Here is a 51,942-nt window from a genome sequence, read left to right on the forward strand (position 1 = left end):
AAGGGTTTGCCGGGGGAATGATCTCGCTTACCCCTGAAAATGCGCCAGCGGCGATTGCACAGCATGTGCAGGGGCCAATGGGCATCGCTGATGTAGAGACCGCTGCGGCGGGTATCATTGAGCTTTCTGATGAGACAATGGCGAACGCGGCGCGGGTGCATGGGATTGAACTGGGCCATGATATCGCGGCGTTTGATCTGCTTGTGTCTGGCGGGGGCGGTGCACTCCATGCGGCGCGGATCGCTGAAAAGCTGGGCATCCGTCGGATCATTGTGCCGCAGAACGCAGGTGTTGGATCGGCGGTAGGGTTCTTGCGCTCGCCCGTCGCATTTGAAAGTGCAATCTCGGTTATGGCGCTGCTGTATGACGTCGATGCTCAGGAAATTTCCCAGCGGGTTGTCGATCAACTGGCCTATGTCCAAACCATTGTGCAAGAGGCTGTGCCAGCGGATCGTATCGCCGCAACGGTCAAGGCCGAACTGCGGTATCAGGGGCAGGGGCTTGAGCTCGCACTAGACTACCCTGCCGAAGATTTTGTTATGGATGCCGCCGCTTTGGAGGCGGAATTTATAACGCGTTATGAGGTGTTGGTGGGTTTCGCTTTGAAAAACATCCCAGTCGAATTGGTCTCGGTTAGTGTGACCGCGCGCGAGATACGCACGTTGGAGAAGCAGCCTTTTGAGCGTGCAGACGCTGAGGATGTGGCAATGACCCGAGAGGTTTTTGATTTGGCGGCCCACAAACAGATCCCCTATCAGATTTTGAAGCGTGCATCCCTTGGTCACGTGGTCACGCAGGGGCCTGCCGTTGTGACCGAAGACCAGACGACCACCTTGGTTCGGCCTGGGTGGTCAGTGCACACATCGGATGACGGCCATCTTATATTGGATCGGAGCCCATCATGAGCGGCAACTTAGATATTGTAGCGCAAAATGTGCTGTGGAACCGGCTGGTTTCGGTCTGCGAAGAGCAGGCAAATGCGCTGATGCGCGCCGCCTTTGGCGCAATTGTGCGCGAAGCAGGCGATTTGTCTGCCGGTGTATTTGACGCAAATGGCGATATGTTGGCGCAGGCGGTGACTGGCACGCCGGGGCATGTGAACACAATGGCGGCGTCTGTCCGTGCGATGCTGGCGCATATTCCCGCCGAAACCCTGAACCCGGGCGATGTTTTGGTGACAAATGATCCGTGGCTTGGGGCGGGCCATGTGTTTGATTTTGTTGTTGTGACACCTGCGTTTTTGGACGGTAAGATCGTGGGCTACCTCGCCTCGACCAGTCACATCGTTGACATCGGGGGGCGCGGTTGGTCCGCCGAGGCGGCTTCGGTCTATGAGGAGGGCGTGACCTTTCCTGTGATGCATCTGCGCCGTGGAAAAGTTCTCAACGAAGACCTGCTTGCGATTGTGACAACAAACTCCCGTGTCCCTCATGAGGCGCGTGGCGATATTCTGTCGCTGTTGTCTTGCAATGATACGGGGGTTGCACGGCTGTTGGATCTGATGGGCGAATATGCCTTGTCGGATTTGATTTCGGTTGCAGCTTTTATTTTTGAGCGCTCGGCCATCGGGACGAAAAAGGCTTTGGCCCGCGCCCCTCAGGGTGTTTACGAGAACACAATGATGCTGGATGGCTATGACGCCCCGATTGAGCTTCGGGCAAAGATGACCATATCTGACGGCGCCATTTCAGTTGACCTTTCGGGGTCTTCGCCTGCTGTGGGGCGTGGGATCAACTGCCCGCTGAATTATAGTGCGGCATATGCGTCCTTTGGCATCCGTGCTTTGCTGACACCTGAAATCCCCAATAACCAAGCGTCGCTTGACGCGATTACAATCACTGCGCCTGCTGGCCTTGTGGTCAGTGCAGAACGCCCAAGCCCCGTTTCCGCCCGCCATGTTATCGGTCAGGCTTTGCCTGATCTGATGCTGGGGTGTCTTGAACAGGCGCTGCCGGGGGAGGTTCTGGCCGAAAGTGCCGGAGCATTATGGACGTTGTCGCTTTCGGGGGCAGGCAAAACGCCGTTCACCTCCCTTAACGTTGCGCTTGGCGGTATGGGGGCGCGGCCTGAAACCGATGGCCTGTCCACAACGGCATTCCCTTCTGGTGTGGGTTCCGTGCCTGTTGAGGCCGCAGAAGTGGCATCGCCCGTTATCTATCACTCCAAAGAATTCATCTGCGACAGTGGCGGAGCAGGGCAATACCGGGGTGGTTTGGGGCAACGCATCGAAATCAGTTCACGTATCAACGAAGACATGTTCATGTCTGCCGCCGCGTTTGAACGCCTGACATCTGGCCCTGAAGGCCGCCAAAACGGGGGGCGAGGTGCCAATGGCAAGGTCTCTATTAGCGATGGCACACAGGTGACGGACAAGGGCATGTACAAGATCCCAGCTGGGGAACGCGTGATCCTGCAAACTCCCGGGGGCGGCGGGTATGGCGATCCAGCCACACGTGACGTCAATGCCTTAGAACAGGATGTCGTCGACGGGTTGGTATCCAAAGATGCCGCTCAAAAAATCTATAAGCCAAAGTAACAAGAACAGTTCCACTCAACAGGAGGAAACAACAATGACACTGATGACCAAGATTTTTGCAGCAACAACTGCGCTGACCCTGACAGGTACCGCTGCTGTGGCACAAACCAACTGGGACCTGACAACGGCATGGGGCGCCAATAACTTTCACGCACAAAGCGCGATCGCATTCGCTGATGCGGTACGCGATGCAACCGATGGGGCGGTTGATATTACCGTACATTTGTCTGGTGAGACGGGCGTTAAAATTACCGAAAAACTGGCCGCAGTAGAGAATGGCATCGTTCAGATGGCCGATATGTTGCTTTTCCTCCAAGCGGGCGAAGAACCCTTTTTGGGCGTCGACACCTTGCCTTACCTGATCCAAGGGCAGGATGAGATGAAGACGTGGCTTGAGGTGGCTGGCCCGACCTATGACGCGATATTCGCGCGCCATAACCAGAAGGTTCTCTATTATGTGCCGTGGCCATCGCCTGGCGTTTACACCAAAGAACCGGTTGTCAGTGCCGATGACATGAACGGCCTGCGCATCCGCTCGTTTAACGCGACTTCATTTACGTTCCTTGAGAAGATGGGCGCGGCGCCTGTTGAACTGCCGTTTGAAGAATTGGCGACGGCTGTGGCTGCTGGAACCGTTGATGGTGCCGCAACCTCGACCTCAACTGGAGCGAACTCAAAGCTGTATCAGTTTACTGGCAACTTTAATCCGTTGAACTGGTCGATGTCGCCGGATGCTGTGACCGTAAACCTTGATGCATGGAACGGTTTGACCGATCAAGAACGCGAAACGATCCAAAGCCTCGCCGATGAGATGGAGGCGGATTTTTGGGCGGCTTCTGCGCAAGAAGATGCGTCTAAGACAGCCGAGTTGGTTGAGAATGGCATGGTGATTTCCACCGCCGATGAAAGCCTGAAGGCGAAAATGGCGCAAGCAGGTAAGGCGATGTGGGCAGCATTCTTCCTAGATGTGCCCGAAGCGCAAGCCGTTGTTGAGGCTTATGCCGCGAAAACTGGCAAGTAGGTAGATGCACGGGGGCGGGCAGGCTCGCCCTCGTGTGCTTTGATTGATATGAACCGTTTACTCACCCTCATTGACCGATTGTCACGATTGGCCGAGCTTGCTGCCGTAACCTTGATATTCGGGTACTGCATTTTGATGCTGACCGAAGTCGTCGCCCGTGCCCAAGCGCGCAGCTTTTCCTTCACTTGGGAGTATAGCCAATACGCGATGGCTGCGGTCTTTGCGCTGGCCTCTGGGCCTGCAATCCGAACGGCGGTGCATGTGCGCATCTCCTTGCTCACTGAAAAACTGCCCGCTGGTGTTGCTAGGGGGATGGATGTGGTGGCCAATCTGGTTGCGCTGATCATCGTGGCGGCGATTGTGAACGCCATGTGGACCAAGGTTTCCGTTTCCTTTGACCGTAATATCCTTGCGACCTCGGTTTCAAAGACACCGCTTTGGATTCCACAGGCGATTATTTTGTGGGGGTTTGCACAACTTTGGCTTGATCTGCTTGCTCGGTCGATACGTCGCATCGCCAACCAACAGTTTGAATGGCGCGGCGCAGATAAGGAACAAGCTGATGTTTGAGATCGCAATTGTCGCCTGCCTTCTTTTTGTGGTCCTGCTGGCGGGGTCCGTCTGGATCGGCCTGTCCTTATTTGCGACGGGCTATTTGATGCTATCGATATTTAAACCCAATATACCGATGGATATCTTCAGCAGCGGTGTGATCTGGGGCGCTATGATCCCCACGCCTTTGTTGTCGTTGCCGCTGTTCATTTTGATGAGTGAAGTATTGGTCAGCGCAGGTTTGGGGCGGTCGCTGTTTTCGGGACTTGCCCCGTGGGTGGGGCGTTTGCCGGGCGGGTTGCTGCATGTGAATGTTGTTGGATCGACTCTGTTTGCCGCTGTGTCGGGATCGTCGGCTGCGACAACGGCCATAGTGGGCAACGTGAGCCTGCCAGAGTTAGAAGCCCGCGGTTATGACCGTCAGTTGGCGATGGGGTCGCTGGCTGGGGCAGGGACGTTGGGGTTTTTGATCCCGCCGTCAATCATCATGATCATTTACGGCGTCGTTGCCGAGCAATCTATCTTGGAATTGTTCATCGCAGGGGTGATCCCCGGGCTGACGCTGGCGGCGTTTTACATGATCTACATTGCTGTGCATCAGACCCTCACCGGAACCCAGCCGCATGTTGAACGCCCGACGCGCCGTGAACTGCTGGGCGGGTTGCGTGATATCGGGCCGATTGCAGCCTTGATCGGCACCATAATGGGCGCGCTCTACCTTGGGTTTGCTAGCGTCAGTGAACTGGCGGCCTTAGGGGTTCTGGGGGCCGTACTGATCTCTGTCGCGATGGGGCGGTTTAGTGTGGGCGCGTTGATCGCCGCTGGACGGCGGGCTGTGCGTACATCTGCGATGATCGGGCTTATTGTGGTTGGTGCAGCTCTTTTGAATTCAGCATTTGGGTTCTTGGGAATACCCAAGGCCATTGCGGGACAGATCGCCAGTTTTGGCCTGTCTCCCATGGCGCTTATCGTTGTCTTGTTGGTGTTCTATGCTGTGTTGGGTATGTTTCTTGATGGGACATCGATCATTGTGATGACCCTTCCGATCACATTGCCATTGATTACGGCGGCAGGGTTTGACCCGATTTGGTTTGGTATCTTTGTCGTCGTGGCCGTTGAGATCAGCCAGATCACGCCGCCTATCGGGTTTAACCTATTTGTCATCCAGTCCCAAACTGGGGAAAGCATAGGCACCATCGCGCGGGCGGCTTTGCCTTTCTTTGGTATCTTGCTGGGCTTTGCGATATTACTTGCAGTGTTTCCCGATCTGGCCCTCTGGCTCCCTAGGACATTGCAATGACAACATTACACCAACAGCTGTCAGATTCCCTTTTGCAAGAGATACAGTCAGGCAAGCTGAGCATTGGTGACAAGCTTCCACCCGAAGCGGATTACGCCGTCGAACTTGGCGTCAGCCGCTCCACGCTGAGGCTGGCCTATTCCGAGCTTGAGCGTCTGGGGGTTTTGCAGCGCAAAAAACGTGCGGGCACGACGATCATCGCGGACCGTCCCCAATCGCGTTTCAACATGAGTACAACAGGTTTACATGAATTGCTGAGCTTGGGGCGCGATACGGAGTTGGTCTTTACCGGAACCCAAACGGTGCACACGGCTGCCATTCCCCAACTGTGCGGGTATGAGAGCGAAACCGATCACTGGCTGGAAGTCAGCGGCACGCGCACCTTGGCCGGGGAAACCAAGCCCTTTAACAGCACCCAAATTTATGTGCCTGCCCGTTACGCTGCTATTGAACATATATTAGAGCAAAGCGGACCGTCCGTATTTCGAACGATTGAAGAGCGGTTTGACATTGTTGTGGGGCGGGTCAGTCAGACGGCGCAGGCCATTCGCTGTCCTGCTGCCATAGCGCAGATCATCGGTCTTGATGTTGACGCGCCTGCGCTGCGGATTGTGGCACAACTATACGACAGTAATTCCATTCTCATGGAAATCTCTGTGGCGACGTTTGATCCTGAAAAATTTCAGCTGCAAACAGACGTTAAAATCGACTAAAGCATCTATTGGCTAGCTGAGGTGCACGCCGCCCCAGTGATGGGGCGACGCAGTCGGATCAGGCGGGGGCGCTGCCCAAGTGGCGTATGAACGACCAATCGGTTGTGTGGCCGATGTATCCCAAATCCAACGTCCTGACCTCGAAAGTCAGGTGTTTTATGTATTTCCTTGTTCAACATCTGCCGTCAGTCTTGGACATAGGCGACCAGCCCAATTGACGTAGGACTAGTTGGGGCCGGTTTTGGCAACGCGTCGCAAAAAGCTTTGCGTGCGCGGATCATCAGGGGACTCAAGAAGTTTCTCAGGCTTCCCTTGCTCAATAATCTGACCATCAGACATAAAAATAATCCGGTCCGCTATTTCGCGCGCGAATTGCATCTCATGTGTGACGATCAGCATGGTCTGGCGCTTTTCGGCGACACGGCGCATCAGGTCTAGAACCTCGCCAACCCATTCGGGATCAAGAGCGGAGGTTGGTTCATCGAACAGCATCAGATCAGCATCCAACGCCATCGCACGGCCAATGCCGACGCGCTGCTGTTGCCCCCCTGAAAGGGCTGCGGGATAGGAATCGGCCTTGTCGGCCAGACCTGTCTCGCGCAGGGTTTCATCGGCACGGGCCAATGCGTCGGCTTTGGATTGTCCTTTGACGGTGATCAGCGCCTGCGTGATGTTTTCGCGGGCTGTCTTATTCGCAAAAAGAGCGTAGTTCTGGAAGACAAAGGACGTACGGCGCCGAAGGGCCAAGATGTCAGACCGTGAAGCCGTGGCGGGATCAACCGTTAGATCGCCCATCCGAATGGTCCCGCTGTCAGGACGATCAAGATAGTTCAAACAGCGGAGCAGAGTGGACTTTCCCGTACCCGACGGACCAATGACGACAACCCGCTCACCGGGTGCGATGTCCAGCGATATGTCCTTGAGGACAGAGGTGGTGCCGAAGGATTTATTCAGCCCCGTGATGGAAATGGCAGCATTTGAGGTCATCTTGCATAGGCCTTGTTCAGATAGGTTTCCAAGTGGCGTTGCGCAAAAGACAGCGCCTCGACCATGATCCAGTAGATCGCAGCGACAACCAAAAATGCCTCAAAATACAGAAAACTGCCCGCAGCTTCCTTTTGCGTCGCACCCATAAGTTCAGTGACCCCCAAGGTGAACGCAAGTGAGGTGCCTTTGATCATGTCGATAAAGTAATTGACCAACGTTGGTGCCGCCACACGTGCAGCCTGTGGCAGGATGATGTGCCCCATCATTTGCGTTTGGGTCATACCAACGGCTTGGGCCGCTTCCCATTGGCTGCGATCGACCCCCAAGATTGCGGCACGGATGCTCTCGGCCATATAGGCCGAGAAGTGGAGCGTTAGCCCCATGATGGTGGCCGTTACGCCGTTGATTGTAGTCAGAAACGCCAAAACCTGCGGCAGGCCGTAATAGAACAGGAACAGTTGCACCAGCAGCGGCGTGCCGCGAAAGAAGCTGATGAACAGACGCACAAACACGTCGAGCACTGGCACGCGGAATACACGTTCAACAGCCATAACCGACGCCAATATAAGGGCAAAAAACATCCCTATCAACGCCATGAAAAGTGTCAGAGGAACATAACCCAAAAGAACGGGAACCAATTCCCACATGTATTCAACGTCCAGCGCGCGCATGAAAGTTACTCCGCGACTGTAATGTCAGCGCCAAACCACTTTTGGGAAATTTCGGCCATGGTGCCGTTTTCCTTCAGTGTGGTGATGGCAGTATCGATCCGGTCACGCATTGCGATCCCGTCTTCGTCGTTACGGAAGGGGAGCGCATTGCGAATTTGGCTGAATGGTTTGCCAGCCAGTGCCAGCGGCAATGGGCTTTCTGCGATCAACTGGGCCGAAGACACGCGATCCATCACAAAAGCATCTACGCGACCCAGTGCGGTGTCTTGTGCGATATTGCTCTCATAGGTGCGGATGTCGATTTCCTCGGCGTTCGGCAACTCGTTCAACAACTGCTCAAAGTTCGAACCCAGATTTACCGCGACAGTCTTGCCGCTGAGGTCTTCAACGCTGGTGATTGTTTCTTCGTTACCCTTTTTGACCACAACCTGTGCTCCATCAAAAACATAGGGTTGCGAAAAGGCAAATTTTGTCTCGCGCTCGGGTGTGATCGTAAGCTGGTTGGCAATGGTATCAATCCGCCCTGTTTCCAGCGCGCCAACCAGACCGGAAAATGACATTGTGACAAAGTTCACTTCGTCGCCTGTTTCCGCTGCGATGGCATTGATGAAATCAACTTCAAACCCTTGCAACACATCAAGCTTGACGAAAGTGAAAGGGAAGTAGCCGCCCGACATGCCCACGTTTAGCGTGTCGGCTTGCGCCGCGCCAAAGGAAGCCGAGAGGGCGAATGCTGTTATTGCTAGTGACTTTTTCATTTTTATCTCCGTTCGTTTGAGGTGGAAGTAACACGTCAAAGCCGCGCTTCAATGGCTAGAACAAAGACAAGACCAGCATTGTGTATACGCTGATTTGGCTGGGAAATCGTTCTTCTGGGCTGACATTTTAGAGAATGGCGGCCTCGCAGTGTGGCAATACTTTGTGTAGCCAAGTCTGAAAGGTGAACTGAAAGTAGTAAACACGACAGGGCAGGGCGCCGTGCAACCCATCATAATCTATGTTCGTTGCAACCCTATTGCAGCACAGATTCGGGCCGTAATTCTCTAAAATATAAAGCTCCTAAGGCCTTTGGAAAAATCGTTTTAAAACTGCACCGAAGCTGGCCTTTCTTTGGTGTTATGAATACTTCTGTTTTGACCGAAATCGTTTGCCCAGAGGATGCTCTTAAAATTCAAAGCGCATCACAAAGATGAACAGAAAGACTTAACGATGAACACCGTAGATGAAAAACTCCAGCCGATCCTCAGTACTGTTTTGCACCGCAATGCAGGTGAGCCCGAATTCCATCAGGCTGCACGCGAGGTATTGGAAAGCCTTGGCCGCGTCATCGCGCGCCACCCTGAATATTCAGACGAAGCCCTGATTGAACGTATTTGCGAGCCCGAGCGCCAGATCATTTTCCGCGTTCCATGGATCGACGACAATAACCAAGTTCAGATCAACCGCGGTTTCCGGGTTCAGTTTAATTCTGCCCTTGGCCCTTACAAAGGCGGTATCCGCTTTCACCCTTCGGTCAACGTCGGGATCATTAAGTTTTTGGGCTTTGAGCAAACCTTTAAAAATGCACTGACAGGTCTGCCGATCGGCGGCGGGAAAGGAGGGTCTGATTTCGATCCAAAAGGAAAGTCTGATCGCGAAATCATGCGCTTCTGTCAATCCTTTATGATCGAGCTACATCGCCATATCGGTGAATACGTTGATGTACCCGCCGGAGATATCGGTGTTGGTGCACGTGAGATCGGTTACATGTTCGGGATGTTCAAGCGGCTGAACAATCGTTTCGAGGCAGGGGTTTTGACTGGTAAGGGCCTTGTCTATGGCGGTTCTCGCGCCCGCAAAGAGGCAACCGGCTTTGGCACAGTCTTTTTTGTGCGCTCTATGCTGGCTGTCAAAGGTACCGATTTTGAGGGTAAACGTTGCGTGGTTTCAGGGTCTGGCAACGTAGCGATTTACGCAATGGAAAAGGCCATATCCTTTGGGGGCAAGATCGTCGCTTGCTCGGACTCTGGTGGTTATATTGTCGATGAAAATGGCATTGATCTGGAGTTAGTCAAACAGATTAAAGAGGTGAACCGCGGTCGCATCTCTGAATATGTGGCTCTGCGGGGTGGCAACTGTCATTATGTTGAGGGTGGCTCGATCTGGGATGTCCCATGTGAAATCGCGCTCCCTTGTGCCACCCAGAACGAGTTGAACGGCAAGAACGCAAAAGTACTGGTAGAGAACGGTGTGATTGCGGTTGCAGAAGGTGCCAACATGCCCTGCACCCCAGAGGCGGTACATTTGTTTCAGAGTGCAAAGGTAATGTTTGCACCGGGAAAGGCGGCCAACGCAGGCGGCGTTGCAACATCGGCCTTGGAAATGCAGCAAAACGCCAGCCGCGACAGTTGGAGCTTTGCCAAGACAGAAAACCGGTTGGAAGAGATCATGACCAATATCCATGCGGCCTGCCATGAGACAGCGGAAGAATATGGCGCATCCGGGGATTATGTCCTTGGTGCCAATATTGCAGGCTTTGTACGCGTGGCAGAAGCAATGCGCGCGATGGGTGTGATTTAAATTCACTTGTGAAATGAAGGCACCGCCCTGTAAGGGGCGGGCCTTGCGTTGGTCGATGCCATTGGCCAGCGCTTTATCCGTCTGAAACTTGCTCCTGTTTAACGCCGAACGGTAAAAAGCCTGCGCAGCGAACCTCAAAGGCGCAATAAAAAAAACTGGTTTGTGGTGCAGGCGCAAACTACTTCCGTTAACGCCCCCCCAAAACTGTTTAAAATATAGTTGGTTGTTGAAGGTTTTCTCTCTTTGGCTGAGGACATCGACACGACAACCCCAGCGGGGTGGCCCGTTTCCCATGTCTTCGCTTCCATCTCCCAATTTGAGCGCGATGGCATTTCCGACCGAACCAAAGAGGGGTTTTCCGGCGCCCGTAAACGCGGACGTGTTGGAGGTAGGCCTCTTGCATTGCTCGCAGAGCGCTAATCCGAGGTGGTGCGTATGCGCGATCAGAAAGGCCGTGGCATTCTTGAGCTGGCGCGGCGGCTTGAGGTTGGTGCAAACACCATCAAGCGGCTTAAGGGATGAACGGAATGGCTTTATGCTAGTCCCATGCCTTATGGGTCGAGTTTGCCAAAGTTATGTGAACGTGAGGCACTGTTGCAAACAGCACTAAAAGTGAACTTTTGGACGCCCATAAGACAATAGACAAACATTTAACTCTGGGTGAGGCATCAAATGAAACAGGGGTTTAAAAGTCTACTTTTTTAGAGGCTTTAAGGTCAGGGAAGTTGTCGTATTTTGCACTACCAAAGCCTGAAAGAGAGGCCACGGGGCAGGGGGTTGCAATTCGATAGATTCTAGGGCCATTCAAGAAGGTGAAAGCTTAAATGATACCTTTAGTTTTAACTGCTTCACATCATTCAGCATGCCACGTACCGTGACCTTAGGCCAAATCCATCAAGGGGAAGGGGCCACTCGACCTCAGGTCGTTTTGTTCAACCATGCCTTGCTGAAGGTACAAAAAACGTGATTAAGTAAAATGGTTGTTTGTGGTAAATTAATATAAATGAACGGGATTTTCGTATTATGATCACCTTTGAGGAGCTTCTAGAAGCCACGAAAGATCCACGTATCGTTGCGCTAGACACAAGTGTCTTCTCACCCGATGACATGGTTAACATTATTCTACAAAGATCCGAAGTTCTAGGTGATCAACATCGCTCGGGAAGGGCGATCAAGGCATGGGCGGAGGGAGACCACGGGCCTGTGAAAGAGTATGTTGAACAAATGGGCGACACATTGGTACGCCGCGCAGCAGCTATTATATGGCTGGAGTATCTCGAACTCAAACCAACCCTGGATACTTTGTCTCCTAAAAGCGTTGCGGATATCGGTTGTGGATATGCGATATTTGATCTCTTTTTGTGGCAGGATTATCCCGGCCGTATCCTATTGATTGATCTTGAGACAACAAAAGAACGTCATTTTGGGTTTGAAAAAGAAGGAGCAGCCTATTCCAATTTGAACGTCGCTAGACAGTTCTTGGAAGCCAACGGCGTCACCAGCTCTGATATAATATGCATTAATCCAAGGACTGCTGATCTTACTAAAGAAGCGCCTGTTGATCTGGCGGTAAGTTTCATTTCCTGTGGATTCCACTATCCCGTTGAAACTTATATAGACCTATTTAAAACAGGTGTAGAACCTGACGGTGCAGTAATCTTAGATGTACGCAAAAGGAAATTGGAAGCTGCTACACTGTCTCTGCAAGACCTCGGGAAGGTTACAGTCTTGACAGCAGCAGCCAACGGTTCTGCAAGCCGGATCATGTTGAAGAAATGACACGCGTTCGGCGTAACGCAATTCTTGAGCGACGCAGATAGGTCGCTGACTTGTAGTTCGCCACTTCAGAGGCTCTGAACCATTTGGGGCGCAGCGCGGACGACCTTGCCCCTTTCTGGGTACTTAGATTCGTCTGGGGTCTTTGGCTCCAAGGAACATGAAGAGGCGGTAAAGACCTGAAATAATATGCCTTTTCGAATGCGGTCTTGTCACGCTTACGTCATGGCTGCCCGAGCAACACAATATGAAATCATGAGCCTGATGGCTCACACGGAAGTAAAAAACTGATATTTACACAAAAGATGTCGAGCGAGCAGGCTTAGCCGCAGTCGTAATTGAGAGAATGTCAAAGATAGATTCTGAAAATGTGGACTATGCTGTCTAATGTGTGGTCCACAATCATGTCGAAGCCCCAATAAAATATGGCGGAAATTGGGGTGTTGGTAGGCCCGGCAGGACTTGAACCCGCAACCAAAGCGTTATGAGCGCTCTGCTCTAACCAGTTGAGCTACAGGCCCGCCGAGGGTGTGGGTATTGTGCAATGACGCATTCGTCAAGGGTTTGCGTTGCGACTTTTTGCTGAATGATTTAGGTCGGATGGCAACGGATTTTCAGCCAGAGGCATTTTGAGAATGAACGAGCGACAAAACGGGATCACTTACGCAGACGCGGGAGTGGATATTGATGCGGGAAATGCATTGGTTGAACGGATCAAACCAGCAGCAAAGCGCACAACGCGTTCTGGTGTTATGTCAGGGCTGGGCGGCTTTGGTGCGTTATTTGATCTCAAAGCGGCAGGATATAATGATCCGGTTCTCGTTGCGGCCACCGACGGCGTAGGCACCAAACTGCGTATCGCGATTGATACAGGCAACGTGGACGGCGTGGGCATTGACCTAGTGGCCATGTGTGTCAACGATCTGGTGTGTCAGGGCGCTGAACCGCTGTTCTTCCTTGATTACTTTGCCACGGGCAAACTGGAGCTGGATACAGCGACACGTATCATCGAGGGAATCGCCACAGGCTGTGAGCGCTCAGGCTGTGCATTGATCGGTGGTGAGACGGCTGAAATGCCCGGCATGTACCCAGAGGGTGATTTTGACCTTGCAGGGTTTAGCGTCGGCGCGATGGAGCGGGGCGGTACGTTGCCCAAAAATGTGGCGGCGGGCGATGTGTTGCTGGGCCTTGCCAGCGACGGTGTGCACTCGAACGGCTATAGCCTTGTACGTGTGATTGTTGAACATTCCGGCATGCAATGGGATGATCCTTGCCCGTGGGATGGCGGCACTTTGGGAGAAGTATTGCTGACGCCTACACGCCTTTACGTGAAATCGGCACTTGCTGCGGCACGTGCCGGCGCGGTGAATGCGCTGGCCCATATCACAGGCGGCGGTTTGACAGAGAATCTGCCACGCGTTTTGCCTGAGGGTTTGGGCGCGCAGATCAATTTGAATGCTTGGGAATTGCCCCCCGTGTTTCGCTGGTTGACGGCGCATGGCGGCATGGATGAGGCCGAGTTGTTGAAAACCTTTAACTCGGGGATTGGCATGATTGTTGTCGTGCCCGCAGATAAAGTCGACGAAGCGCGCAAGCTTTTGGCCGATCATGGCGAGACAGTGTTTGACCTTGGTACTGTGGTTGAAGGCGAAGGCGTCACCTATGAGGGTAACCTCGTTTGACACTTCGGGTTGCTGTTTTTATCTCTGGCGGCGGCTCCAATATGGTGTCGCTGCTGGACGATATGGCGCGGGCAGGGCACGCAGGCGCGCCTTGTGTTGTGCTGGCCAATAGCGCCGATGCGGGTGGGTTGGCACGCGCGCATGAGCGCGGTGTGCCAACGGTTGTAGTGGATCATCGTCCTTTTGCAGGTGATAGGCCCGCGTTTGAGGCGGCGATTAGCGCGGCGTTAGAGCCCCATGCACCTGATATCATTTGCCTTGCTGGCTTTATGCGGATGCTGACGGGGGGCTTCACCGACCAATGGGCGGGGCGGATGCTCAATATTCACCCGTCGCTATTGCCCAAATACAAAGGCTTGCACACACATGCGCGTGCTCTTGAGGCCGGCGACGCCGAGCATGGGTGTACCGTTCATGAAGTCACAGCCGCGCTGGATGACGGCCCGCTGCTGGGGCAGGCGCGTGTGCCTGTGCTGGAAGGCGATACGCCTGACACTCTGGCGGCACGTGTGTTGGTCCAAGAACATTTACTTTATCCTGCCGTGTTGCGCCGTTTTGCAGCCGGCAATCACGAAATGCTGATTTTACAAAGCTGACTGGTCATTCCTCTGCGTATTCTGTACCGCTAGGCCAGCCCAAGGAAATATTTGCTATGCGCACGATTACGACAACTGAAGAACTGGCCGCTTATTGCAAAGAGGCTGCGAACCATCCCTTTGTGACTGTTGATACGGAATTTCTGCGCGAGCGGACGTATTATTCCAAACTGTGTTTGGTTCAGTTGGCCATGCCCGGCACCGACGATAGTGGCGCAGTATTGGTCGATCCGCTGGTTGATGGCCTGTCGATGGAACCGTTATACGACTTGTTCCGTGATACTTCGGTGGTCAAAGTTTTCCATGCCGCACGGCAGGATCTGGAAATTTTCTTTGTGGATGCACAGGTTTTCCCTGAGCCGCTGTTTGACACTCAGGTCGCCGCGATGGTTTGCGGATTTGGCGAACAGGTGGGCTATGAAACACTGGTGCGCAAGATTGCCAAGGAGGGCGTGGATAAGACATCGCGCTTTACCGATTGGTCACGTCGTCCGTTGACGGATGCGCAGAAAACTTATGCGCTGGCGGATGTGACGCACTTGCGCCAAGTCTATGAGTTTCTGGCGGCCAAGCTGGAAAAAACGGGCCGTCACAAGTGGGTAGAGGAAGAACTTGAAGTTCTGACAAACCCCGATACCTATATCACTGCGCCACGTGATGCGTGGAAGCGGGTAAAAACGCGTACAAACTCTGGCCGTTTTCTGGGGATTGTACGGGAACTGGCTGCCTTCCGTGAGGCTTATGCACAAGATCGCAATGTGCCGCGCAGCCGTGTTTATAAAGACGATGCCATGGTTGAGTTGGCCTCAAATAAACCCAAAAATCACGAAGAGTTGGGCCGTGCACGTCTTTTGCTGCGTGATGCGCGCAAAGGCGAGATCGCGGATGGTATCCTCAAGGCGGTGGCTGCGGGTCTGGCCTGCCCAAATGATGATTTGCCCCAGCCAGATCGTGGCCGCGAGAAGCTACAGGTAAACCCTGCTTTGGCGGACTTGCTGCGTGTGTTGCTTAAGGCCAAAACTGAAAGCTCGGGGGTTGCTGCCAAGCTGATCGCGACCGCAGCCGATCTGGATGCAATCGCGGCAGGAGAGCGGGATGTGCAGGCTCTAGGCGGCTGGCGTCTGGAAGTATTCGGCACAGATGCACTGGCGCTTTGTGCTGGTAAAATCGCGCTGACAGCGGCAGGCAACGAAGTAAAAGTTGTGCCGGTTTAATACCAGCACAACTTAATCAGCGTTCAATCTATTTAGAAGTATCGGCGCGCCGTTGTGATTAGCGGCGCGTTACTTGTGCGTTGCGCACGCCTTCGACACGGATGCTGCGAACACCGTTCAATGTCTGACGGGTAACTTTGCGCGCCGCAGTCACTTCGCGGGTCGCGGGTCCACCTACAGCGGTATTTGCCGCAGGCGCCACACCCTCAAGACGGTAAGTTAACACGCCATCAATCGGGGTTTCATCTTCGTTAGCTGGGGTCAGTTGCACAGAGTAGATGCCTTGACGCGCCGCCAAACCTGTTGCGCGGATGATCGCACCACCTGAAACCTGTTCAACGGTCAGGTTTGTGATCTCGTCAAAGGGTTTGCCAATGTAGATCGCGTTTTGTGCGCGGCGTTTGGAGAATAAGCCGGTTTTGGTTGGGATCAGCGGGTTGATCGTGGCCGGGTCTTCGGTCGCGGCAATGGCTTCGGAGGTGCTGCGGCCAAACCAGTTCACAGGATTAAGGGCGCTTTCGCGCACCACGCCACATGCGCCTAAAGTGAGGGATGCAACCAGAAGAACAGAGAGGGAAATACGCATTGGACCTGCCGTGTGATACTGTCATTTAAAACAGACCTATCCCATCGCTGCGTCTATGGAAAGAGGCAGGTCGGGGAAAGAGGCAGGGGCTGGACGTTTGTGCAACTAACGCCTACCTCACAGGTAAATGCAGATCACAGGAGCACATCATGGCGACCCCGCAGTTTGAAGAATTGGTCGAGGATTTCGAATTTCTGGACGATTGGGAAGACCGTTACCGCCATGTGATTGATCAGGGCAAGGCGATGGAGGCCTTGGCGCCTGAGCTTTGTGTGCCTGCGACCAAGGTAGACGGCTGTGCCAGTCAGGTCTGGTTGCATGCGGAAATGAAAGACGGTCTCCTGCATTTTGATGGGGCATCAGATGCGTTGATTGTATCCGGGCTGATTGCTGTGCTGCGCACGCTTTATAACGGGCTGACGCCTGCGGACGTTTTGGCCGTGGATGCACGGGCTGAAATGGGGCGTTTGGGCTTGAACGAACATTTGTCGGCACAACGATCAAACGGATTAACCGCAATGATCGAGCGTGTGCGCGAAACCGCCGCAAAAGCCTAGTGTTAAAGCTGTTTGAGCGCCGTTTTTAGATCACCATAGCCTGTGTATCGGCGCTCAAATGCCAGGCCTAGGCGTTCGGCGCAGGTTTGCGCCTTTTGCGTCAGGGCCGGATCATCCGTTTGGGCCTGATAGACCAGCTTTTCATAATTTCCGAAATACATATCACGCAGCTCTGGGTGGCGATCGAGGCCCATGGGTTTGATGACAAAAGCGTCAAACTGGCGGACCAAAAAATCCGTGAGATAGAACGTGGTGATCTCATCCGCGCTGGTTTCGGCGAAGCGGTCATTGCCTTCAAAAAAGCTGTAGCAATGTGGGCCTGCGATCATCTGCACTCCCAGTTCTGCGCAGGCCGCTTGTAGTAAGCCGCCCGTGCCACAATCGGCATATGCGATGAAAATGTCGTCGTAATCATGGCGGTGCTTTGCCACGCTTTGCCGTACAGCATCGGTGATTTTGTCCGGGAAAAGGTGGTAATTGGCGGGCAGGCAGGTCAGATCCATGTGGGTCCAGCCGTTAGCCTGTTTTAGATCAATGATTTCACGTGCCAATGCGCCACAGGCGATGATCAGGATTTTCCCCTGCTTGCTGGTCAGCGGCAGTCCTTCACTTGCCAATTGGGTGTCACTCAGGCTCATTTACGTAGCCAGATGAAAAGGAGCGCGGCCGTCAGTCCGACAACGGTGGTCAATGCCGTTAAGACAATACCAAGTTGGATCAGCAATAATACGGTGATGCCAGCGGCGATAATCACCGCAAGCAGCATCACAAGGTAGGGCAGTGGGGGCATGTATGTCTCCGATCTATGGGAGTAAGATAGGGCGTCTATAGAAAGAAAAAAGGCCCCGCATATGCAGGGCCTTCAGTCTCAAACAGCAAATATCTTCACGCGTTGGCGCTGTTGTGTTTGCGCGCGACCCATTCTTTTGCGGTCTCCACCGCGACGGCAGCGTCACGGCAATAGGCATCCGCACCGATGGCTTTGCCAAATTCTTCGTTCAAGGGCGCACCGCCAACCAGCACGATATAGTTCTCACGGATGCCTTGTTCGATCATCGTGTCGATGACAACTTTCATATAAGGCATTGTGGTGGTGAGCAGGGCAGACATTCCCAAAATATCGGCGTCTTCTTTTTCAAGGGCTTCCAGATAGGCGTCAACGGAGTTGTTGATGCCCAGATCAACCACTTCAAAGCCCGCACCTTCCATCATCATACCGACAAGGTTCTTGCCAATATCGTGGATGTCGCCTTTGACTGTGCCGATCACCATCTTGCCCACACGTGGCGCACCAGTTTCGGCAAGCAGCGGCTTGAGAATAAACATGCCGCCTTTCATCGCGTTGGCCGCCAGAAGCACTTCGGGGACAAACAAAATACCGTCACGGAAATCAGCGCCAACAATGGTCATGCCGCCGACAAGCGCTTTGGTCAGGACGTCGTAGGGTGCCCAATTGCGTTCGAGCAGAATGTTGACGCCTTCTTCGATCTCTTCTTTGAGGCCGTCATAAAGGTCGTCGAACATCTGTTGGACAAGCTCTTCGTCGTCGAGTTCCGAGAGGATGATATCGCCTTCTTCAGACATTGTATTCCCTTTCATGGCGGGCCGTTGGGCCATCGTTTAATTTGTTTTGTCAGACCGTGGCGAAAATACTGAGGCATTTGCGACCAGACAGGCCCAAGCTGCGACGTGAGGTCGCAGAAAACATCAGCAATCATGCCTGCGCGGTGAAAACCCTAGCTGCGGCGGCGGCCACGGCGTGGCGCGCGTGTTGGGCCTTCGCCATCGGTGCCGTCGCTTTGGGATGAAAACGCACCAAGCGCCGCAACAATTTCTTCCAGATCTGGTGTTGATCCTTTGGGCGTGGTGTCCAGTGCTTCGCGCATTTTCTCCAGATGCGAGGGCATGGTACCGCAGCAGCCGCCAATGATCTGTGCACCGCAATTGCGGGCCATGATCGCATAGGTCGCCATCAGTTCTGGCGTGCCGTCATAATGGATGTGGCCCTCAACGTATTTCGGGATGCCCGCGTTGCCTTTGGCTACAATCGGAACGGCGCTGCCTTTGGCCGCAAAACCCAAGACGGTGCGCAGAAGGTCAGACGCACCTGTGCCGCAGTTCGCGCCAAAAGCCAGCGGTTTGTTGTCCATTTCGTCAACCATATCGACCATACCAGCCGAGGTCATGCCCATCATCGTGCGGCCTGCTGTGTCAAAGCTCATCGTGCCGACCCATGGTAAGCCTGCCAGTGCAAAGCCTTCGGCGGCAGCGCGGTATTCTTCGGGCGCGGAAATGGTTTCTAGCCAACCGATGTCAGCACCGCCTGCTTTCAGGCCATCCGCAGTTTCGTGGAACATCTCGACAGCACTTGCATGGGTGAGCGGGCCTACGGGCTCCATGATCTCGCCCGTCGGGCCAACTGATCCGGCCACCAGAACTTTGCGGCCTGCGGTATCCGCCACTTCACGGGCCAGTTCGGCTGCAACACGGCTGAGCTCATGGGCGCGCTTCTGGGCGTTGTGCAGTTTCAGGCGGGAGGCGTTTGCGCCAAAGCTGTTGGTGAGGAACAGATCAGAGCCTGCGTTTACGGCACCGCGATAAAGCGTCAGAATATTCTCTGGCTTGTCGGTGTTCCAGAACTCTGGCGGCTCGCCCGACATGAGACCCATATTGAACAGGTTGGTTCCGGTGGCACCATCGGCCAAAAGAACGCCCTTTTCGGCGAGAAGATCAATCAGGGGATTTGTCATGGTATATGCTCCGTATACAGGCTTGCGCGCTCATTTCATGGCCCTCTATTCAAGGCAAGTTCATAATCTTCATCATCTTTATGAGGTATGGCACGTTGGCTACTGCCAAACGCCTCATTTTTGACAGGTATCAAGGCTTGGGCGAGGTCGTATAACATTGGTTCAGCTGGAGTCTTGCAGCACTGTGCCGTGTGCACTAAGAGAGGCACAACAGGGCAGCGGGACTCCCCCGCGCCCAAAACTGACAGGGGACGCCCATGGCCCGCCGCAAGAAAATCTACGAAGGCAAAGCAAAGATTCTCTATGAAGGCCCAGAGCCTGGAACGATTGTTCAGTACTTCAAAGACGATGCCACTGCTTTCAACGCTCAGAAAAAAGACGTGATTGACGGTAAAGGTGTTCTCAATAACCGTTTGTCCGAATATTTCATGACCGGATTGAACCAGATCGGCGTGCCGACGCATTTCATCAAACGCCTCAATATGCGCGAGCAATTGGTGCGTCAGGTTGAGATCGTGCCGCTGGAAGTGATCGTGCGCAACTATGCGGCGGGCACCATGTCCAAACGTTTGGGCATCGAAGAAGGTACACAGCTGCCGCGTCCGATTGTTGAATACAGCTATAAAGACGATTCTCTGGGTGACCCATTGGTCAGCGAGGAACATATCGCCGCTTTCGGATGGGCCAGTCAGCAAGACATGGATGACATCCTGAGCCTAGCGCTGCGCGTGAATGATTTCATGTCTGGTGTGATGTACGGTGTGGGGATCAAGCTGGTTGACTTCAAAATCGAAGTTGGTCGTGTCTATGACGGTGATTTCCAACGCTTGATCGTGGCGGACGAGATTTCTCCCGATAGCTGTCGTTTGTGGGACATTGAAACAGGTCGCAAGCTGGACAAAGACGTGTTCCGCCGTGATTTGGGTTCGTTGACGGATGCATATACAGAAGTCGCCACGCGGTTGGGTGTGATGCCCAAAACCTCGACGCCGGTTTCGAAACCAACGCTGATCAACTGACACCTGCTGTCGGATTGAGTTTAAAGGCTAAATAAAGAAGAGGGACGGGCCATGAAAGCACGGGTGCACGTGATGTTGAAGAATGGGGTTCTTGATCCGCAGGGTGAGGCCGTGCGCCATGCTTTGGGCGCGATGGGCTTTGATGGCGTGCAAGCTGTGCGTCAAGGCAAGGTGATCGAGCTTGATCTGGCGGACGGTGCCACGCAGGCAGACGTTGAGCAGATGTGCGAGAAGCTGTTGGCGAATACTGTGATCGAGAGCTACACGGTGGAGATCGCCTGATGCGCGCAGCTGTCGTTGTTTTCCCGGGTTCAAACTGTGACCGCGATCTTGCGGTGGCATTTGAGCAGGCGGGCGCCGATGTCACCATGGTGTGGCACAAAGATAGCGAACTGCCGCAGGGCGTCGATATCGTTGGTATTCCAGGTGGTTTCTCTTACGGGGATTACCTGCGTTGCGGGGCAATTGCAGCGAATTCACCTATTTGCAAATCTGTTGCGGCCCATGCGGCGCGCGGTGGGTATGTGATGGGGGTCTGTAACGGCTTTCAGGTTTTGACCGAAACAGGTTTGCTGCCCGGTGCGTTGCTGCGTAATGCGGGGCTGAAGTATATCTGCAGAACCGTTGGCCTGAAGGTTCAGACGGCCTCTTCGGACTTCACAAACGGGTACGCCGTTGGTGATGTGATCGACATTCCGATTGCCCACCACGACGGGAACTACTTTGCAGATGCGGAAACGATTGCCGCGTTGAAAGGGGAAGACCGGATTGCGTTTACCTATACCGATAACCCGAATGGGGCGATGGCGGATATTGCGGGCATTCTGTCCGAGAACCGTCGTGTGTTGGGTATGATGCCGCACCCCGAACGGGCGGCAGACGCCGGGCATGGCGGCACCGATGGGGTGGCGCTCTTCCGCGCATTGGCAGGGGCCTTGGCCACCGCCTGACTTGAGCGCACGCTGCCCTGTGGTAGTGTGCGTTTATGAGCAAGGATAGCAGCAGCGTGAAAATTCCACCATGGCAGCCCGCTGCGATCAGCTGGCGGGTGCGCATCGCTTTGGCGGTGCTGTTAATCTTTGCTGTTGTTGTAATCTCGGTCACCAACCGATTACTGACGGACCGTTTCACTGACACAACGCGCAGCCGCGCTGAGTTGCGGATCGCACTTTATGGCGGGAACCTTCTGGCAGAGCTGCGCCAGAACGCCATTGTGCCGCAGTTGTTGGGGCGTGACCCGACGTTGATCGACGCGCTGGAAAGCGCTGATTATTCTCTTTCCACACAGCGGCTTATTTCCTTTGTAGAAGAAATCGGCGCGGCGTCTTTGATGTTGTTGGATATGGACGGGCGCACAGTGGCTGCGACAGACCGTAACCGTATTGGCGCAGGGCATCGGACAGAGGCCTATTTTGTGGATGCGATCCGCTCTAACGCGACAATTTTCAGCGTCATCTTGCAAGAAACAGGTGGATATCGTTTTTTCTATTCGCGCCGCATCCAGAATGGCGGTGCCACAGTTGGGGTGATCGCCGTTGAAGTGGATTTGCGCAAATTTGAACGCGCTTGGGCCGGAATTTCAGATGCGGTGATTGTTGCGGATAGCAATGGCGAAATCCTGTTGGCAACGGAACCATTGTGGCGCGGAAAAACCGAGGCAGAAGCGCTTGAAAACCAGACACCGCAGAGCGCGATTGAGCGGGCGATCCAAGCCACAGCTGATTGGACCGCGCTGCCCCCTGATGCCTATTTGCGTGGCGAAGCGGTGATGCGGCTGGAGTCGCGGGTGAATTTCCGTGGCTGGCGCATGGTGAGTTACACGACTTATGCATCGGTGCGCGAGCGTGTGAACGGGGTTTTGGCGCTTGAGGTCATGGGCTTTGCGATTCTCTTGGCACTGGCTTTCTATTTTACGAGCCGCCGCACAGCAGGACGCGCCGCGATTTTCCAACGTGAGTCGGCGGAGCTTCGCGCATTGAACGTGGCGCTACAGCGCGAAATCGCCGAGCGCAAACGGGTGCAGCAGACGCTTGCCGTGGCAGAACAAACGCTTGAGCAATCCAGTAAATTGGCCGCGTTAGGCGAAATGTCTGCAGCGGTAAGTCATGAATTGAACCAACCGCTTGCGGCAATGAAAACCTATCTGGCAGGCGCACGGCTGCTGTTGATGCGAAATCGCCCCGATGAATCGCTCAGCGCTTTTGGCCGGATTGATGACCTGATTGAACGGATGAGCGCGATCACGCGGCAGCTAAAATCCTATGCCCGCAAGGGGCAAGAGACGTTTACACCCGTGAATATGGCCGATGCGCTGGCTTCGTCACTGTCGATGATGGAACCGCAATTGCGGCAACGTCAGGTGCAGATTGTGCGCATCCTGCCCGACGATGCTGTTTATTCGTTGGGGGACCGGATGCGGATTGAACAAGTTCTGGTCAACCTCTTGCGCAATGCTTTGGATGCCACCAAATCAGAACGGAACCCGATGGTTGAAATCATTTTGACCGCCGGAGAGACTGTTACATTGACCGTGCGTGACAACGGACCCGGCATTGAGGACTTGGATGCATTGTTCGAGCCGTTTTATACAACCAAACAACCCGGCGACGGTGTTGGTCTTGGCCTTGCGATTTCTTCGGGGATTGTAAGTGATCTTGGCGGTAGGCTGACGGCACGGAACGGGCAGGCGGGTGGCGCGTTGTTCGAGATGCAATTGCCGATCTATGACGGCACAAAAGAAACGAAGGCGGCGGAGTAAAATATGGCACAGGCTATGAAAATTGCGATTGTCGATGACGAAAAAGATATGCGGCAGTCGATCAGCCAATGGCTGGCCCTGTCGGGCTATGACACGGAAACATTCGCCAGCGCCGAAGATGCGCTGAAAGTGCTGGGGCCAGATTATCCGGGGATTGTGATCTCGGATATCAAAATGCCGGGCATGGACGGGATGCAGTTTTTGAAGAAACTGATGGGCAGTGACAGTGCGCTGCCGGTCATCATGATCACAGGCCATGGCGATGTCCCTATGGCAGTTGAAGCAATGCGCGTCGGCGCGTTTGATTTTCTTGAGAAACCGTTCAACCCCGACCGGATGAGCGAGCTGGCCAAAAAGGCAACTGCTACGCGCCGTCTGGTGATGGATAACCGCCTGCTGCGTCGCGAATTGTCTGATGGCGGCCAGTTGATGAAAAAGCTGATTGGCCAAAGCCCCGTGATGGAGCGTTTGCGTGAAGATATCCTCGATCTGGGGCAGGCGGATGGCCATGTTCTGATAGATGGTGAAACGGGGACGGGCAAAACTTTGGTTGCCCATGCTTTGCATGCTGTTGGCTCGCGGGCGGGCAAGAAATTTGTGCTGGTCAGCGCCTCTGCCTATGAAGAAGAAGCGCTGAGTAAACGTCTGTTTGGGCCGATGTTGCCAGAAGATGCGCAGCTTCCTGCGGTTGAAGAAGCCCGCGGTGGTACATTGGTGTTGGAAGACATCGAAGCGCTGTCAGAAACGCTGCAAGCGCGTTTGTTGGCCGTGATCAATGAACAAGGCACCCCTGCCGAAACGCGGATTGTTGCAATTTCAAATCTGCAAGAAGCGGGGCGCACCTCGGAAGATGTGCTGCGCTCTGATCTGTTTTACCGTTTAGCAGCCTTGCGCATCACTGTGCCGCCCCTGCGGCAGCGTGGCGAAGATATTTTGACCTTGTTCACGCGGTTAAGCGAGCAATTCTCCGAGGAGTACGGCTGCGATGCGCCGCAGGTGACTGCGCAAGAAGCGGCGCAGTTGTTACAGGCACCTTGGCCGGGCAATGTCCGTCAATTGATCAACGTTGCGGAACGCGCTGTCCTTCAATCGCGCCGGGGATCTGGCACTATTGCGTCGTTGTTGATGTCTGACCATGACGAAATGCAGCCGGTGATGACGACTGAAGGCAAACCGTTGAAGGAATATGTCGAGGCGTTCGAGCGGATGTTGATCGATAACACGATGCGGCGGCACAAAGGCTCTATTGCCAGCGTGATGGAAGAACTTTGCCTGCCGCGCAGGACGCTGAATGAAAAGATGGCGAAATACCAACTGTCCCGTTCAGACTATCTGTAATCTGAACGGTTCGATATGCGACCAGCACGCATAAAAAAGGGGCGCAGTTCATGCGCCCCTTTTGCTGTTTGATGGTTTGTGCGGCGGGTTTGCCGGATTAACCTTGGCCCATTTTATAAAGCTGTGTGGCATTACCTTCGTCATCGGTGCGGCACATCCAGCGCTGCTGCCCTGTGGGCACGTCAATGACGTATTGGTTGATTTCGACGACGGGCAAGCTGGTGTTCGCTTGGGCGGGTGATCCTGCTTTGTCGCTCACGGCCTTAATGCAGGTGCGGTTTGCGCGTGCATCGCGCCGAACGTCGGGATCTTTGTCAAATTCTGTGGGGTCGCAGGCCGAAAGGGCCATGACTACTGTGCAGAGTAACAAAGCAGGGCGCATGAAATAAACCATAATGTCTCCTGGGTAACGGTGATGAGTGCGAAAACACCCTGTATATGATTAGAGCGTAAGCCTAAACTCTTGTGACAGCAACACACTGCTGTCGGGATTTCAGGGGGGAATTTTGTGCGTTTTACAAAATTGCAACGCGCAAGTGTAATTGCCCATTGTGTTTGCTGCCCACGTGCACTTATCTAGAGGGATGGGTCACTTGCGAATATTCGCAGTATTTTGACCCTTGAAGAATTTCGCTGCCAACATCGTCGTATCGTCGTTGTTTGGCACCCGATCGTGCCGGAAACGGTAAAGTGACGCTGATGGACGTTGAGGGCAAAGCGCCTGAGATAACACAGTTTTTAATGGATGCGCGGCACGCCTTGGACAACAAGGCTGTGATCCCGTATCGGAGAAGAACCGCGATGACGCGCGCAAACGCTGATAACAGTTTTGGGAGTGGCCCTTGGGGCCGCACTGCTGCGCCGTCTCACATCGCCCTGACAAGACACCCGGCCCAACGGACAGCCCCCTCAGGGAGGCCCGTGCGTTCGCGCCCGTGCAAAAGAGTACAATGCCTAAGAAAATGCTTATCGATGCCACCCACGCGGAAGAAACCCGCGTTGTTGTGGTTGATGGAAACAAAGTCGAAGAATTCGATTTCGAATCTGAAAACAGACGCCAGCTTGCTGGCAACATTTACCTCGCCAAAGTAACGCGCGTTGAGCCGTCCTTGCAGGCGGCGTTTGTGGATTATGGCGGCAATCGCCACGGCTTCCTTGCTTTCTCGGAAATCCACGCTGATTATTATCAAATCCCTGTAGCGGACCGTGAGGCTCTGCTAGAAGAAGAGCGCGCTTATGCGGCTGCCCAGTTAGCCAAGGACGAAGAAGACGAGCAACCCAAGCGTCGCTCGCGTTCACGTTCGCGCAGCAGACCCAAGGCAGAGGGGGCGGCTGACGACGACGCCAAAACCTCAACCGAGATTGAGGGAATGGAAACCGTCGATCTGGATGCAGATGATGTAGAAGTATCTGAGGATGAGGCCTCTTCTCCGATGGAGCGGGTTCAGGAATCGCCTGTTGATACGCCAGAAGAACAAGCTGCTGACGATCATGATGCCCATGGCGATCATGACGCGGATGAAGAAGACGAAAGCGTATCTTCGGATGCAACGGCCAAAGATGACAGCATCGAATCCGTTGCTGAGGAAGATGACAGCGCCGATATTCGCCCTGTGCGTAAACCACGCGTGCGTCGCTACAAAATTCAAGAAGTGATCAAAGTCCGCCAGATCCTTCTTGTACAAGTTGTCAAAGAGGAGCGCGGCAATAAAGGCGCGGCCCTTACAACCTATTTGTCGCTTGCAGGCCGTTACTGCGTTTTGATGCCGAACACAGCACGAGGCGGCGGTATTTCCCGCAAAATCACCAATGCTGTAGACCGCAAAAAGCTCAAAGAGATCGCGCAAGAGATCGAAGTGCCACAAGGCGCTGGCCTGATCGTGCGTACAGCAGGGGCCAAGCGCACCAAAGCAGAGATCAAACGCGATTATGAATACCTGCAACGCATGTGGGAACAAATCCGCGAATTGACGCTGAAATCTGTTGCACCGGCAAAAATCTACGAAGAAGGCGATCTGATCAAACGCTCGATCCGCGATCTTTATAATCGTGACATTGACGAGGTGTTTGTTGAAGGCGAACGCGGCTATCGCATCGCCAAGGACTTCATGAAAATGATCATGCCGTCCCATGCAAAGAACGTGAAGCGCTACACCGAAAACCTGCCGCTGTTTGCACGCTATCAGGTCGAATCATACCTGTCGGGTATGTTTAACCCAACGGTGCAACTGCCTTCGGGCGGGTATCTGGTGATTGGTGTGACCGAAGCGCTGGTGGCTGTTGACGTCAACTCGGGGCGTGCAACCAAAGAAAACTCGATCGAGCAAACCGCCTTGAAAACCAACCTTGAGGCCGCAGCTGAAGTTGCACGCCAACTGCGTTTGCGTGACCTTGCGGGCCTGATCGTCATTGACTTCATCGACATGGACGAGCGTAAAAATAACGCCGCCGTTGAAAAGATGATGAAAGATAAGCTCAAGACGGACCGCGCGCGTATTCAGGTTGGCCGGATTTCGGGCTTTGGCCTGATGGAAATGTCACGCCAGCGTCTGCGCCCAGGCATGATCGAAGCGACAACACAGCCGTGTCAAGCCTGTCATGGCACGGGTTTGATCCGTTCAGACGACAACCTTGCGCTGGCGATCTTGCGGGCCATCGAAGAAGAAGGCACGCGCCGCCGTTCACGCGAAGTTCTGGTCAAAGCCCCAGTGGGCATTGCCAACTTCTTGATGAACCAAAAACGCGAGCATATCGCGCATATCGAATCGCGCTATGGCCTGAGTGTTCGGATTGAAGGGGATGTTCACCTCGTTAGCCCTGATTTCTCGATTGAGAAATTCAAGACCGCTACACGTGTTGTGCAGCAGATTTCGCATATTGTGTCGGCTGATACGACATTGATGGATGAAATCGACGAAGCCGATGCCGCCGCAGCCGAAGCCGCAGAAGCCGCGATTGCGAGCGAAGCGGAACAAGGTGAGGCTGTGGCCACTCCTGCTGATGCACCTGTGGGTGAAGATGGTGAAGAGCGGCCCAAGCGCAAACGCCGTCGTCGTCGTCGCAGCCGTGGTGGACGTACAAACGGTGACGATCAGCAAAACGGTGAAAACGGCACTGACGATGCGAACGGGAACGCGGCAGAAACGACTGCGGATAGCGAAAGCGCTGATGCAGTAGAGGTGCCAAAACCGGCTGATGAGAACGGTGAAGAGGCTCCCAAGCCGCGCCGCCGTTCGCGCAGCCGCAAGCCCAAGGTTGATGCCACGGCTGAAGCTCCCGCTACTGAGGCGGAGGCAGTCGTTGCTGAAACACCGGTAGTTGAAGAGGCCTCTGCGCCCGACACAGCCGAGGCAGAGCCGAAGCCGAAACCCAAGCGGACACGTGCCCCCCGCAAGCCCAAGGTCGCAGCAGCAGTTGCTGCTGATGCGCCCGTAGCTGTGGACGGGCCTGTTGCTGAGGATGCGCCAGAAGCCAGCGCAGAACCTGTTGCTGCTGACGCGCCAAAGAAACGGGCACCGCGCAAACGTGCTGCTCCGAAAAAGGCTGCTGAACCTGAGGTCGTTGCTACAGCGCCAGAAGTTGAGAAAGCCGAGGCAGAGCCAGCACCAGTAGCCGAAGTGCAGGTTGCACCCGCGCCAGAGACCAAAGCTGCTGCGGAAGTGACAGCGGAGCCTATGGTGGAAGCAAAGGTTGAACCTGCGCCTGAAGCCAAAGCCGAGCCCGTCGCAGAAGCTGCACCAGCCGCCGAGCCTGTGGCAGAAGGACCTGCCAAGCCAAGACGTAAAGGCTGGTGGTCATTGGGCGGCCGCTAGGGCGCTTTCACGGACTGAACAGCAAAAAGGCAGGCTCTGGGAGCCTGCCTTTTTCATTTGTAAAATCGTTTGGTTTAGGCCGACTTCTCAATGATATAGATTTGCGTATCACCGTCTTGAAGGCTCTCAATTAGCTTGTGACCTGATTGCGCGCAAAAATGCGGGACATCAATCACAGCAGCGGGATCATCTGCGCGCATGTGAAGCCTGTCCCCGATATCCAGAGATTGCAGGCGTTTGCGTGCTTTGAGTACAGGTAGGGGGCACAGCAGCCCTGTTGCGTCTAGTTTATGCATCATCGGTCCTGATTATGCCGCATGTTACAGCCTGTCCACAGCCTTGTGACAATGTGACAGGTGACGGCGGCGGATGTAGGGTGTAGCAGGGGTATATGTTTGGAATTGAACTCATAGACGCAAGTCTGATACCCGCCATGACCGTTGCCTTGCTCGCAGGCATCATCAGCTTTTTATCGCCTTGTGTGCTGCCAATTGTGCCACCCTATCTGGCTTATATGAGCGGAGTCAGCCTCAATGAAATGAGCTCGATCTCTAGCGCACGGCGACGTGCTGTTGTGGCTGCGCTGTTTTTTGTCATGGGGTTGAGCACGGTATTCTTGCTCTTGGGTTTTACCGCCTCGGCGTTCGGTTCATTTTTCCTGCAAAACCAGATATTGTTTTCGCAGATTTCAGGCGTGGTTGTGATTGTTTTCGGCATCCACTTCCTTGGGATATTCCGTATTCCTTTCCTTGATCGCGAAGCACGTGTGGACGCAGGCGATAAAGGCGGCTCATCCTTTGGCGCTTACCTGCTTGGGCTTGCCTTTGCCTTTGGATGGACACCGTGCATTGGCCCCCAACTGGGCGCGATCTTGTCTCTGGCAGCGGGGGAGGCTTCGGTCTCACGCGGGACGTTGTTGTTGGGGATTTATGCACTGGGATTGGGGATACCTTTTCTACTGGCCGCAATGTTCATCACACGCGCTGTCAACGTGATGAACCGCCTCAAACGTCATATGAAAACGATTGAACGCGTGATGGGGGTTTTGCTCATCTCTGTGGGTGTCGCGATGCTGACAGGGGCGTTTTCAGCGTTCAGTTTTTGGCTGCTAGAGACCTTCCCCGCATTGGGCAATATCGGCTAGGCAAAAGCCTTACTTTGGCCGAAAATCCGCGCTAGCATTGGCAAAACAACATTGAGGCCCTGAGCACCATGGCTGCCCCTGCACATAAGCCCGTCACCAAACGGGCGGTTTTCTACATTCCGGGCTATGATCCGATACACCCGCGTCGTTACCGCGAATTGTACCGCAGTGAATCTGCCGCTCAGGCCGAGATATCAGGGTACGGGATATCCTTGTCTGCGCGGCAAGGTGGTGCGCGATATGGGTGGGATGTCAAAGGCTTGATCAACGGCGCGCATGTGGATGCTTCGGTGGATGTATTGGTATGGTCTGATATCGTTCGCGACAGCATGAACACCTCTGTTCTGGCTACCTACGCTCAACTTTTGCAGACTGCATGGGTCTATATTGGCACGGGCGCGCTGTGGCGGTTGATGCGTTTACGCAAAGGCCCTGTGATTGCCGCGCTGTATCCCATTGGGATGTTATTATTGCAATTGATCTTTGCGCTGGTGGTGGGGGGGCTTGTGTCTGCTGCGGTCTCAACATGGGTGTTGGAGCCTGCGATGACCGCCGTGCTGTCGCTTTTTTCTCAGAACCACGTCGCACTCGCGTTTATGGGGGCGCTGGCCCTTACTTCGGTGGTGGCGTGGGGTATTTTCTTCTTAGTTGCATGGCGAATATTACATTGGTTCAAGTCGAAAGACGGCAAGTTGTTTGCCTATTACCTCATGCACGATTACGCCTATGGCGCAGCCACACGCGGGGCAAACACGCCCCAGCTTGAGGCGCGTATGGCTGAGTTCGGAGCTGCGATTGGTGAGGCTTTGGCATCCGATGTGGATGAGGTTTTGGTTGTGGGCCATTCCTCGGGCGCGCATCTAGGTGTGTCGGTTCTGGCCGATCTGATCCGTCAGGGCCATGCAAGGCAAGACGGGCCAGCTTTGGGGTTCTTATCGCTGGGGCAGGTGGTTCCGATGGTGTCATTCTTGCCAAATGCCCAACGTCTGCGCGCTGATTTGGCATATTTGAGCGCACAAGAGAGGTTGAGTTGGGTGGATGTCACGGCACCCGGGGACGGCTGCGCCTTTGCTCTGTGTGATCCCGTTAGTGTGAGTGGCGTTGCACCTGCGGATAAACGTTGGCCCTTGGTATTTTCTGCGGCTTTCACCCAAACGCTCAGCCCTGCACGCTGGAAAAAACTGCGGTGGCGATTTTTCCGACTGCATTTTCAGTATCTTTGCGCCTTTGACCGGCCTCGAGATTATGATTACTTCCGTATCACTGCAGGTGCTCTAAGCTTGGCTGAACGATATGCGGATAGACCTGCGTCAAAATCGCGGATCGAAAAACCGGTGAATAAATTTACAAGCATGACACTATGATCTTACCGCCAAAACCCCCCAGCAGACCGGACAAAGTTTCACTTTGGCATTACGCCAAGCTGTTTCGTGCTGACCTGTTGTCTGCGCAACCTGCTCGCCTGTATCGCGCATGGATGGCAGAATTTCGAACGCCGTTCTTTCGCAGCTATCTGATTAACCAGCCCGAATTGGTGCAACGTGTTCTAAAAGAACGCCCCGATGATTTCCCGAAATCCACACGTGTGAATGAAGGGTTACGTCCCTTACTGGGCGACTCTGTCTTTGTCACCAATGGCGAGACGTGGAAACGCCAACGTCGAATCATTGATCCCGCCTTTGAGGGGGGACGTTTGCGCGTGACGTTTCCTGCGATGTGGGATGCTGCGGAAGCCTCTGCAATCCGGTTGGAGCAGCAGCTGGGACAAGAGATCGACATTGAGAGCGAGTGCAGTCATGTGGCCGCCGATGTGATTTTCCGAACGTTGTTTTCGCTGCCCATTGAGCATCATCTTGCACGAGATGTGTTCGAGGAATTTCGCATCTATCAACGTAGCCAACCTATATTGAACCTCGCGGCACTGATCCCTTTGCCGCGTTGGATGCCACGCCTCTTTGGCAAAGACACACGGCGCAGTGCTGCCCGTATTCGCGCGCTTATCACCGAATTGACGCAAAACCGCGCGGATGAAATTGCGGCAGGCACCGCTCCCGAAGATTTGGCAACAAAGATAATGACCACAGCTGATCCTGTGACCAATGAACGTTTCACCACAGAGGAAATGGTGGATCAGGTTGCGATTTTCTTTCTTGCGGGCCACGAGACAAGCGCATCTACCTTATCTTGGGCGTTATATCTGATGGCGCTTTACCCTGAGTGGCAAGACAAGCTGGCCGATGAAGCGCAGGCATTGGAAGAATGCGATTTTGCAGTGATGGGAAAACTGCGTTTAAGCCGCGACGTATTTCGCGAAACCTTGCGCCTTTATCCGCCTGTACCGATGATGGTGCGCGAGAGCGCATGCCCGGAACAGATGCGGGAGCGCGATATCCGCAAAGGATCACAATTGGTGATCAGTCCTTGGCATTTACATCGACATGAACGCCTGTGGGACAATCCTGATGGTTTTGATCCGACACGGTGGCAAACAGAGAATGGCAAGGCCTGTCAACGTGAAGCATTTATCCCCTTTAGTGCAGGCGCGCGTGTCTGTCCGGGGGCAGGATTTGCGATGATTGAGGGGCCACTGATACTCAGCCGTATTCTACGGGATTACCATGTGGCAGCAGGGCCTGTTCCTGTCCCCGTTGCACATTTAACGGTACGGGCGAAAAGCGGTATTCGCCTCACGCTCACCCGCCGTGAGCGGTAACAGCGCACAAGCGACTAGCGCAGCGCAATGGAACCCATTAGAACGGGGCAAACTCAAATTTCAGAACACAAAGGCAGTATTCATGTCCGTAAAAGACGCACAACGTACCCGTATGGCAACCGCACCTGGATTTATCGCAGCATTAGATCAATCGGGTGGCTCTACACCAAAAGCGCTGGCGCAATACGGCGTTGAACCCGCAGATTATTCTGGCGAAGTTGAAATGTATGCAGCGGTTCACGCGATGCGCAGCCGGATCATTCTGGCGGATGATTTCACATCTGACAAAGTGCTGGGTGCAATTTTATTTGAGCGTACAATGGATAGCGACATCAATGGAAAACCAACGGCGCAGCTTTTGTGGGAAGACCGTGGTGTGGTGCCTTTCCTTAAGATTGATAAAGGCTTGGCAGACGAAGCTAACGGCGTACAGTTGCTAAAGCCGATGCCAGAGCTGGATGCGTTGTTGGCCAAGGCAAACACCAAAGGTATTTTTGGCACTAAAGAACGCTCACTTGTATTGGAAGCAAATGCGCAGGGCATTGCGGATGTCGTGGCACAGCAATTTGACGTAGCACGTCAGGTTTCTGCCGCGGGTCTGGTCCCGATTGTTGAGCCTGAAGTGCATATTGAGAGCGCCACCAAAGCAGACGCGGAAGCGATGCTTGAAGCCGAAATTATGAAACACTTGAATGACTTGCCTGAAGGTGTGGATGTAATTCTTAAGCTGACTATCCCAACCCAAGCAGGGCTATATGATGCGGCGGCTGATCACCCGCGTGTGTTGCGGGTTGTGGCATTGTCTGGGGGTTATTCAACTGAAGTCGCCTGTGACTTGCTGAGCCAGAACCACAAGATGATCGCAAGTTTCAGCCGTGCATTGGCCGAAGGCCTGAGCGTCAAGATGTCTGAATCAGAGTTCAACACAGCACTGGGTCAGAACATCACCAAGATCTACAACGCGTCGGTTGCTTAAAAGTCGGAATATTGTGAAAATATGGACCGTTTCCTTTGAATGGAAGCGGTCCATATTTAATTGCGTAAAACGCGTGATGACGCAGTTTGCTTAGCTATATGCTAATCCGGTTTTGGCAGTCGATCTTTTAAATCTTCCAAAACGTAAACGCGAATGGCCGACGCCAGTCCGCTATCCATTCCACGCATCGCATCAATTTCAGCCACTAGTGCGTTGATTGGTAATGTTTTTCTTTGGGCGATACTGCGAAGTTCCGCCCAAAAAGGGGCCTCTAGTGAAATAGAGGTGCGGTGCCCGTGCAAGGTCACGGAGTGCTTGACGGGCCGCGCATTCATGTTTCCCGCTTATGACCTTCGAGATTGCGTGCGATCAACTGAGCGCGCGCTTTTAAAGCCTCTTTCTGAGACTTGGACTGCCCGAATTTCACAGCGTTTTCATCCGCTTGTGATTTTCTGGCAGACCGGTCACGGTCTTTACGCGCCTTGTTCAGGCTTAGGGGAGAACTCATTTTGGTCCAATCATATTTTCCGGCCGCACAACGCGGTCGAATGTCTCGGCGTCTACAAAACCCAGCGCAATCGCCTCTTCTTTGAGGGTCGTGCCGTTTTTATGGGCTGTTTTCGCAACTTTGGTTGCGTTGTCATAGCCGATCTCTGGAGCCAGTGCAGTGACCAGCATCAGCGATTCGCGCATCAGTTTTTCGATACGGTCGGCGTCAGCCTTCAAATCAACGACAAGGTTGTCGGTAAATGCAGATGCCGCATCGCCCAAAAGCTGCATGGACTGCAGGACGTTATAGGCCATCATTGGCTTGTAAACGTTCAGTTCAAAGTGGCCTTGTGAACCTGCAAAACCAACGGCTGCATCATTGCCAAACACATGCGCGCAGACCTGTGTCAGGGCTTCGCATTGGGTCGGGTTTACTTTGCCCGGCATGATAGATGAGCCCGGTTCGTTTTCAGGCAAGATCAATTCGCCCAAACCGCAACGCGGGCCAGAGCCAAGTAGGCGAATATCGTTTGCGATTTTGAACAGGCTGGCTGCAACGGTTTTTAGGTGGCCAGAAATCTCGACCATCGCGTCATGTGCCGCGAGGGCTTCGAATTTATTAGGCGCAGTAATGAAGGGCAGGCCAGAGATGCGTGCCATATTGGCGGCAACAGTTGTATCCCAACCGACCTTGGTGTTCAGGCCTGTACCCACGGCAGTCCCGCCTTGGGCCAGTTCATAAATACGTCCAAGCCCGTCTTCGACGCGGCGGATGCTCATCGCAACTTGGTGTGTGTAGCCAGAAAATTCTTGGCTCAGCGTCAGTGGCGTCGCATCTTGGGTATGCGTGCGACCAATCTTGATGATGCCCTCAAATTCTTCGACTTTGGCTTGCAGGGCTGCATGCAGTTTCTTCAGGCTGGGCAGCAAGACGTTATGCGCCGTGGTGGCTGTGGCGATGTGCATCGCGGTGGGGAAGGTGTCGTTGGATGACTGCCCCATATTGCAGTGATCATTGGGGTGCACTGGATCTTTTGAACCGATCACGCCGCCCATGATTTCAATCGCGCGGTTGGCGATAACTTCGTTGGCGTTCATGTTGGATTGTGTGCCGGAACCTGTCTGCCAAACAACCAATGGGAAGTTGTCGTCAAACTTGCCTGCGACCACTTCGGATGCGGCTTGCACGATGGCTTTGCCACGTGTTTCATCCAGTGACCCTTGGGCCATGTTGGCTTCGGCGCAGGCTTGTTTGATCACACCCAATGCGCGCACGATGGCGATCGGCTGTTTTTCCCAACCGATGGGAAAGTTGATGATCGAGCGCTGCGTTTGCGCACCCCAATATTTTTCGGAAGGGACTTCCAACGGGCCAAAGCTGTCTGTTTCGGTACGGGTATCGGCCATGGGGCGCTCCTGAAGTAGATTTGTTCAGGGGCTGTTTAACGGGTGACGCGGCTCCGCGCTACCTTATGTTTTGCGAAAACTGTCCAGAGACACGATTTCGGCGGCCTTTACCGGCTCTTCTTCGACTTCCAGCTCGGATTCCTCGGTCTGTGTCAGATCTTCGGCATCGTCAGCTGACTTGTCGCCGTCTTCTTGTTGCTCAAAGCGCAGGCCAAATTCTACTGAGGGGTCCACAAAGGTGCGGATGGCATCGTAAGGAATGTAAAGCGGCTCTGGCGCTTCGCCAAAGTTCAGCGTGATGAAAAACCCGTCATCCGTCACTTGTAGGCCATCAAACCAATGCTGGATTACAACGGTCATTTCATCTGGATAGCGGTCAGAAAGCCAATCGGCCAGCTCTGCATCGGGGTGGGACGTATCGAAGGTTATGAAAAAGTGATGCGCGCCCGGCAGGCCGTTGTCTGCAATATCTTGCAAAACTTTGCGGATCAGGCTGCGCATAGCGTCATGCATGAGATTGCCATAGTCGATGGTGCGGCCCATGTTCATTCCTTCGGGTGTTGTTAACTACTTCTAGCATAGGCGATTCCGAGCGGGATGAAAGGGGCTGCGCTCAGTTGGTGGTCAGATCATGCCAAGCCCAAGGCCACAGGCCGCCAGAATGGCCATCACACGGACAAACCCCATATTGAGCCACAGCATCATTACAGCGGCCAAAGCTGTCAGGCCTGCCGCAGCGGGATCAAAGCTGATCCAGTCGGGCAGGGGGAGGGCAAGTGGTGAGGCTGTACCAACTGTGCGAAACAACACGTGCACGGAAAACCAGACCGTGAGATTTGCGATCACACCAACAACAGCAGCGGTTATGGCCTGAAGAGCGGCAGAGAGGCGCGGCTGTGTGCTGATCTTTTCTAAATAGGGGCCAGCAAGGAATATCCACAAAAAACAGGGGGTAAAAGTAACCCAAAGCGTCAAAACCCCAGCCGCAATGGCTCCGCCAACGCCTGATTGCGCAAACCCAGCCAGAAGCGCCACGAATTCAGTCACCAGAATAAGCGGGCCCGGCGTGGTTTCTGCCAGTCCCAAGGCATCGATCATTTCTTTGGTTGTGATCCAGCCCATGTCGGTCACGACCGTTTGCGTCATATACCCCAGAACCGCATAAGCTCCGCCAAAGGTAACAATGGCCAGTTTTGAAAAGAAGAGGCCAAGCTGGAGTAGGAAGCTGTGATCCAGCGCCCAAAGCGCTAACAGCGGGAGCGCCCAGAGCAGGCTCCACAGCGCGATCACCCGAATGGGATTGGCTGATATGGGGACGGCGGTCGCCGATGTGGTGGCAGGCAGTGCGCGCCACATGCCCCACGCTCCCGCTGCAAGGATGATGAGTGGGAAAGGCACAGCAAAGGCAAATAGGGCGACGAAGGACAGCACAGCCAAGACCCAGCCTTCTGTGCCAATCAGGGCTTTGGCCGCTACTTTCTTGAGGGCTTGGAAAACAACAACGATCACCGCCGCCTTGATGCCTAGAAATGCGGCCTGCACCAGCGGCAACTGGCCATAAGCGGCATATAGCAAGGCCAGCACGGCAATCACCAATGCACCCGGGACCACAAATAATAGCCCTGCAAGCAGCCCGCCTGCTGTGCCGCGCATGCGCCAACCTGCGTAGGTGGCCAGTTGCATGGCCTCAGGGCCGGGCAACAGCATGCACAGGCTAAGGGCGCGCAGGTAGGTTTGCTCGCTCAACCAGTTGTTTTTCTCAACCAGTTCTTCGTGCATCAACGCGATCTGTGCGGCGGGGCCACCAAACGATAGCAGACCAATGCGGCCAAATACGCGGGTCATCTCACGCCAGTTAGGGATTTGAGAAAGCGGCAGGTCGGTCGGGGCAGCCATGGCATGCATCCTTACGTCACTGGAAACATGCGAACTTTGGCGGGCGCCTTCGGGGGGCGTTCGCAGTTAAAACCCCATGGCAGAAGGGGTCGCATATCATTGCACATCGGTCAATCTGGAGAAGGGGGTAAAGTGCAGGTTTCTGTTGCCAGGTACCTGCGAACCCCGCCTTAGGTCGCTAAACGTAAGGACTTAAGTTTCAATAGTTCCGGTCGCTTACGCGGCCATCGCCATTGGAGCACGATTGTCATTTGCAATTGTACAGTTTTCGCCGATAACGGTGGCAGACAGCCGAGATAAAGCATAACCCCTTTAGACGTTCGTCGATCCTGTTTCGACCCCATGATCCGCAAATGACGGATGATTGGTGGAGTCGCCGGGTACCGCCCCCGGGTCCGAACCGCTTATTACGAGCGCGTTTATATCCATAGTCCCGAAGGACAACTCATATATAGGGGCAGGTGGCCGCCGTTGCAAATGCTGATGTGTAAAAAAGTTACATGTGGGCGATTAGGGGGCGAATCTATTCACAATATACGCGTCTTGAACGCAGGCACCGCCGCGCGATACATGCTTTTTTGCGGCGGAATGGGTCGGAAACATTCGCAGAGGTATGGAATACCGTAGTTTTTCTCTAGCTTAAGAAGTTAACCTTTGACTTGCTTTGCGTAACAGGGTGACTTCGTTGCGTAATAGTAAATCTACTCTGGGGAATTGTTAACTATGAAACTATTTGCATCTGCATTGTTCGCAGGATTGTTTCTTTTGTCTGCGCCTGCCAGCGTTGATGCGGGCCAGATCATTGCTAAGGTCGATGTGTCGGAGCAGATCATGCGCGTGTACCGCGACGGCAAGCAAATCTATAAATGGCCTGTCTCTACAGCCCGCAAAGGTAAAGTGACTCCACGCGGAGCTTGGAAGGCAAAATGGCTGTCAAAGGATCACAAATCCAGCCTGTATAACAATGCGCCGATGCCTTACTCGATCTTTTATAGCGGTAACTTTGCTGTTCATGGCACCAACCAAACCAGCCGCCTTGGGCGCCCTGCCTCTGCTGGGTGTATCCGTCTCAAGACCAGCAATGCGGCCAAGCTATTTGCGCTCACCCAACAGGTTGGTTTGAAAAATATGAAAGTGGTGGTGCAAAACTAGATGTTTTCGATTTTAAAAGCAGCTCTGTCCGATATCGCTGCCCGTCGGATGGATGTCGCCAAATTGATATTTCTGCCAATGCTTGCGAATGTGTTGGCCGAGATGAACCTGACACGCGTGTACATTGCCACAGATTATGTGGGCGGTACTGGTGCAGGTTTTTTGGCGTTCTTTGTCAGCATCGCTACCGTAGCTTTTGTTGCGGTTGGGTGGCACCGTATTGTGCTGCTGGGTGAAAAGGCAAAAATAGTAGCTGCGCCGCGTGGGGCGATTTATCTGAATTATGCCGTTTCTTGGTTTTTTATCGGCTTTGTTCCGATCCTTGGCGTTCTTTTGTTGGGTGTTGGTGTTTATGTAATAGCTGTTTTGTTTGGCTTAGATGCCGCGCTTTTTGATGAATATTACATGTATGTACCTGAGTTCGCGCAGGGGGTAGGAAGCATGTTTTACACGGGCATGGGCATGTTTGTTGTCGCTATGGCAGTGATTTGGTATTTGTTTCGCGTTGGTGTGGTCTTGCCGCACTTGGCTTTAGGTCACAATCACATCGGAATGCGTCGTGCTTGGGGGCTGACCCGACCGCAAGCGGGCCCGATCTTCGGGACTGCTTTGGTTGCAAGCGCCCTGCAATCGCTGGCTACGGTGCTACTTTTCGTCAGCACCTCGTGGGCAATTGACTATGAAACAGGTGAAACTTCAATATTGTCAGAATATGTTACTACCTTACTAAATGTGATGGTTTTTACATTTTCCGGGCTGATCGGAGCGGCCATCTTGACCACGATTTACAAAAGGATTGAGCCGAGCGAATTGCCTCGCTCTTAAGCCATGTGTACACCTTCCCGTGGGAGTGGCACTTTGGGCATCCAAAGAATTGCCAGATGAAACGGGAGGGGCTGTAGCCCCGTACAGGAGAGACATATGTTCAACGCACTGATCGTAACAAAAGACGAAGAAGGCAAAACAAGCGCAGAGATCACCCAGATCTCCGAAGATCAATTACCCGAAGGTGAGGTATTGGTTGCGGTCGAGTATACCACAGTAAACTACAAAGACGGTCTGTGCATGAGTGCGGGTGGCGGTGGATTGGTCCGTAATTACCCCCATGTGCCAGGTATTGATTTTTCAGGCACCGTCGAGGCATCATCCGATCCGCGTTATAAGGCGGGTGATAAGGTTGTACTGACCGGCTGGCGTGTGGGTGAGGCCCATTGGGGCGGGTATGCGCAAAAGGCACGTGTGAAAGCAGACTGGCTGGTGCCGCTTCCTTCAGGCCTGACACCACGTCAAGCCATGGCTGTTGGCACGGCGGGCCTGACCTCCATGTTATCGGTGATGGCGCTTGAAAACCACGGCATCAAATCGGGCCCTGTGCTGGTGACGGGGGCTGCGGGCGGCGTTGGATCGGTTGCGGTGGCGATATTGGCGGGTTTGGGCCATGAGGTTGCTGCGGTGACAGGCCGTCCCGAAACCGAGGAATACCTGACATCTTTAGGCGCAACACAGATCGTTGCACGTGAAGAGCTGAACGAGACCGTCAAACGCCCGCTGGAAGGCGAGACGTGGGGCGGTTGTGTGGACGCTGTTGGCGGCGCGATGTTGGCGCGTGTATTGGGGCAGATGCAATACGGGGCGTCTGTCGCCGCTGTTGGTCTGGCGGGCGGCGCAGGATTGCCGACAACTGTCATCCCGTTTTTGCTGCGCGGCGTGAACCTGCTGGGCATTGATAGCGTGATGCAGCCCTATGAAAACCGTTTGCGCGCTTGGGAGCGCGTGGCGAAGGATTTGCCGATGGACAAGTTGGAGGCGATGGTTGTGCCTGCTACGATGTCGGATTTGCCCAAGCTGACAACAGACATCCTGAACGGTCAGGTCAAAGGCCGCGTGGTTGTTGATATCAACGCGTAAAGTACAGGTATTCCTGCTCCAAAAGCGACATGTTTTGGGGCAGGAAGCGACATTTTTGATTTGCAAGGGTTTGACTAGAGGTTTTAGTGATTGCGCCTGCAGTGATGTGTTCTAACTATTTGATATTTAATGGTTAAATTTGATTTCACTAGAGGGCGGGAAGGCCCGATTGTCGCATTTGATCTTATTTTTTATTTCTACTGTTGAATAACTTAACTTATTGATTTTTAATAATTAGTTGTCCTGTTATACCCTGATTTGACCCTATAGAGTAGGTCCCTCAAATAGTAATGAGGAACAACTCTGATATGGCACTAAAACCACCACTTATGGACTTGCCAATCGAGACCGCTGATAGCGGTTTTTATAAAGGCTTTGCGACGTCTGTCGCCGTTTCGGGAAAGGTTCTGGTCGGAGCATTGATCCTCTGGGCCGTGGCCTTCCCTGATCCGGCGGCGGCTGCGCTGGCTGCAATCAACACTGTGATTCTGGCGACCTTCAGCTATTGGTACGTTTATGCGATGGCATTTTTCGTAATTGTCTCGCTGATCTTGGCCTTGTGGCCTGCCTCGGGCAAGCTCAAGCTGGGTCATCCTGATGACGAGCCGGAATTCAGCAATTTTTCTTGGTTTTCGATGATGTTCGGGGCAGGGATCGGGATTGGCATGCTGACCTTTGCCACTGCCGAACCGATTTACCACTTGGCGCAGAACCCCTCCACGATTCAGGGCATCACAGTCGGTGGCACCGCTGATAACGTGCGCGCCGCTTATGTCTGGAGCTTTACGCATTGGGGCATCGCTGCTTGGGCGGCTTACGCCGTTGTTGGTCTGAGCTTGGCTTACTTTTCTTACCGTCGCGACCTGCCGCTGACCATTCGTTCGGCGCTGACGCCGCTGTTTGGTAGTAGATTATCGGGGCCACTGGGCCACATGATCGACGTGGTTGCTGTTGTGGCCACTGTTCTGGGTGTTGCCCAAACATTGGGTTTTGGTGTTGAACAATTTGTATCGGGCCTGAGCCGTATCGGTTTCGGTGATTGGCTGTATACCGCAAAAGCGGATGGCGGACAGAAGATATCCCTCATTGCTTTGGTCCTCGCTTTGGTGGTGATCATGGGCGCATCGACACTGTCTGCGCTGTCTGGCGTTGGTAAAGGCATCAAGTGGCTGTCCAACATCAACATGGGTCTTAGCTTTTTCATCCTCGCGTTCTTCTTGATCTTTGGCTCCACCTTCTTTGGTTTACAGGCGCTGTTTGTCGGTATCTGGGATTACGTGATCTCGATCCCCGGTAACATCTTTACCGTTTGGTCTGGTGATGGTGTTGAGGGTTCCGTTGCGAACCAGCTGAAAGGCTGGCAGGGCGGCTGGACGATCTTCTACTGGGCATGGTGGATTGCTTTTGCGCCGTTTGTTGGTGTTTTCCTTGCGCGTATCTCGCGGGGCCGGACTGTGCGTGAATATGTGCTGGGTGCAATCATCATCCCATCCATCATGTGCTTTGTTTGGTTCGCCATCGTTGGCGGTACGGCGATTGATCTGGAACTGAATGGCGGCGCAAATGGTGCAATCATCGGGGCAGGTCAGGCAGACCAACTGTTTGCAATGTTGGCTGTGATCCTGAACCCGACGTTGGCTTGGATCATGTCTGTGATCGTTGTGATCTTGCTGCTGACCTATCTGGTGACCTCGGCTGACTCGGCTGTGCTGATCATCAACACGATCAATGCTGCAGGTGACGAAGGACCCAAAGCACGTCCCCATATTATCTTTTGGGGTGTAGCACTGGCGTTGGTTGTGGGTGGCTTGATTGTTGCTGGCGGCTTGGGCGCGATCAAAACTGCCATGGTTATCGGCGCATTGCCGTTTAGCTTTGTGATGGTTCTGATGGGGATTGCCGTCATCAAAGCCATCTGGCTGGATGGTCGTCGCGAAGCGGCTGGCATTCAAACGTTGGCTGATATCTCCGAAGTCCCTGCAGAGTAAACTTTGCTCAAGAAAACGAAAAAAGAAGCCCCGGAGGTATCCTTCGGGGCTTTTTACATTTGACGCAAACGCATTCCCGACCCATCGTGTTTGCATGAAACTTGATATTGATTTTATTCGCAGCCAGTTTCCAGCATTTGCGGAACCAACGCTGCAAGGGCAGGCGTTCTTTGAGAACGCAGGCGGGTCCTATACATGTGCGCCCGTGATTGACCGGCTCACGCGGTTTTATACTCAGCGCAAGGTGCAGCCCTACGCGCCTTATGCTGCCAGTACGCTTGGCGGCAACGAGATGGACGAGGCGCGCGCGCGCATGTCTGCCTTGCTGGGGGTTGAAAACGACGAGCTATCGTTTGGGCCGTCGACCACCCAAAACACCTATGTCTTGGCGCAGGCATTTGGCCAGATGCTGCAAGCAGGCGAAGCCATCATTGTGACCAATCAGGACCATGAGGCCAATTCGGGGCCATGGCGCAGATTGTCCGAGCGCGGGATTGAGGTGCGTGAATGGCGCATTGATGCCGACACAGGCCGTCTGGACCCTGCCAAGCTGGAAGAACTACTGGACGACAAAGTGCGTCTTGTCTGCTTTCCACATTGTTCCAATGTGGTCGGTCAAGTGAACCCCGTGACCGAGATTACTGCCCTTGCCCATGCAGCTGGCGCATTTGTCTGTGTAGATGGCGTATCTTACGCGCCGCATGGGTTTGTGGATGTGGGCGCGTTGGGGCCTGATATCTATCTGTTTTCGGCTTATAAAACCTTTGGCCCGCACCAAGGTTTGATGGTGATCCGCCGTCCTTTGGCCGAGCTGCTGCCCAATCAGGGGCATCATTTCAACGGCGGCACATTGTACAAGCGCTTTACCCCTGCCGGGCCTGACCACGCGCAGGTAGCGGCCTGTGCAGGTATGGCAGATTACATTGACGCGGTTTACGAGCATCATGGCGGAGGCAAGGCTGATGCCGCTGGACGCGGTGTTGCGGTGCATGATCTGATGCGAGATCACGAAACCGAACTGTTGCAGCAACTTCTGGACGCGGTGAAGTCGCGTAACTCGGTGCGGCTAATTGGGCCCGATACAGCCCATGACCGCGCCCCAACCGTTGCGTTGGCGCTTAACCGCCCCGGTTTGGATGTTGCACGTGATCTGGCTGCGCATGGCGTCATGGCAGGCGGTGGCGATTTCTATGCAAGCCGCGCCTTGAACGCGATGGGGGTGAATACTGACACAGGTGTGCTGCGCCTCAGCTTCACGCATTACACATCACAAGCGGAAATAAATCAGCTATTGAACGCTTTGGATGATGTTTTGTAAGCCTCTGCCCTTGACCCTGATGTGGCTGCCCTAACTCCTTAATCAAAACCTACCAAAGGCAGCCACATTGAACGATAAAACCCCCATTCTGATCTGGTTCCGCCGCGATCTGCGGCTGAGCGATCACCCCGCGTTACATGCCGTCTGTGCCACAGGACGGCCTGTGATCCCTGTGTTTATCCTTGATACGCAATATGACGCGCTAGGCGCCGCGCCCAAATTTCGCATGGGGCTTGGGATCGGGCATTTCGCAGAGGTGCTGAGTGCGCAAGGCAGTCGGCTGATTTTAAGAAAGTCAGCTAAGGCATTGGATGGCTTGCAAGAGCTGATCAAAGAGACAGGGGCGGAAACGGTCTATTGGACGCGCCAGTATGATCCCGATGCTGTCACGCGTGACAGCGCGGTGAAGGCCGCATTAAAGGAACAGGGGATCGAGGCGCGATCCTTTGGTGGGCATTTGATGTTTGAGCCTTGGTCGGTGCAGACTAAGACAGGGGGCTATTATAAGGTCTTCACGCCGTTTTGGCGCACTGTGAAAATCCGCGATGTTGAAGCCCCTTTGCCTGCGCCGCGCAGTTTGACTGCCCCAGAAAGCTGGCCTGCCTCCGATGATCTGGCGGATTGGCAGATGGGGGCTGCGATGCAACGCGGGGCCGAAGTGGTGCGTCCCTTTGTGCAGTTGGGCGAGCAAGCTGCACAATCACGCCTTGGGGTATTTTTGTCGGATAAAGTCTCGGATTATAATGAAAACCGCGATCTTCCCGCTGTTGATGGCACATCAAACCTCAGTGAAAATCTGGCATTAGGCGAAATCAGCCCCCATCAGTGTTGGCATGCAGGGCAACGCGCCTTTCATGAGGGCAAGGCAGGGGCGGAGGTGTTTCTCAAAGAGTTGGTGTGGCGCGAATTTGCGTATCATCTGATGCATCACACACCGCGTATCCTGACCCACAACTGGCGTGAGGAATGGGCTGGCTTTGACTGGAACGAAGACGAGCGCCGCTCGGAGGTGAGGGCATGGAAGCAAGGCCGAACAGGTATTCCTTTTGTCGATGCGGCCATGCGCGAAATGTATGTCACGGGGCGTATGCACAACCGTGGGCGGATGATTGTCGCCAGCTACCTTACAAAACACCTTCTCTGTCATTGGCGTATCGGACAAAAATGGTTTGAGGATTGCCTGATTGATTGGGACCCCGCAGCCAACGCAATGGGCTGGCAATGGTCAGCGGGATCAGGTCCAGACGCGAGCCCCTATTTTCGCGTGTTCAATCCGGTGACCCAGCTAGAGAAGTTCGACAAAGGTCATGCCTATGCTGACCGATGGATCGCCGAGAACAACGCCGCGCCCCATCAGGATGCATTGGCGTATTTTGATGCCATCCCGAAACAGTGGGGCATGGCGCCTGAAAACTCTTACCCCAAGCCTGTGGTCGATGTTTCGGAAGGGCGTAAGCGTGCTTTGATGGCATATGAAAATAAAGGTTTCTAGTTTCGGAGCTTCGTGCGCGATCAGACGCCAAGCGCTAGGTCATCCTTGGTCAATCAGCCGATCTAGGGCATGTGGAATATTTACCTCACTTCTACGTTAGCTATATTTGGGAGTGGAAATTATGCCATGATCCAGATTACGTTAGGAAAAACAGGGGAGTATTCCCTGCGTAACGAAGAAAGTCTTTTCAATGCCCACAGCTGCACGCCTTGTCGCGGCGATCTTGCTCGCCTCTTTTGGGTGGATAATGTCGGATATGATCCGGCCGTTGATGCCTGAAGGAACCGCTTTTGGCCGGTTCAATTATATAAATGCTGTCATCGGCCTTTGTGTCGGGTGGATCGCAATGGGAAGCCGCGCGGGACGTGGGATTGTCCCTGGTATCAACAACGGGTTTACGGGGGTCGTGCTTTTGTTCATCTGGGGTTTTGCGGTGCACTCTAGTATCCGCATGTTCCAAGAGTCGATGAAGCGCCGCTACGATGATCCTATGGAAGCGTTTGCGTCTATTTTCTTGATTGCATCCGACTTTGCTATCGAAATTGCAACCGCGCCGGTGATTATCACCTCGATTGCCTCGGCGGTGGTGATCGGATGTCTGGTGGAGTTTTCAGCAGGTCGTTGGCGTTAATCTGATATGAATTCACTCTTCTTCTACGGCTCATTGCGACATGTGCCTTTGCTAGAAACCGTTTTGGGCCGCAGGCTTGATGCTGTGAATTCGCGGCTTGCTGCTTTGGCTGGCTATGCGGTTTATGCGGTTGCTGAAGGCCCGTTTCCAATGTTGGTGCAGCAGCAAGGTGCCAACGCGCAAGGGCTGGTCGTCACGGATTTGTCCAAGCAAGATATCGCACGGCTGGATTTCTATGAGGGCGGATTTGACTATGACCTGATTGATGTGTCGCTGGAAGACGGTACGTTAGCACAGGTATATGTCTGCGCGGCTGATCGCTGGCAGGCACTTGATGTTTGGGACTTCTCTGATTGGGAACAGCGTTGGGCCGAAATGTCGTGTTTTGCGGCCGTAGAGGTCATGGGGTATTTCCTGACCCACACCCGCGATCAAGTTGCCGCGATGTTCCCTCAAATTCGCGCACGGGCGTGGTCCAAATTTTTGGGCGCATACCGTCATGCGGGGCAGGGTGTGTTTGAGGGCAAAGTCGAAATTGAAAAGATCACGCGCGCCTATGTCGGGTATTTTGCCTTTGATGAGGTGAGCCTGCGGCATGAGAGATTTGATGGCAGCATGTCAGAGCTTTTGGAGCGGTCGTATATGGTCGCCGGTGATGCGGCTCTGGTGCTGCCCTACGATCCTGTGAGAGATCGTGTGTTGTTGGTTGAGCAGGTGCGCATGGGGCCAATAGGGCGTGGTGATCCCGAAATTTGGCATTTGGAGCCGATAGCGGGGCGCATTGATCCGGGCGAAACAGCAGAGCAAGCAGCGCAGCGTGAAGCCCGTGAAGAAGCGTCACTTGATTTGAGCAAGCTTGAGTTGGTTTCAAAAGGTTACGCCAGCCCCGGTGAATCGACCGCATATTTTCACATTTTTGTTGGTCTGGCGGATTTACCGGACGCAGCCGCGGTGATTGGCGGATTGGCCGAAGAACAAGAAAACATCCGTTCGCGTTTGATTTCATTTGATAAATTCATGAAAATGGCGGAGCGGCAATCTCTTGCCAATACGCCGCTTGCGCTGCTGGCTTATTGGTTGGCGTATCATCGAAGCAGGTTGAGGTCTTGATGTGGCGTAGTTAGATATAGGGAGCATAGATTATAGAGGTGCCCCCCATGCATGTAGCGCGCGATCTGGAACAAGCTGTGGGCAATACGCCCCTCATAAAATTACGTCGTGTCAGTGCCGAGACGGGATGCGAGATTTACGGCAAAGCCGAGTTCATGAATCCCGGTCAGTCGGTCAAAGACCGCGCGGCCCTTTTCATCATCCGCGACGCCATTGCGCGCGGTGATTTGAAACCCGGTGGCACCATTGTTGAGGGCACTGCGGGAAACACAGGCATCGGTCTGGCGCTGGTAGGGGCCTCGATGGGGTTTAAATCCGTCATCGTCATCCCCGAGACCCAATCCGAGGAAAAGAAAACCATGTTGCGCCTTGCTGGGGCAGAACTGGTTCAAGTACCCGCAGCCCCGTACCGTAACCCGAACAACTTTGTTCGCTATTCCGAGCGTCTGGCGACTGAACTGGCGCGCACAAGTGAAGCAGGCGTGATCTGGGCGAACCAGTTTGACAACACTGCTAACCGCCAGTCGCATATTGAGACAACTGGACCGGAAATCTGGAAACAGACCGATGGCAAAGTTGATGGTTTCATCTGTGCTGTCGGTTCTGGTGGTACTTTGGTGGGGACGGCGATGGCATTGCAGCCCAAAGGCGTGAAAATCGGCATTGCTGATCCAGATGGTGCAGCGCTGTTTAACTATTACACCAAAGGTGTGCTTGAGATGGAGGGCAGCTCCATCGCAGAAGGCATCGGGCAGGCGCGCATCACCCGCAACCTAGAGGGCTTTACGCCTGACTTTGCCTATAACATCTCTGACGCTGAAGCGCTGCCAATGGTTTTTGATATGTTGGAACATGAGGGGCTATGCCTTGGGGCTTCCTCAGGGGTGAATATCGCAGGGGCCGTCCGCATGGCCCGTGAAATGGGGCCGGGTCATACAATCGTTACTGTTTTGTGTGATTTTGGAACACGTTATCAGTCGAAATTGTTTAATCCTACCTTCTTGCGTGAAAAAGGGCTTCCTGTGCCAGAGTGGCTTGATCGCGCGCCCGCTGAAATTCCTTCGGTATTTGAGGACGTGTGAAGCCAATGACGAACTCTCTAAAGTTGCGATTTGCTGCGGTTATTGCAGCGTTGATGTTCTGTGCTGGTGCTGTCTTTGCACAGGAACTGCCCGGGATAGATATGGACCGCTGGCAGGAACTGACGAACCGTGCAGAAGCATCGGTGGATGCTGGTGATATTGGGTCTTTGGAAAGTTATCGCGGTAGCCTTGCGCAATATCGCACGAAATTTGATGAGGTACGGAACCTGAACGCCTCGCGGATCGCAAGCTTGCGCGATCAGTTGACGTTGCTGGGCACGCCTCCTGCAGAGGGAGAAGGGGTGCCAGAGGCTGCCGAGGTCGTCGCGCAGCGCAAGGAACTTGAGACGCAACTCGCAGTTCTCAGCGCCCCAGTGCAAGTTGCAGATAGCGCGTATGCCCGCGCTGATGGCTTGATCGGTGAAATTGATACAGCCCTGCGTACCCAACAAACACAAGAATTGCTGGAGGTCATCGGAAGCCCTGTAAATCCTGCGCATTGGCCGGCCGCATATGATGCCTTGTATGACGCATTGTCACATGTTTGGGCTGAGGTGGATTCCGTGGAAGCTGCTGAAAGTCGGGCGGATTTGAAAAACAATTTGCCCCTGATCCTTATTTCCGTGATTGCAGGGCTAATCTTGATCGTTCAGGGACAAAAATGGTCAAAAAAACTGGTGGGATACTTCAGCCGTGAGGACGGTGGTGGATCTGCACTGGGTATTTGGCGGTTCTTGGTTTCGCTTTTGCGGATCGTGTTCCCCCTGTGTGGCCTTGCACTATGGAGTTATGCGGCTGGTTTGACCGGTTATTTAGGCGTTCGCGGCGAAGAGCTTGCGGTGGCTTTCGCAGTGCTGGGCGGACTTATGTTGGTCGTTCGCTGGATCGCAGAACAGATTTTCTCCAGGCAGGATTCTGACGCGTTGCTTCTATTCAGCGCAAAAGAACGCAGTCAGCTCCGTTTCACAGTAAGTGGCATTGGCTTGGTCGCCATCTTTAGCACGTTGATCTACCGTGTGCTTGAGTTAGACGAAGCCAGTAATTTGATCCAGTCGGTCATCAATTTCCCCTTCACGGTTTTGATCGGTTACGGGCTATTTCGGTTGGGTCGAATTCTGCGTCATTTCGGCCGCGAAACAGATGAACCTGAGGTGAATGAGCCGACGCGCGCCAGCACACTTGCTCTTTTGGTGCGGAGTCTTGGAACTTTCACCGTTGCAGTGGCGATTGGAGCGCCAGTGTTGCAAGCGATCGGCCTAAACAACGCAAGTTCGTTTGTGCTTGCTCCGACACTGCTCACGCTGGTCATATTGGGATTGGTGCTGGTTTTACAGCGGTTTAGTGCAGACCTGTACGGCGTCATCACTGGACAAGGCCTGCAATCTAGAGAAGCTTTGATGCCCATTTTCTTCGGGTTGATCCTGCTTATGTTGGCCTTGCCGATACTTGCCTTGGCTTGGGGTGTCAGAATTTCAGATATGACCGAGATCTGGGCCGCCTTTAGACGTGGTTTTGCGGTTGGAAATTCGCGTATCTCTCCGACTGACTTTCTAACATTTGCCGCAATTTTTACGGTTGGGTATTTGATTACACGCTTGGTGCAAGGGGCACTTAAAACCAACGTACTGCCCAAAACCAAAATCGACAAAGGCGGCCAGAACGCTATTGTCTCAGGTCTTGGATATGTGGGTATCTTCCTTGCCGCATTGGCGGCAATCACGGGGGCGGGTATTGACCTCAGTTCGCTAGCGATTGTGGCAGGGGCGCTGTCGGTCGGTATCGGTTTTGGTTTGCAAAATATTGTATCAAACTTCGTCTCGGGCATCATTTTGCTGATCGAAAGGCCGATCTCAGAGGGGGATTGGATTGAAGTAAGCGGCGGCCAAATGGGGTATGTCCGCGACATTTCAGTACGTTCCACGCGGATTGAAACTTTTGATAAAACCGATGTGATCGTGCCCAATGCCGATTTGGTCAGTGGGACAGTCACCAACTATACCCGCGGCAATACGCTGGGCCGTGTCATTGTGCCAATCGGTGTTGCCTATGGGACGGACACCCGTAAGGTGGAATCTATCCTGCGCGAGATCGCAGAATCTCAACCGATGGTTCTGGCAAACCCCGCGCCAGCAATCTTGTTTATGAAATTTGGGGCGTCATCTTTGGATTTTGAAATCCGGATGTATTTGCGTGACATAAACTGGAGCCTGGCTGTTAAAAATGATGTTAATCATGCCATTGCGCAGCGTTTTGTAGAAGAAGGGATTGAAATCCCATTTCCGCAGCAAGATGTTTGGTTGCGTACTGCACAACAACATACCCCGCCTGAACAACCGCCCGAAGAAACGGTTGCCCATGACACAAATCGTGTTCAGCAACGACCAGATGATTTTCTGGTAGAAGAAGACTCGGACGACGATGGCGACGTTCCTGCCGAGAACTCGGATACTCATATCGACGGAGACAGCGGCCTATGACCACAATGCTTTTTCGCGAAGACCCGTATATGCGCGATGCGACCTCGGAAGTGATTGCGCATACCGCTGAAGGCGGGATCGTTCTGGCCGCAAGCATCTTTTACCCCACAGGGGGCGGGCAGCCAGGTGACAGTGGTGTATTGGAATGGCAAGGCTGTCGTATCTCGATTGCCACGGCGGTCAAAGGGCAGGGTGATCAGATCATCTTGGTTCCATCCGAACCCTTACCCATGCCTCCGATCGGGGCGCATGTGGTCCAACATCTGGACTGGGACCGCAGGCACAAACACATGCGGGTTCACACGGCGCTGCATCTGCTCTCGGTTGCCGTACCTTTTGGTGTGACTGGGGGCTCTATCTCGGCCACTCACGGCAGGCTTGATTTTGACATGCCCGATGCGCCCGAGGACCGCGAAGCATTAGAGACGGCGCTGAATGATTTTGTTGAGGTAGATACCCGTGTCAGCGAAAGCTGGATCACCGAGGCCGAACTGGACGCGTCCCCACAGCTGGTGAAGACAATGGCTGTTAAACCTCCGCGGGGCAGTGGCGATATCCGGCTTGTGCGGATTGGTGAAGATAATGACTGGATTGATCTTCAGCCTTGCGGTGGCACTCATGTTGCGCGCACTGGTGAAATCGGTGCATTGCGGCTTGGAAAAATCGAAAAAAAGGGCCGGATGAACCGCCGAATTTATCTACATCTCGATTGTTGAACTTTTACGGTGCTTTAATGCAATTTTGGGCTTGCACTTGCGCCCGCTCCCTTGCTAAAGACCCCTAACGGACAGGTGGCCGAGTGGTCGAAGGCGCACGCCTGGAAAGTGTGTAGGCGGGAGACCGTCTCCAGGGTTCGAATCCCTGTCTGTCCGCCATATCAATTTGATTTTAAATGAAAAAATCAACGCTTTGATAATATACCCGCCTAAAAGCCCTCCAAGCGAAAAGCGATTGGATATGCTCGGTTGCAACTGATTATGCCTAGTATGCGACACAAAGCAGCCAGTCTTTCTGCTACGTTGGTTGCATCATCCAATAACGCTGCTCTAGGCTCAGGACCCATTAATTTACTTGAGGTGGTTCAGCCTTCATGATTCAATCTCCCGAAACGGGAGGGTACACATGAGCAATCTTTACTGGCGGACTGAGCATCAAATGGCGCGACTTAGGCTATATTTCCCGAAGAGCCATGGTGTGGCACGGGTAGACGATACGTCGCGTATTGAGCGGTATTGTTTTTACCAATCGCAATGGCTTACGGTGGTGTGACATACTCAGGGAATATGGCTCATACAAGACGCTCTACAGCCGGTGGAAAAGATGGAGTGACATGGGCGTGTTCGCGCGGATCATGATGGGACTGGCTGCTGAAGCTCCCGACAACAAGAGAATTTCGATCGACGCTACCTACCTCAAGGCACATCCATTGCCCCTCTCATGCATGTTTACATGCATGAGAGGGGCACGGCTTCCAGTTTAGGTGGACCTGTCGCGGTTTGATGCCGCTCCTTTGATAGCATTTACTGTAACAAAGGAGATAAACTATGGGACTGAAACGGACGGACGAATTTCGCCAAGATGCGGTGCGTATCGCGCTGACCAGCGGGCTGACACGCAAACAGGTGGCTGACGATCTTGGTGTCGGTATGTCGACGCTGAACAAGTGGATTACGGCACACCGAGAGACGAACGTAGTGTCGAATGAGGATTTGGGACTGGCTCAAGAGAATGA

At 53.8% G+C, this 51,942-nt stretch carries 50 protein-coding genes, 2 tRNA genes, 1 other RNA gene and 1 pseudogene (1 of these 54 cut by a window edge); 37 read left to right on the forward strand and 17 right to left on the reverse strand.

Features of this window, described 5'->3' with window-relative positions:
• The 6 genes in view from GGR95_RS07755 to GGR95_RS07780 are tightly spaced (at most 48 nt apart) and all read left to right on the forward strand, a layout consistent with a single transcriptional unit that may run on beyond the window.
• A protein-coding gene (locus GGR95_RS07755; protein ID WP_184564483.1) for a hydantoinase/oxoprolinase family protein crosses the window boundary here: on the forward strand, nucleotides 1–905 show its 3' end. The gene continues 1,159 nt to the left of window position 1, outside the view; 905 of the gene's 2,064 nt are visible here — the last part of the coding sequence; the start codon falls outside the window, past its left edge; it ends in the stop codon at nucleotides 903–905.
• Nucleotides 902–2,536, forward strand: a complete 1,635-nt coding sequence (locus GGR95_RS07760) for a hydantoinase B/oxoprolinase family protein (RefSeq protein WP_184564485.1) — start codon at nucleotides 902–904, stop codon at nucleotides 2,534–2,536. Before GGR95_RS07755 ends, GGR95_RS07760 begins: the two co-directional genes overlap by 4 nt.
• A 34-nt stretch (nucleotides 2,537–2,570) precedes the next feature.
• Nucleotides 2,571–3,557: a TRAP transporter substrate-binding protein gene (locus GGR95_RS07765; RefSeq protein ID WP_184564487.1), complete on the forward strand. Its 987-nt coding sequence runs from the start codon at nucleotides 2,571–2,573 to the stop codon at nucleotides 3,555–3,557.
• A 48-nt stretch (nucleotides 3,558–3,605) separates the two neighbouring features.
• Nucleotides 3,606–4,127 (forward strand): TRAP transporter small permease subunit, encoded by a 522-nt coding sequence (locus GGR95_RS07770; protein WP_184564489.1) that lies wholly within the window; start codon nucleotides 3,606–3,608, stop codon nucleotides 4,125–4,127.
• The gene (locus tag GGR95_RS07775; protein ID WP_184564491.1) at nucleotides 4,120–5,409 is read left to right on the forward strand and encodes a TRAP transporter large permease; all 1,290 of its coding nucleotides are present in this window, start codon (nucleotides 4,120–4,122) and stop codon (nucleotides 5,407–5,409) included. The genes GGR95_RS07770 and GGR95_RS07775 overlap by 8 nt, the downstream gene beginning before the upstream one ends.
• Nucleotides 5,406–6,122, forward strand: coding sequence for a GntR family transcriptional regulator (locus GGR95_RS07780; protein ID WP_184564493.1), 717 nt, complete (start codon nucleotides 5,406–5,408; stop codon nucleotides 6,120–6,122). The genes GGR95_RS07775 and GGR95_RS07780 overlap by 4 nt, the downstream gene beginning before the upstream one ends.
• Before the next feature lie 225 nt (nucleotides 6,123–6,347).
• On the opposite strand, the gene GGR95_RS07785 is transcribed toward GGR95_RS07780, so the two are convergent.
• The 3 genes from GGR95_RS07785 to GGR95_RS07795 are packed head-to-tail and all read right to left on the reverse strand — an operon-like array spanning nucleotide 6,348 to nucleotide 8,538.
• The gene (locus tag GGR95_RS07785; RefSeq protein ID WP_184564495.1) at nucleotides 6,348–7,109 is read right to left on the reverse strand and encodes an amino acid ABC transporter ATP-binding protein; all 762 of its coding nucleotides are present in this window, start codon (nucleotides 7,107–7,109) and stop codon (nucleotides 6,348–6,350) included.
• The gene (locus GGR95_RS07790) at nucleotides 7,106–7,780 is read right to left on the reverse strand and encodes an amino acid ABC transporter permease (RefSeq protein ID WP_184564497.1); all 675 of its coding nucleotides are present in this window, start codon (nucleotides 7,778–7,780) and stop codon (nucleotides 7,106–7,108) included. The genes GGR95_RS07785 and GGR95_RS07790 overlap by 4 nt, the downstream gene beginning before the upstream one ends.
• 5 nt (nucleotides 7,781–7,785) lie before the next feature.
• Nucleotides 7,786–8,538: an amino acid ABC transporter substrate-binding protein gene (locus GGR95_RS07795; RefSeq protein WP_184564499.1), complete on the reverse strand. Its 753-nt coding sequence runs from the start codon at nucleotides 8,536–8,538 to the stop codon at nucleotides 7,786–7,788.
• A 451-nt stretch (nucleotides 8,539–8,989) separates the two neighbouring features.
• Here GGR95_RS07795 and gdhA point away from each other — a divergent pair, with 451 nt between their 5' ends.
• The 3 genes from gdhA to GGR95_RS07810 all read left to right on the forward strand — a co-directional run bounded on the left by gdhA (nucleotide 8,990) and on the right by GGR95_RS07810 (nucleotide 12,118).
• Nucleotides 8,990–10,339, forward strand: a complete 1,350-nt coding sequence (gene gdhA, locus GGR95_RS07800; RefSeq protein ID WP_184564501.1) for an NADP-specific glutamate dehydrogenase — start codon at nucleotides 8,990–8,992, stop codon at nucleotides 10,337–10,339.
• 243 nt (nucleotides 10,340–10,582) lie between these two features.
• Complete coding sequence (locus tag GGR95_RS18900) at nucleotides 10,583–10,759, forward strand: recombinase family protein (protein ID WP_246423330.1); 177 nt, start codon at nucleotides 10,583–10,585, stop codon at nucleotides 10,757–10,759.
• A gap of 603 nt (nucleotides 10,760–11,362) precedes the next feature.
• Nucleotides 11,363–12,118 carry a class I SAM-dependent methyltransferase gene (locus GGR95_RS07810; RefSeq protein WP_184564503.1) on the forward strand — a complete coding sequence of 252 codons (756 nt, stop codon included), beginning with the start codon at nucleotides 11,363–11,365 and terminating at the stop codon, nucleotides 12,116–12,118.
• A 441-nt stretch (nucleotides 12,119–12,559) separates the two neighbouring features.
• On the opposite strand, the gene GGR95_RS07815 is transcribed toward GGR95_RS07810, so the two are convergent.
• Nucleotides 12,560–12,636 (reverse strand) — tRNA-Ile (locus GGR95_RS07815).
• A 114-nt stretch (nucleotides 12,637–12,750) separates the two neighbouring features.
• On the opposite strand from GGR95_RS07815, the gene purM reads away from it, so the two are divergent.
• Genes purM through rnd form a run of 3 tightly spaced genes read left to right on the forward strand, consistent with a single transcriptional unit; the run spans nucleotide 12,751 to nucleotide 15,607 of the window.
• Nucleotides 12,751–13,797 (forward strand): phosphoribosylformylglycinamidine cyclo-ligase, encoded by a 1,047-nt coding sequence (gene purM / locus GGR95_RS07820; protein ID WP_184564505.1) that lies wholly within the window; start codon nucleotides 12,751–12,753, stop codon nucleotides 13,795–13,797.
• Nucleotides 13,794–14,393 carry a phosphoribosylglycinamide formyltransferase gene (purN, locus tag GGR95_RS07825; protein ID WP_184564507.1) on the forward strand — a complete coding sequence of 200 codons (600 nt, stop codon included), beginning with the start codon at nucleotides 13,794–13,796 and terminating at the stop codon, nucleotides 14,391–14,393. Before purM ends, purN begins: the two co-directional genes overlap by 4 nt.
• 56 nt (nucleotides 14,394–14,449) lie before the next feature.
• On the forward strand, nucleotides 14,450–15,607 hold the full coding sequence (rnd, locus tag GGR95_RS07830) for a ribonuclease D (protein WP_184564509.1): 1,158 nt from the start codon (nucleotides 14,450–14,452) through the stop codon (nucleotides 15,605–15,607).
• A gap of 58 nt (nucleotides 15,608–15,665) precedes the next feature.
• Here the strand turns inward: rnd and GGR95_RS07835 are convergent, their stop codons facing one another.
• Entirely contained in the window at nucleotides 15,666–16,193 is a 528-nt protein-coding gene (locus GGR95_RS07835) for a hypothetical protein (RefSeq protein ID WP_184564511.1), read from the reverse strand.
• 149 nt (nucleotides 16,194–16,342) lie between these two features.
• Between GGR95_RS07835 and GGR95_RS07840 the strand changes: the two genes are divergently transcribed.
• A complete protein-coding gene (locus GGR95_RS07840; RefSeq protein ID WP_184564513.1) occupies nucleotides 16,343–16,750 on the forward strand; it encodes a SufE family protein in 408 nt (135 codons plus the stop codon).
• Between the two features lie 2 nt (nucleotides 16,751–16,752).
• On the opposite strand, the gene GGR95_RS07845 is transcribed toward GGR95_RS07840, so the two are convergent.
• The 4 genes from GGR95_RS07845 to bmt all read right to left on the reverse strand — a co-directional run bounded on the left by GGR95_RS07845 (nucleotide 16,753) and on the right by bmt (nucleotide 19,500).
• Nucleotides 16,753–17,388, reverse strand: coding sequence for a DUF1638 domain-containing protein (locus tag GGR95_RS07845; RefSeq protein ID WP_184564515.1), 636 nt, complete (start codon nucleotides 17,386–17,388; stop codon nucleotides 16,753–16,755).
• The gene (locus tag GGR95_RS07850) at nucleotides 17,385–17,540 is read right to left on the reverse strand and encodes a hypothetical protein (protein ID WP_184564517.1); all 156 of its coding nucleotides are present in this window, start codon (nucleotides 17,538–17,540) and stop codon (nucleotides 17,385–17,387) included. The genes GGR95_RS07845 and GGR95_RS07850 overlap by 4 nt, the downstream gene beginning before the upstream one ends.
• A gap of 95 nt (nucleotides 17,541–17,635) precedes the next feature.
• On the reverse strand, nucleotides 17,636–18,334 hold the full coding sequence (locus tag GGR95_RS07855) for a corrinoid protein (protein ID WP_184564622.1): 699 nt from the start codon (nucleotides 18,332–18,334) through the stop codon (nucleotides 17,636–17,638).
• 152 nt (nucleotides 18,335–18,486) lie between these two features.
• A complete protein-coding gene (gene bmt / locus GGR95_RS07860; RefSeq protein WP_184564519.1) occupies nucleotides 18,487–19,500 on the reverse strand; it encodes a betaine--homocysteine S-methyltransferase in 1,014 nt (337 codons plus the stop codon).
• A 257-nt stretch (nucleotides 19,501–19,757) separates the two neighbouring features.
• Between bmt and purC the strand changes: the two genes are divergently transcribed.
• From purC to GGR95_RS07885, 5 genes are read left to right on the forward strand one after another with little or no spacing between them, the layout of a single operon-like run.
• Entirely contained in the window at nucleotides 19,758–20,519 is a 762-nt protein-coding gene (gene purC, locus GGR95_RS07865) for a phosphoribosylaminoimidazolesuccinocarboxamide synthase (RefSeq protein WP_184564521.1), read from the forward strand.
• Nucleotides 20,520–20,570: 51 nt separating this feature from the next.
• Nucleotides 20,571–20,801, forward strand: a complete 231-nt coding sequence (gene purS, locus GGR95_RS07870) for a phosphoribosylformylglycinamidine synthase subunit PurS (protein WP_184564523.1) — start codon at nucleotides 20,571–20,573, stop codon at nucleotides 20,799–20,801.
• Nucleotides 20,801–21,469, forward strand: a complete 669-nt coding sequence (purQ, locus tag GGR95_RS07875) for a phosphoribosylformylglycinamidine synthase subunit PurQ (protein ID WP_184564525.1) — start codon at nucleotides 20,801–20,803, stop codon at nucleotides 21,467–21,469. Before purS ends, purQ begins: the two co-directional genes overlap by 1 nt.
• Before the next feature lie 35 nt (nucleotides 21,470–21,504).
• On the forward strand, nucleotides 21,505–23,277 hold the full coding sequence (locus GGR95_RS07880) for a sensor histidine kinase (RefSeq protein WP_184564527.1): 1,773 nt from the start codon (nucleotides 21,505–21,507) through the stop codon (nucleotides 23,275–23,277).
• A gap of 3 nt (nucleotides 23,278–23,280) precedes the next feature.
• Nucleotides 23,281–24,615, forward strand: coding sequence for a sigma-54-dependent transcriptional regulator (locus GGR95_RS07885; RefSeq protein WP_184564529.1), 1,335 nt, complete (start codon nucleotides 23,281–23,283; stop codon nucleotides 24,613–24,615).
• A 97-nt stretch (nucleotides 24,616–24,712) separates the two neighbouring features.
• On the opposite strand, the gene GGR95_RS07890 is transcribed toward GGR95_RS07885, so the two are convergent.
• Complete coding sequence (locus GGR95_RS07890; protein WP_184564531.1) at nucleotides 24,713–25,009, reverse strand: hypothetical protein; 297 nt, start codon at nucleotides 25,007–25,009, stop codon at nucleotides 24,713–24,715.
• Between the two features lie 556 nt (nucleotides 25,010–25,565).
• Here GGR95_RS07890 and GGR95_RS07895 point away from each other — a divergent pair.
• Nucleotides 25,566–28,427, forward strand: a complete 2,862-nt coding sequence (locus tag GGR95_RS07895; protein ID WP_184564533.1) for an Rne/Rng family ribonuclease — start codon at nucleotides 25,566–25,568, stop codon at nucleotides 28,425–28,427.
• Between the two features lie 74 nt (nucleotides 28,428–28,501).
• Here GGR95_RS07895 and GGR95_RS07900 read toward each other — a convergent pair whose 3' ends face one another.
• Nucleotides 28,502–28,723, reverse strand: a complete 222-nt coding sequence (locus GGR95_RS07900) for a sulfurtransferase TusA family protein (RefSeq protein WP_184564535.1) — start codon at nucleotides 28,721–28,723, stop codon at nucleotides 28,502–28,504.
• A gap of 95 nt (nucleotides 28,724–28,818) precedes the next feature.
• Between GGR95_RS07900 and GGR95_RS07905 the strand changes: the two genes are divergently transcribed.
• From GGR95_RS07905 to GGR95_RS07920, 4 genes are all read left to right on the forward strand, one after another.
• Nucleotides 28,819–29,571 (forward strand): cytochrome c biogenesis CcdA family protein, encoded by a 753-nt coding sequence (locus GGR95_RS07905; protein ID WP_184564537.1) that lies wholly within the window; start codon nucleotides 28,819–28,821, stop codon nucleotides 29,569–29,571.
• 68 nt (nucleotides 29,572–29,639) lie between these two features.
• The gene (locus tag GGR95_RS07910; protein WP_184564539.1) at nucleotides 29,640–30,935 is read left to right on the forward strand and encodes a hypothetical protein; all 1,296 of its coding nucleotides are present in this window, start codon (nucleotides 29,640–29,642) and stop codon (nucleotides 30,933–30,935) included.
• Nucleotides 30,932–32,284: a cytochrome P450 gene (locus GGR95_RS07915; protein WP_184564541.1), complete on the forward strand. Its 1,353-nt coding sequence runs from the start codon at nucleotides 30,932–30,934 to the stop codon at nucleotides 32,282–32,284. Before GGR95_RS07910 ends, GGR95_RS07915 begins: the two co-directional genes overlap by 4 nt.
• An 82-nt stretch (nucleotides 32,285–32,366) precedes the next feature.
• Nucleotides 32,367–33,260: a fructose bisphosphate aldolase gene (locus tag GGR95_RS07920; RefSeq protein WP_184564543.1), complete on the forward strand. Its 894-nt coding sequence runs from the start codon at nucleotides 32,367–32,369 to the stop codon at nucleotides 33,258–33,260.
• Between the two features lie 101 nt (nucleotides 33,261–33,361).
• Here the strand turns inward: GGR95_RS07920 and GGR95_RS07925 are convergent, their stop codons facing one another.
• From GGR95_RS07925 to ssrA, 6 genes are all read right to left on the reverse strand, one after another.
• A complete protein-coding gene (locus tag GGR95_RS07925) occupies nucleotides 33,362–33,595 on the reverse strand; it encodes a ribbon-helix-helix domain-containing protein (protein ID WP_184564545.1) in 234 nt (77 codons plus the stop codon).
• On the reverse strand, nucleotides 33,592–33,768 hold the full coding sequence (locus tag GGR95_RS07930; RefSeq protein WP_184564547.1) for a DUF4169 family protein: 177 nt from the start codon (nucleotides 33,766–33,768) through the stop codon (nucleotides 33,592–33,594). The genes GGR95_RS07925 and GGR95_RS07930 overlap by 4 nt, the downstream gene beginning before the upstream one ends.
• Entirely contained in the window at nucleotides 33,765–35,156 is a 1,392-nt protein-coding gene (gene fumC / locus GGR95_RS07935) for a class II fumarate hydratase (protein ID WP_184564549.1), read from the reverse strand. The genes GGR95_RS07930 and fumC overlap by 4 nt, the downstream gene beginning before the upstream one ends.
• 63 nt (nucleotides 35,157–35,219) lie before the next feature.
• Nucleotides 35,220–35,699, reverse strand: coding sequence for an SspB family protein (locus GGR95_RS07940; RefSeq protein WP_184564551.1), 480 nt, complete (start codon nucleotides 35,697–35,699; stop codon nucleotides 35,220–35,222).
• Between the two features lie 81 nt (nucleotides 35,700–35,780).
• Nucleotides 35,781–37,052, reverse strand: a complete 1,272-nt coding sequence (gene chrA, locus GGR95_RS07945; RefSeq protein WP_246423321.1) for a chromate efflux transporter — start codon at nucleotides 37,050–37,052, stop codon at nucleotides 35,781–35,783.
• A 131-nt stretch (nucleotides 37,053–37,183) separates the two neighbouring features.
• Nucleotides 37,184–37,533, reverse strand: a transfer-messenger RNA (tmRNA) gene (gene ssrA / locus GGR95_RS07950).
• A gap of 242 nt (nucleotides 37,534–37,775) precedes the next feature.
• Here ssrA and GGR95_RS07955 point away from each other — a divergent pair.
• The 14 genes and pseudogenes from GGR95_RS07955 to GGR95_RS08020 all read left to right on the forward strand — a co-directional run.
• A complete protein-coding gene (locus GGR95_RS07955; protein ID WP_184564553.1) occupies nucleotides 37,776–38,204 on the forward strand; it encodes a L,D-transpeptidase in 429 nt (142 codons plus the stop codon).
• On the forward strand, nucleotides 38,205–39,029 hold the full coding sequence (locus GGR95_RS07960) for a hypothetical protein (protein WP_184564555.1): 825 nt from the start codon (nucleotides 38,205–38,207) through the stop codon (nucleotides 39,027–39,029). It abuts the gene before it with no gap.
• A gap of 96 nt (nucleotides 39,030–39,125) precedes the next feature.
• Complete coding sequence (gene acuI, locus GGR95_RS07965) at nucleotides 39,126–40,112, forward strand: acryloyl-CoA reductase (protein ID WP_184564557.1); 987 nt, start codon at nucleotides 39,126–39,128, stop codon at nucleotides 40,110–40,112.
• A 308-nt stretch (nucleotides 40,113–40,420) separates the two neighbouring features.
• Nucleotides 40,421–42,100, forward strand: a complete 1,680-nt coding sequence (locus GGR95_RS07970; RefSeq protein ID WP_184564559.1) for a BCCT family transporter — start codon at nucleotides 40,421–40,423, stop codon at nucleotides 42,098–42,100.
• Between the two features lie 94 nt (nucleotides 42,101–42,194).
• Complete coding sequence (locus GGR95_RS07975) at nucleotides 42,195–43,418, forward strand: aminotransferase class V-fold PLP-dependent enzyme (RefSeq protein WP_184564561.1); 1,224 nt, start codon at nucleotides 42,195–42,197, stop codon at nucleotides 43,416–43,418.
• Nucleotides 43,419–43,485: 67 nt separating this feature from the next.
• Complete coding sequence (locus GGR95_RS07980) at nucleotides 43,486–44,910, forward strand: cryptochrome/photolyase family protein (RefSeq protein WP_184564563.1); 1,425 nt, start codon at nucleotides 43,486–43,488, stop codon at nucleotides 44,908–44,910.
• 190 nt (nucleotides 44,911–45,100) lie between these two features.
• The gene (locus GGR95_RS07985) at nucleotides 45,101–45,541 is read left to right on the forward strand and encodes a TrgA family protein (RefSeq protein ID WP_184564565.1); all 441 of its coding nucleotides are present in this window, start codon (nucleotides 45,101–45,103) and stop codon (nucleotides 45,539–45,541) included.
• 6 nt (nucleotides 45,542–45,547) lie between these two features.
• A complete protein-coding gene (locus tag GGR95_RS07990) occupies nucleotides 45,548–46,651 on the forward strand; it encodes a gamma-glutamylcyclotransferase (RefSeq protein WP_184564567.1) in 1,104 nt (367 codons plus the stop codon).
• 47 nt (nucleotides 46,652–46,698) lie between these two features.
• A complete protein-coding gene (locus tag GGR95_RS07995) occupies nucleotides 46,699–47,733 on the forward strand; it encodes a cysteine synthase A (RefSeq protein WP_184564569.1) in 1,035 nt (344 codons plus the stop codon).
• 5 nt (nucleotides 47,734–47,738) lie between these two features.
• The gene (locus GGR95_RS08000; protein ID WP_246423322.1) at nucleotides 47,739–50,210 is read left to right on the forward strand and encodes a DUF3772 domain-containing protein; all 2,472 of its coding nucleotides are present in this window, start codon (nucleotides 47,739–47,741) and stop codon (nucleotides 50,208–50,210) included.
• Nucleotides 50,207–50,926 (forward strand): alanyl-tRNA editing protein, encoded by a 720-nt coding sequence (locus GGR95_RS08005; RefSeq protein WP_184564570.1) that lies wholly within the window; start codon nucleotides 50,207–50,209, stop codon nucleotides 50,924–50,926. The genes GGR95_RS08000 and GGR95_RS08005 overlap by 4 nt, the downstream gene beginning before the upstream one ends.
• 69 nt (nucleotides 50,927–50,995) lie before the next feature.
• Nucleotides 50,996–51,085: transfer RNA gene (locus tag GGR95_RS08010), tRNA-Ser, on the forward strand.
• Between the two features lie 247 nt (nucleotides 51,086–51,332).
• Nucleotides 51,333–51,633: pseudogene (locus GGR95_RS08015) on the forward strand (transposase); the annotation flags it as partial.
• 121 nt (nucleotides 51,634–51,754) lie between these two features.
• The coding region (locus tag GGR95_RS08020; protein ID WP_184564572.1) for a transposase at nucleotides 51,755–51,942 on the forward strand (188 nt) is incomplete at its 3' end.

This window comes from Sulfitobacter undariae, assembly GCF_014196805.1.
GTDB lineage: Bacteria > Pseudomonadota > Alphaproteobacteria > Rhodobacterales > Rhodobacteraceae > Sulfitobacter > Sulfitobacter undariae.

What these genes read in the sequence shown, in the direction of transcription:
- fumC (WP_184564549.1), bottom strand. Translation starts at nt 35,156, where the DNA reads ATGGCCGATACCCGTACCGAAACAGACAGCTTTGGCCCGTTGGAAGTC.
- GGR95_RS08005 (WP_184564570.1), top strand. Translation starts at nt 50,207, where the DNA reads ATGACCACAATGCTTTTTCGCGAAGACCCGTATATGCGCGATGCGACC.
- GGR95_RS07765 (WP_184564487.1), top strand. Translation starts at nt 2,571, where the DNA reads ATGACACTGATGACCAAGATTTTTGCAGCAACAACTGCGCTGACCCTG.
- GGR95_RS07910 (WP_184564539.1), top strand. Translation starts at nt 29,640, where the DNA reads ATGGCTGCCCCTGCACATAAGCCCGTCACCAAACGGGCGGTTTTCTAC.
- GGR95_RS07790 (WP_184564497.1), bottom strand. Translation starts at nt 7,780, where the DNA reads ATGCGCGCGCTGGACGTTGAATACATGTGGGAATTGGTTCCCGTTCTT.
- GGR95_RS07970 (WP_184564559.1), top strand. Translation starts at nt 40,421, where the DNA reads ATGGCACTAAAACCACCACTTATGGACTTGCCAATCGAGACCGCTGAT.
- GGR95_RS07930 (WP_184564547.1), bottom strand. Translation starts at nt 33,768, where the DNA reads ATGAGTTCTCCCCTAAGCCTGAACAAGGCGCGTAAAGACCGTGACCGG.
- GGR95_RS07940 (WP_184564551.1), bottom strand. Translation starts at nt 35,699, where the DNA reads ATGGGCCGCACCATCGACTATGGCAATCTCATGCATGACGCTATGCGC.
- purC (WP_184564521.1), top strand. Translation starts at nt 19,758, where the DNA reads ATGGCCCGCCGCAAGAAAATCTACGAAGGCAAAGCAAAGATTCTCTAT.
- GGR95_RS07780 (WP_184564493.1), top strand. Translation starts at nt 5,406, where the DNA reads ATGACAACATTACACCAACAGCTGTCAGATTCCCTTTTGCAAGAGATA.
- GGR95_RS07845 (WP_184564515.1), bottom strand. Translation starts at nt 17,388, where the DNA reads ATGAGCCTGAGTGACACCCAATTGGCAAGTGAAGGACTGCCGCTGACC.
- GGR95_RS07905 (WP_184564537.1), top strand. Translation starts at nt 28,819, where the DNA reads ATGTTTGGAATTGAACTCATAGACGCAAGTCTGATACCCGCCATGACC.
- GGR95_RS07960 (WP_184564555.1), top strand. Translation starts at nt 38,205, where the DNA reads ATGTTTTCGATTTTAAAAGCAGCTCTGTCCGATATCGCTGCCCGTCGG.
- chrA (WP_246423321.1), bottom strand. Translation starts at nt 37,052, where the DNA reads ATGGCTGCCCCGACCGACCTGCCGCTTTCTCAAATCCCTAACTGGCGT.
- GGR95_RS07795 (WP_184564499.1), bottom strand. Translation starts at nt 8,538, where the DNA reads ATGAAAAAGTCACTAGCAATAACAGCATTCGCCCTCTCGGCTTCCTTT.
- GGR95_RS07770 (WP_184564489.1), top strand. Translation starts at nt 3,606, where the DNA reads ATGAACCGTTTACTCACCCTCATTGACCGATTGTCACGATTGGCCGAG.
- purM (WP_184564505.1), top strand. Translation starts at nt 12,751, where the DNA reads ATGAACGAGCGACAAAACGGGATCACTTACGCAGACGCGGGAGTGGAT.
- bmt (WP_184564519.1), bottom strand. Translation starts at nt 19,500, where the DNA reads ATGACAAATCCCCTGATTGATCTTCTCGCCGAAAAGGGCGTTCTTTTG.
- GGR95_RS07885 (WP_184564529.1), top strand. Translation starts at nt 23,281, where the DNA reads ATGGCACAGGCTATGAAAATTGCGATTGTCGATGACGAAAAAGATATG.
- GGR95_RS07990 (WP_184564567.1), top strand. Translation starts at nt 45,548, where the DNA reads ATGAATTCACTCTTCTTCTACGGCTCATTGCGACATGTGCCTTTGCTA.
- GGR95_RS07925 (WP_184564545.1), bottom strand. Translation starts at nt 33,595, where the DNA reads ATGAATGCGCGGCCCGTCAAGCACTCCGTGACCTTGCACGGGCACCGC.
- GGR95_RS07985 (WP_184564565.1), top strand. Translation starts at nt 45,101, where the DNA reads ATGCCCACAGCTGCACGCCTTGTCGCGGCGATCTTGCTCGCCTCTTTT.
- GGR95_RS07855 (WP_184564622.1), bottom strand. Translation starts at nt 18,334, where the DNA reads ATGTCTGAAGAAGGCGATATCATCCTCTCGGAACTCGACGACGAAGAG.
- GGR95_RS07955 (WP_184564553.1), top strand. Translation starts at nt 37,776, where the DNA reads ATGAAACTATTTGCATCTGCATTGTTCGCAGGATTGTTTCTTTTGTCT.
- GGR95_RS07900 (WP_184564535.1), bottom strand. Translation starts at nt 28,723, where the DNA reads ATGCATAAACTAGACGCAACAGGGCTGCTGTGCCCCCTACCTGTACTC.
- GGR95_RS07880 (WP_184564527.1), top strand. Translation starts at nt 21,505, where the DNA reads ATGAGCAAGGATAGCAGCAGCGTGAAAATTCCACCATGGCAGCCCGCT.
- GGR95_RS07920 (WP_184564543.1), top strand. Translation starts at nt 32,367, where the DNA reads ATGTCCGTAAAAGACGCACAACGTACCCGTATGGCAACCGCACCTGGA.
- GGR95_RS07850 (WP_184564517.1), bottom strand. Translation starts at nt 17,540, where the DNA reads ATGCCCCCACTGCCCTACCTTGTGATGCTGCTTGCGGTGATTATCGCC.
- GGR95_RS07810 (WP_184564503.1), top strand. Translation starts at nt 11,363, where the DNA reads ATGATCACCTTTGAGGAGCTTCTAGAAGCCACGAAAGATCCACGTATC.
- rnd (WP_184564509.1), top strand. Translation starts at nt 14,450, where the DNA reads ATGCGCACGATTACGACAACTGAAGAACTGGCCGCTTATTGCAAAGAG.
- GGR95_RS07915 (WP_184564541.1), top strand. Translation starts at nt 30,932, where the DNA reads ATGATCTTACCGCCAAAACCCCCCAGCAGACCGGACAAAGTTTCACTT.
- GGR95_RS07995 (WP_184564569.1), top strand. Translation starts at nt 46,699, where the DNA reads ATGCATGTAGCGCGCGATCTGGAACAAGCTGTGGGCAATACGCCCCTC.
- GGR95_RS07895 (WP_184564533.1), top strand. Translation starts at nt 25,566, where the DNA reads ATGCCTAAGAAAATGCTTATCGATGCCACCCACGCGGAAGAAACCCGC.
- GGR95_RS07840 (WP_184564513.1), top strand. Translation starts at nt 16,343, where the DNA reads ATGGCGACCCCGCAGTTTGAAGAATTGGTCGAGGATTTCGAATTTCTG.
- purS (WP_184564523.1), top strand. Translation starts at nt 20,571, where the DNA reads ATGAAAGCACGGGTGCACGTGATGTTGAAGAATGGGGTTCTTGATCCG.
- GGR95_RS07775 (WP_184564491.1), top strand. Translation starts at nt 4,120, where the DNA reads ATGTTTGAGATCGCAATTGTCGCCTGCCTTCTTTTTGTGGTCCTGCTG.
- purQ (WP_184564525.1), top strand. Translation starts at nt 20,801, where the DNA reads ATGCGCGCAGCTGTCGTTGTTTTCCCGGGTTCAAACTGTGACCGCGAT.
- GGR95_RS07890 (WP_184564531.1), bottom strand. Translation starts at nt 25,009, where the DNA reads ATGGTTTATTTCATGCGCCCTGCTTTGTTACTCTGCACAGTAGTCATG.
- gdhA (WP_184564501.1), top strand. Translation starts at nt 8,990, where the DNA reads ATGAACACCGTAGATGAAAAACTCCAGCCGATCCTCAGTACTGTTTTG.
- GGR95_RS07835 (WP_184564511.1), bottom strand. Translation starts at nt 16,193, where the DNA reads ATGCGTATTTCCCTCTCTGTTCTTCTGGTTGCATCCCTCACTTTAGGC.
- GGR95_RS08000 (WP_246423322.1), top strand. Translation starts at nt 47,739, where the DNA reads ATGACGAACTCTCTAAAGTTGCGATTTGCTGCGGTTATTGCAGCGTTG.
- GGR95_RS07785 (WP_184564495.1), bottom strand. Translation starts at nt 7,109, where the DNA reads ATGACCTCAAATGCTGCCATTTCCATCACGGGGCTGAATAAATCCTTC.
- acuI (WP_184564557.1), top strand. Translation starts at nt 39,126, where the DNA reads ATGTTCAACGCACTGATCGTAACAAAAGACGAAGAAGGCAAAACAAGC.
- GGR95_RS07760 (WP_184564485.1), top strand. Translation starts at nt 902, where the DNA reads ATGAGCGGCAACTTAGATATTGTAGCGCAAAATGTGCTGTGGAACCGG.
- GGR95_RS07975 (WP_184564561.1), top strand. Translation starts at nt 42,195, where the DNA reads ATGAAACTTGATATTGATTTTATTCGCAGCCAGTTTCCAGCATTTGCG.